Source organism: Lactobacillus sp. PV037 (assembly GCF_014522345.1).
Lineage (GTDB): Bacteria > Bacillota > Bacilli > Lactobacillales > Lactobacillaceae > Lactobacillus.
In genome coordinates this window covers 1038087-1095757 of record NZ_CP041987.1, presented here as the reverse complement: position 1 = coordinate 1095757, position 57671 = coordinate 1038087, and the positions used below count along the sequence as shown (strand labels likewise).

49 protein-coding genes, 1 pseudogene and 1 other annotated feature (1 of these 51 only partly in view) are annotated in these 57671 nt (G+C 35.5%); of the genes and pseudogenes, 45 read left to right on the top strand and 5 right to left on the bottom strand.

What is annotated here, in order from left to right:
- From FP435_RS05855 to FP435_RS05830, 6 genes and pseudogenes are all read left to right on the top strand, one after another.
- A protein-coding gene (locus tag FP435_RS05855; protein WP_265483276.1) for an ABC transporter permease crosses the window boundary here: on the top strand, positions 1–483 show its 3' end. It extends 720 nt beyond the left edge of the window; 483 of the gene's 1203 nt are visible here — the last part of the coding sequence; its start codon lies beyond the left edge, outside the window; it ends in the stop codon at positions 481–483.
- 19 nt (positions 484–502) lie between these two features.
- Entirely contained in the window at positions 503–1153 is a 651-nt protein-coding gene (trmB, locus tag FP435_RS05850; RefSeq protein WP_265483274.1) for a tRNA (guanosine(46)-N7)-methyltransferase TrmB, read from the top strand.
- A 97-nt stretch (positions 1154–1250) separates the two neighbouring features.
- Positions 1251–1571: a thioredoxin family protein gene (locus tag FP435_RS05845; RefSeq protein ID WP_265483273.1), complete on the top strand. Its 321-nt coding sequence runs from the start codon at positions 1251–1253 to the stop codon at positions 1569–1571.
- Between the two features lie 24 nt (positions 1572–1595).
- Positions 1596–2243 carry a YtpR family tRNA-binding protein gene (gene ytpR, locus FP435_RS05840; RefSeq protein ID WP_265483271.1) on the top strand — a complete coding sequence of 216 codons (648 nt, stop codon included), beginning with the start codon at positions 1596–1598 and terminating at the stop codon, positions 2241–2243.
- A 111-nt stretch (positions 2244–2354) separates the two neighbouring features.
- A pseudogene (gene murC / locus FP435_RS05835) lies at positions 2355–3669 on the top strand (UDP-N-acetylmuramate--L-alanine ligase).
- 6 nt (positions 3670–3675) lie between these two features.
- On the top strand, positions 3676–4002 hold the full coding sequence (locus FP435_RS05830) for a heavy metal-binding domain-containing protein (protein WP_265483269.1): 327 nt from the start codon (positions 3676–3678) through the stop codon (positions 4000–4002).
- A 57-nt stretch (positions 4003–4059) separates the two neighbouring features.
- Here FP435_RS05830 and FP435_RS05825 read toward each other — a convergent pair whose 3' ends face one another.
- On the bottom strand, positions 4060–4782 hold the full coding sequence (locus tag FP435_RS05825) for an SDR family oxidoreductase (RefSeq protein WP_265483268.1): 723 nt from the start codon (positions 4780–4782) through the stop codon (positions 4060–4062).
- 88 nt (positions 4783–4870) lie between these two features.
- Between FP435_RS05825 and FP435_RS05820 the strand changes: the two genes are divergently transcribed.
- Positions 4871–5305 (top strand): MerR family transcriptional regulator, encoded by a 435-nt coding sequence (locus FP435_RS05820; RefSeq protein WP_265483266.1) that lies wholly within the window; start codon positions 4871–4873, stop codon positions 5303–5305.
- Positions 5306–5326: 21 nt separating this feature from the next.
- Here the strand turns inward: FP435_RS05820 and FP435_RS05815 are convergent, their stop codons facing one another.
- Positions 5327–5461: a hypothetical protein gene (locus FP435_RS05815; protein ID WP_265483265.1), complete on the bottom strand. Its 135-nt coding sequence runs from the start codon at positions 5459–5461 to the stop codon at positions 5327–5329.
- A 122-nt stretch (positions 5462–5583) separates the two neighbouring features.
- On the opposite strand from FP435_RS05815, the gene FP435_RS05810 reads away from it, so the two are divergent.
- The 17 genes from FP435_RS05810 to rplT all read left to right on the top strand — a co-directional run bounded on the left by FP435_RS05810 (position 5584) and on the right by rplT (position 34282).
- Positions 5584–6039 carry a DUF441 domain-containing protein gene (locus FP435_RS05810; RefSeq protein ID WP_265483263.1) on the top strand — a complete coding sequence of 152 codons (456 nt, stop codon included), beginning with the start codon at positions 5584–5586 and terminating at the stop codon, positions 6037–6039.
- 43 nt (positions 6040–6082) lie between these two features.
- Positions 6083–6568 (top strand): DUF805 domain-containing protein, encoded by a 486-nt coding sequence (locus FP435_RS05805; protein WP_265483261.1) that lies wholly within the window; start codon positions 6083–6085, stop codon positions 6566–6568.
- A 157-nt stretch (positions 6569–6725) separates the two neighbouring features.
- On the top strand, positions 6726–8150 hold the full coding sequence (locus FP435_RS05800) for an APC family permease (RefSeq protein ID WP_265483260.1): 1425 nt from the start codon (positions 6726–6728) through the stop codon (positions 8148–8150).
- A gap of 83 nt (positions 8151–8233) precedes the next feature.
- Positions 8234–10891: a DNA polymerase I gene (polA, locus tag FP435_RS05795; RefSeq protein ID WP_265483258.1), complete on the top strand. Its 2658-nt coding sequence runs from the start codon at positions 8234–8236 to the stop codon at positions 10889–10891.
- An 18-nt stretch (positions 10892–10909) separates the two neighbouring features.
- Positions 10910–11740: a DNA-formamidopyrimidine glycosylase gene (gene mutM, locus FP435_RS05790; protein WP_265483257.1), complete on the top strand. Its 831-nt coding sequence runs from the start codon at positions 10910–10912 to the stop codon at positions 11738–11740.
- A complete protein-coding gene (gene coaE, locus FP435_RS05785; protein ID WP_265483255.1) occupies positions 11737–12333 on the top strand; it encodes a dephospho-CoA kinase in 597 nt (198 codons plus the stop codon). Before mutM ends, coaE begins: the two co-directional genes overlap by 4 nt.
- Before the next feature lie 5 nt (positions 12334–12338).
- Positions 12339–12806, top strand: coding sequence for a transcriptional regulator NrdR (nrdR, locus tag FP435_RS05780; protein ID WP_265483253.1), 468 nt, complete (start codon positions 12339–12341; stop codon positions 12804–12806).
- A 3-nt stretch (positions 12807–12809) separates the two neighbouring features.
- The gene (locus FP435_RS05775) at positions 12810–14162 is read left to right on the top strand and encodes a DnaD domain protein (RefSeq protein ID WP_265483251.1); all 1353 of its coding nucleotides are present in this window, start codon (positions 12810–12812) and stop codon (positions 14160–14162) included.
- Between the two features lie 8 nt (positions 14163–14170).
- Entirely contained in the window at positions 14171–15076 is a 906-nt protein-coding gene (gene dnaI, locus FP435_RS05770; protein ID WP_265483250.1) for a primosomal protein DnaI, read from the top strand.
- Between the two features lie 271 nt (positions 15077–15347).
- The gene (gene thrS / locus FP435_RS05765; RefSeq protein ID WP_265483249.1) at positions 15348–17282 is read left to right on the top strand and encodes a threonine--tRNA ligase; all 1935 of its coding nucleotides are present in this window, start codon (positions 15348–15350) and stop codon (positions 17280–17282) included.
- A gap of 265 nt (positions 17283–17547) precedes the next feature.
- The gene (locus tag FP435_RS05760; protein ID WP_265483248.1) at positions 17548–19104 is read left to right on the top strand and encodes a glycosyltransferase; all 1557 of its coding nucleotides are present in this window, start codon (positions 17548–17550) and stop codon (positions 19102–19104) included.
- Positions 19105–19266, top strand: a complete 162-nt coding sequence (locus FP435_RS05755; RefSeq protein ID WP_265483247.1) for a hypothetical protein — start codon at positions 19105–19107, stop codon at positions 19264–19266. It abuts the gene before it with no gap.
- Positions 19267–19286: 20 nt separating this feature from the next.
- The gene (locus FP435_RS05750) at positions 19287–20594 is read left to right on the top strand and encodes a glycosyltransferase (protein ID WP_265483246.1); all 1308 of its coding nucleotides are present in this window, start codon (positions 19287–19289) and stop codon (positions 20592–20594) included.
- A gap of 111 nt (positions 20595–20705) precedes the next feature.
- Positions 20706–32867 (top strand): pectate lyase-like adhesive domain-containing protein, encoded by a 12162-nt coding sequence (locus FP435_RS05745; protein ID WP_265483245.1) that lies wholly within the window; start codon positions 20706–20708, stop codon positions 32865–32867.
- Between the two features lie 126 nt (positions 32868–32993).
- Positions 32994–33107: a sequence feature (ribosomal protein L20 leader region), on the top strand.
- 38 nt (positions 33108–33145) lie between these two features.
- Positions 33146–33664, top strand: a complete 519-nt coding sequence (gene infC, locus FP435_RS05740; protein WP_265483244.1) for a translation initiation factor IF-3 — start codon at positions 33146–33148, stop codon at positions 33662–33664.
- 17 nt (positions 33665–33681) lie between these two features.
- The gene (gene rpmI / locus FP435_RS05735; RefSeq protein ID WP_209685054.1) at positions 33682–33882 is read left to right on the top strand and encodes a 50S ribosomal protein L35; all 201 of its coding nucleotides are present in this window, start codon (positions 33682–33684) and stop codon (positions 33880–33882) included.
- Between the two features lie 37 nt (positions 33883–33919).
- Entirely contained in the window at positions 33920–34282 is a 363-nt protein-coding gene (rplT, locus tag FP435_RS05730) for a 50S ribosomal protein L20 (RefSeq protein ID WP_265483243.1), read from the top strand.
- A gap of 74 nt (positions 34283–34356) precedes the next feature.
- On the opposite strand, the gene FP435_RS05725 is transcribed toward rplT, so the two are convergent.
- Positions 34357–35762, bottom strand: a protein-coding gene (locus FP435_RS05725; RefSeq protein ID WP_265483242.1) for an IS3 family transposase whose coding sequence is annotated in 2 segments (ribosomal slippage) — positions 34357–35282 and positions 35282–35762 — 1407 coding nt in all. Because the reading frame shifts where the segments join, the coding sequence is not laid out codon by codon here.
- Positions 35763–35947: 185 nt separating this feature from the next.
- On the opposite strand from FP435_RS05725, the gene FP435_RS05720 reads away from it, so the two are divergent.
- The 19 genes from FP435_RS05720 to FP435_RS05630 all read left to right on the top strand — a co-directional run bounded on the left by FP435_RS05720 (position 35948) and on the right by FP435_RS05630 (position 54992).
- Complete coding sequence (locus FP435_RS05720) at positions 35948–37096, top strand: Mbeg1-like protein (protein ID WP_265483241.1); 1149 nt, start codon at positions 35948–35950, stop codon at positions 37094–37096.
- A 412-nt stretch (positions 37097–37508) separates the two neighbouring features.
- Complete coding sequence (locus FP435_RS05715) at positions 37509–39434, top strand: T7SS effector LXG polymorphic toxin (protein WP_265483240.1); 1926 nt, start codon at positions 37509–37511, stop codon at positions 39432–39434.
- 2 nt (positions 39435–39436) lie between these two features.
- Positions 39437–40276, top strand: a complete 840-nt coding sequence (locus FP435_RS05710) for a hypothetical protein (protein ID WP_265483239.1) — start codon at positions 39437–39439, stop codon at positions 40274–40276.
- Positions 40276–41148, top strand: coding sequence for a hypothetical protein (locus tag FP435_RS05705; RefSeq protein ID WP_265483238.1), 873 nt, complete (start codon positions 40276–40278; stop codon positions 41146–41148). Before FP435_RS05710 ends, FP435_RS05705 begins: the two co-directional genes overlap by 1 nt.
- A gap of 58 nt (positions 41149–41206) precedes the next feature.
- Positions 41207–42514 carry a TPM domain-containing protein gene (locus FP435_RS05700; RefSeq protein ID WP_265483237.1) on the top strand — a complete coding sequence of 436 codons (1308 nt, stop codon included), beginning with the start codon at positions 41207–41209 and terminating at the stop codon, positions 42512–42514.
- Positions 42515–42555: 41 nt separating this feature from the next.
- Complete coding sequence (locus tag FP435_RS05695) at positions 42556–43149, top strand: LemA family protein (protein WP_265483236.1); 594 nt, start codon at positions 42556–42558, stop codon at positions 43147–43149.
- A gap of 5 nt (positions 43150–43154) precedes the next feature.
- A complete protein-coding gene (locus FP435_RS05690; protein ID WP_265483234.1) occupies positions 43155–43616 on the top strand; it encodes a hypothetical protein in 462 nt (153 codons plus the stop codon).
- 88 nt (positions 43617–43704) lie between these two features.
- A complete protein-coding gene (locus FP435_RS05685) occupies positions 43705–44460 on the top strand; it encodes a putative ABC transporter permease (protein WP_265483232.1) in 756 nt (251 codons plus the stop codon).
- Positions 44461–44594: 134 nt separating this feature from the next.
- Positions 44595–46088, top strand: coding sequence for a peptide MFS transporter (locus FP435_RS05680; RefSeq protein WP_265483230.1), 1494 nt, complete (start codon positions 44595–44597; stop codon positions 46086–46088).
- 100 nt (positions 46089–46188) lie between these two features.
- A complete protein-coding gene (locus FP435_RS05675; protein WP_265483228.1) occupies positions 46189–46713 on the top strand; it encodes a YqeG family HAD IIIA-type phosphatase in 525 nt (174 codons plus the stop codon).
- Positions 46706–47818 carry a ribosome biogenesis GTPase YqeH gene (gene yqeH / locus FP435_RS05670; RefSeq protein WP_265483227.1) on the top strand — a complete coding sequence of 371 codons (1113 nt, stop codon included), beginning with the start codon at positions 46706–46708 and terminating at the stop codon, positions 47816–47818. The genes FP435_RS05675 and yqeH overlap by 8 nt, the downstream gene beginning before the upstream one ends.
- A gap of 1 nt (position 47819) precedes the next feature.
- Positions 47820–48458, top strand: a complete 639-nt coding sequence (locus FP435_RS05665) for a nicotinate-nucleotide adenylyltransferase (RefSeq protein ID WP_265483226.1) — start codon at positions 47820–47822, stop codon at positions 48456–48458.
- Positions 48439–49038 (top strand): bis(5'-nucleosyl)-tetraphosphatase (symmetrical) YqeK, encoded by a 600-nt coding sequence (yqeK, locus tag FP435_RS05660; protein WP_265483225.1) that lies wholly within the window; start codon positions 48439–48441, stop codon positions 49036–49038. Before FP435_RS05665 ends, yqeK begins: the two co-directional genes overlap by 20 nt.
- Before the next feature lie 16 nt (positions 49039–49054).
- Complete coding sequence (rsfS, locus tag FP435_RS05655; protein WP_265483224.1) at positions 49055–49408, top strand: ribosome silencing factor; 354 nt, start codon at positions 49055–49057, stop codon at positions 49406–49408.
- A gap of 9 nt (positions 49409–49417) precedes the next feature.
- Positions 49418–50578 carry a nucleotidyltransferase gene (locus FP435_RS05650; RefSeq protein ID WP_265483223.1) on the top strand — a complete coding sequence of 387 codons (1161 nt, stop codon included), beginning with the start codon at positions 49418–49420 and terminating at the stop codon, positions 50576–50578.
- Positions 50578–51126, top strand: a complete 549-nt coding sequence (locus tag FP435_RS05645; protein WP_265483222.1) for a DUF177 domain-containing protein — start codon at positions 50578–50580, stop codon at positions 51124–51126. The genes FP435_RS05650 and FP435_RS05645 overlap by 1 nt, the downstream gene beginning before the upstream one ends.
- 108 nt (positions 51127–51234) lie before the next feature.
- Positions 51235–51963, top strand: a complete 729-nt coding sequence (locus FP435_RS05640) for a response regulator transcription factor (RefSeq protein WP_265483220.1) — start codon at positions 51235–51237, stop codon at positions 51961–51963.
- Positions 51929–53476, top strand: coding sequence for a HAMP domain-containing sensor histidine kinase (locus FP435_RS05635; protein WP_265483219.1), 1548 nt, complete (start codon positions 51929–51931; stop codon positions 53474–53476). The genes FP435_RS05640 and FP435_RS05635 overlap by 35 nt, the downstream gene beginning before the upstream one ends.
- A 91-nt stretch (positions 53477–53567) precedes the next feature.
- Positions 53568–54992: a restriction endonuclease subunit S gene (locus FP435_RS05630; RefSeq protein ID WP_265483217.1), complete on the top strand. Its 1425-nt coding sequence runs from the start codon at positions 53568–53570 to the stop codon at positions 54990–54992.
- A 39-nt stretch (positions 54993–55031) separates the two neighbouring features.
- On the opposite strand, the gene yidC is transcribed toward FP435_RS05630, so the two are convergent.
- Together yidC and FP435_RS05620 are read right to left on the bottom strand one after the other, a co-directional pair.
- Positions 55032–56015 carry a membrane protein insertase YidC gene (gene yidC, locus FP435_RS05625; protein ID WP_416209736.1) on the bottom strand — a complete coding sequence of 328 codons (984 nt, stop codon included), beginning with the start codon at positions 56013–56015 and terminating at the stop codon, positions 55032–55034.
- Positions 56016–56083: 68 nt separating this feature from the next.
- Positions 56084–56356, bottom strand: coding sequence for an acylphosphatase (locus FP435_RS05620; RefSeq protein WP_265483215.1), 273 nt, complete (start codon positions 56354–56356; stop codon positions 56084–56086).
- Positions 56357–56454: 98 nt separating this feature from the next.
- On the opposite strand from FP435_RS05620, the gene FP435_RS05615 reads away from it, so the two are divergent.
- Together FP435_RS05615 and FP435_RS05610 are read left to right on the top strand one after the other, a co-directional pair.
- Positions 56455–57222: a TrmH family RNA methyltransferase gene (locus FP435_RS05615; protein WP_265483213.1), complete on the top strand. Its 768-nt coding sequence runs from the start codon at positions 56455–56457 to the stop codon at positions 57220–57222.
- 78 nt (positions 57223–57300) lie between these two features.
- Entirely contained in the window at positions 57301–57654 is a 354-nt protein-coding gene (locus tag FP435_RS05610; RefSeq protein ID WP_265483212.1) for a winged helix-turn-helix transcriptional regulator, read from the top strand.
- Positions 57655–57671: the final 17 nt, after the last annotated feature.

Below are 57671 nucleotides of genomic sequence, written 5' to 3'. Positions count from 1 at the left end.
ATTTCACGGAGAAAATATTTAGATTTTCTTATTAATCATCAAAAGCAAACTCCCAATACTTTTTTATATCAGAGAGCATTATTACGTGATCCAGAATATAGCAATTTATTGATTAGAATGGCAGTTTTTTCACTGCTATTGTCGTGGATTTTGCAAAGTTACGCTTGGAGTAGTGTTTTAGGTGCCTTGGTTTTGTTTTTGACTTTATATCAATTAATTCCTTTAGGTACAGTCTATGAACATAATATGATGTACCATGTTCAACCGATCCCGCTTAAAAATAGAGGTAAAGCCTTAGCAAGAGTCTTGAAAAAAGGAATGCTAATTGAATGGTTTGTAATTAGTATGGGCATCATAATTTTTTCACCAGAAAAAGTAAATGCTTTAATTAGTGTAGTTGCATTATTGCTATTTGTCTTTATAATTCTTTATGCATATTTGCCAATGAAGATTGAAAAATTATTTAAAAAAATTAGATACTAAGAAAAGGTGAGCAAAGAAGATGAGATTAAGAAATAAGCCGTGGGCACAAAAATTAGTTGCAGAACATCCAGAAGCAATTTTAAATGAACCAAGTTTAGAAGAAAAAATTAACTGGGAAGAAAGATTTGAAGATTTTTCTAAGCCATTAGCCATTGAAATTGGATCTGGAAAGGGTCATTTTATCACTACTCTTGCCAAACAACATCCTGAAATGAATTTTATTGGGATTGAATTACAAACAACAGCTGCAGGGATGATCCTTCGTAAAAAGTTAGAAGAAAAGATTGATAATTTACAATTAATGTGTGCTGATGCCGCTAATTTAGCAATCTATCTCCCAAAAAATAGTGCAGATATTATTTATTTGAATTTCTCAGATCCTTGGCCAAAAACTCGCCATGAGAAACGTCGTTTGACTTATAAAAGCTTTTTGAACAAGTATAAAGAAGTCTTAAAACCAGAAGGACATTTAGAATTTAAGACAGATAATCGTGGATTATTTGAATATAGCTTAGAAAGTTTAAACAATTATGGCATGAAGTTTGAACATGTTAGTGTAGATTTACATCATGATGACGATGAAATTGCGCAGAGAAATGTTGAAACAGAATATGAACATAAATTTGCGCAAAAGGGTAATCCAATCTATTGTTTGCACGCTAAATTCTAAGTTTGCCTGGGAACTTTTATGAAAGACTAGCATTTTATAAGAAAAATAAGTACAATGTGAGTATAACTTATAAAAAGTAAGAAAGAGGGTAAAAACAATGGAAGAAATTAAAGAATTGACTAATGAAAAATTAAAAGAAATTACTGCTCATGGCCGTGTGGTATTACTGTTTTCAGCAACTTGGTGCCCAGATTGCCGCTTTTTAGATCCATTTTTACCACAAATTGAAAAAGATTATCCAGAAGCAACTTTTTACAAAATTGACCGAGATGGTTCAATAGATGTTGCCAAAGAATTAAATATCTTTGGAATTCCTAGCTTTGTTGTCTACCAAGATGGGCAAGAAATTGGTAGACTAGTAAATAAGGACAGAAAGACTAAAGAAGAAGTAGAAAACTTCCTCAATTCTCTTAACTAGTCTCAGAAAGGAAAGTTTACTAGAATGATAATTTCTACCAATAAAACAAGTTATCCAGATACTTTAATTGTAATTACTGGTCCAGATAAGGGTCGTAGTCAATTTGATGAAACAGAAAATGTGACTCGTGTTAAGGATGAAAATGGAAATGTAGTAGGATTCAATTTCTTCAATATTTCTAATTTTTTAGACGCAGATGCACTTCCAAATGGTGAAGTTAAACCAACTCAAGAATTAGTTGATACCTTAAATGCAGAAATTAAAAAAGCTGGTTTTGATGATACTTTGGAAATTGGTGAACCAACTTTAGTGTATGGCTATGTAAAAACTTGTGAGCCACATCCTGATTCTGATCACTTACATGTAACAACTGTTGATGTTGGTGAAAATGAATATCAAATTGTTTGTGGAGCACCTAATATTAAACAAGGACAAACTGTAGTTGTGGCATTACCAGGCACTTTGATGCCTAATGGGCAACAAATTTGGCCAGGTGCTTTACGTGGTATTGATTCATATGGGATGATTTGCTCTGCTCGTGAATTAGGATTACCACATGCACCTCAAAAGCGTGGGATCATGGTAGTTCCAGATACTTTTAAACCTGGAGATGAATTTGAACCAACTAAGGCAGATGAGTTACTTGCCAGTGGCCAAATTACATTAGATTAAGCAATTAGTAGGTTAATCGAAAAAGAGTCGTAGATTACGGCTCTTTTTTTGCATAAAAATGATAAAATGAGAATTAAAGAATATTGATAAATATTATTGGAGAATCGATCTATGTTAGATAAGAAAAAACAAATTTGGTTTATTGGAATTAAAGGAACAGGAATGGCTGCTTTGGCACTGGTATTGAAAGATCTAGGCTATAATGTGGCTGGTTCTGATATTGAAAAGTATACTTTTACTCAAGTTCCTCTTGAAAAAGCAGAAATTGAAGTTAAAGATTTTGATCCTAAAAATATTAAAGAAGGACAAATTATTGTAAAAGGTAATGCCTTTAAAGAAGATAATCCTGAAGTGGCAGCTTGTGTCGAAAAGGATATTCAATGGCAAAGTTATCCAGATACTGTAGAGGAAATTGTACAAAGTTATACAAGTATCGGAGTAGCAGGAACACATGGTAAGACTTCTACAACTAGTTTATTAGCTCATGTTTTAGGACAAGTAGCCCCAACTTCTTATCTGATTGGGGATGGTCGTGGTAAAGGTGTAGCCGATTCTCGCTTTTTCGCTTATGAAGCTGATGAATATCGCCGTCACTTTTTAGCATATCATCCTGATTACCAAATTATGACCAATATTGATTTTGATCACCCAGATTACTTCAAAGATCAGGCAGATTATACTTCTGCTTTTCAAACTGCAGCTGAGCAAACTAAAAAGGGTCTCTTTGTGTGGGGGGATGACCCAAGACTTCAATCTTTAAACACTGCAATTCCTAAATATACATATGGGTTTAAAGATAGTGATGATTTTCAAGCAACTAATATTGAAAAAAACAACCAACGGTTCAAGTTTTAATGTGATTGCCGATGGTAAAGATTTAGGACGATTTGAAATTCCGCTATTTGGTGATCATAGTATTTTAAATGCGACTGCGGTTATTGCGGTAGCTTATACTGAAAAGGTACCAATGGAGATCGTTCAAAAGGCTCTGCCAACTTTTAAGGGAGCAAAAAGACGTTTTTCTGAAAAAGATTTTGGCAATATTGCTGTAATTGATGACTACGCCCACCATCCAACTGAAATGCGAGCAACAATCCAAGCTGCTCGCCAAAAATTCCCTGATAAGGAATTGGTAGTTGTTTTCCAACCTCATACTTATTCTAGAACTAAGAAGTATCAAAAAGATTTTGAAGAAATTTTACGTGATGTAGATAAAGCTTATATCACCCCAATCTATGCTTCAGCACGTGAAAATAGTGGGGATATTTCAAGTGAAGATCTTACAAAAAATATTCCTGGTTCAGAAGTGATTGATTTAGCAAATATTAGTGATTTGACTAAACATCAAAATGCAGCTGTTGTCTTTATGGGTGCTGGTGATATTCCAAAATATGAAGATGCTTATGAAAAATTACTGGTGAAATAGAGGTAGATGGCAATGGAACTATTAGTAACAACAACTGAGAATATTCCAGGAAAAGAGTATGAAATTATTGGGGAAGTTTTTGGGGTTACTACTCAATCAAGAAATGCAATTTCTGATTTTGGTGCAGGACTTAAAAATTTAGTTGGTGGCGAAATTAAAGGGTACACCAAAATGCTTCAGACTTCTCGCAATAAAGCACTTAAACGTTTACGTAAGGCTGCCGAAGATTTAGATGCAGATGCGGTAGTAATGATGAGATTTGATTCTGGTTCAATTGGTGGCGATATGCAGTCAGTGGTTGCTTACGGAACAGCAGTAAAGTTTATAAATTAGAATAATTCGAAAGTAAAAGCACGATAAAATTCCTTAGGAAAGTTATCGTGCTTTATTTTAAGAATCTTGCCGGGTATCAGAAATTTGAATTTCTCTTAGATTAACACTTTGTGGCATTTCATATGCAAATTTAACTGTTCTTGCAATATCTTCTGGAGTAATTTTACCTACACCAGTTTCTTCTAACCAGGCATTATAGTTGTCTTTGATTTTATCACTGGTAGTATGACTCAATAATTCTGTATTAACAGCACCAGGAGCAATCCGCATTACTCTCACATTATAAGGGGCTAATTCTTCGCGAGCTGTTTCTGATAAGCCTTCAATACCAAATTTTGTGGCACAGTATACAGCGTGATTTACAAACGTTTTTACTCCAGCTAATGATGAAAAATTAACAATAGTTCCATGTTGGCGTTTCTTCATTTCATTCATTACTGCTTGCATCCCGTTAAGCGTCCCCATAACATTAACATCAAGCATATTTTGCCATTCTTGACTATCTTGAGTTTCAATGTTGCCTAGTAGCATAATCCCAGCATTATTAATTAATAAATCCGCTGGACCATATTTTTCTTCTGCTTCTTTAATAGCTTGTTGAAAGGCTTCTTTATCACGAACATCTACTTTTTTACATAGTGCATTGGGTAAATTCATCTGTTCTAACAATTCGACTCTGCGAGCAACTAATAATAATGGATAGCCAGCTGCACTAAATTCTTTAGCCATAGCTTTTCCAAATCCTGAACTAGCACCAGTAATTACAACTAAATTTTTCATTTCAATTCTTCTTTCTTTGTATTAATATTGATAATTATCATCTTACCCCCTAGAGTAAACTCTAAGGCAAGAAGAAAAGAGGATTTTTATGAATTATTCAATCAAAGAATGTAGCCAAAAAACTAATCTTAGCTCTTATACACTTCGTTATTATGAAAAAGAAGGATTGATCACAAATATTGAAAGAGATCATTTAGGCCAGCGCAGTTACAATGACCAAGATATTGAGCTTATCAAATCGATTGATTGTCTAAAAAAAGCTGGCATGAGTATTAAAAAAATAAAATCATATATGAAAATTTTTCAAACTGATAACAATGAAGAAGCGCGGATCAAATTATTTAAACAACAAAAAGAAATTCTAAAGAAAAAAATGGAAGAACTACAAGAAGAAATGTGGTGGGCCGACTATAAAATTTGGTACTATCAAAATTTAGGCAAACTCGTTTCTAAAAGTGATCCACTTCACTGTGAAAAAATGGAAAAGTTTTATCGGCGTCAAGAGAAAAAACGTGAACAATAGAAGTAATTGTTCACGTTAAACCTATTTGAATAAATTATTGAGTGCATTTTGAATTTGTGGAAGATAATATTGAATACTATTAATATCCACCACACCAGATTTTGCTAGAGCAATCGCAGCAATACTTCCACCAAATAAGAGAGTACTTTTCTTCATATAAAAAACCTCACAATTAATTTTAATATGTATTTTAGCATGATTATATTTGAAAGAATATTAAGAATATAGAAAAAAATGTTATAATTTTTGGGTCAATAAAAAAGAAGTGAGGTAATTTGGTGGAAAGCTGGCTATTTTTATTAATTATTCTAGTAATTGCAGTTTTAGGAAAAAATATGTCTCTAATTATCGGAACTGTGGTGGTAATGATTTTAAAATTGTTGCCTTTTGCGACTAAATGGTTACCAATTATAGAGGCAAAAGGAATAAATTGGGGAGTCACTGTAATTTCAGTAGCAATTTTAGTACCAATTGCTACTGGTAAAATTGGTTTCAATGATTTGTATAAAGCTTTCAAAACTCCTGCTGGTTGGATTGCAGTTGCTATGGGAATTGCGGTGGCTATTTTATCACGTTATGGTGTAGATCAACTTTCAGCTGTTCCGCAAGTAACAGTGGCTTTAGTATTAGGAACGATTATTGGAGTAGTAGCCTTTAAGGGAATAGCAGCTGGTCCAGTAATTGCCAGCGGGATGACCTATTTAATTGTTTCATTGTTTCATTTGCACTTCTAATAGTATAATCGAATAGGATTGGTGTAATTTTAAGGAGGAAAGTATGGAACAAAAACCATATTATGAACAATCATATCAAGAACCAGGAAAACCAAGAGTACCAAATTCTGGTTTTGGCCAAATTTTTAAAGAATTTTTTACTAAGCCATTTACTTGGAATGCGCGCGATACAAGGAAGACTTTTTGGCTAAGTTATGTTATTTATTGTGTTTGTAGTTTGATTTTAGGTATATTGTCTGTAGTCTCATTTATTCCAAGTGAAACTAGAGTAAATGCTCATGTAATTGAATTAAATGGTACTAATGCAATTACTAATATTTTGATATTTATTATAGGGTTAGCCTGGATTTATCTTTCTTTATGTTTAATCGGAACCAGTGTAAGAAGACTGCATGATAGTGATCACACTGGTTGGTGGTGGTGGATCCAACTTGTGCCATTTGGTTGGTTAGTTTGGTTATACTTTATGGTAGTGCCAACTGTTGAAGAACCTGTACGTTGGGGAAGCTACTTATCAATTAAAGAATAAAGAAGTACTGAGGAAGTTCAGTACTTTTTCTTTTGTTTTTAGATTAAAAAATAAATAATAAATTATAAAAAAGTCCTTTTATTTTTACTACGAATCGTTTAATATTAAGGATATAATTTTAATATCTTTGCCGAGAGCAAACTGGGAGGTAGTGGAAATGAATGTTTGGCAGAGAATGACACACAAACAAGATCCTAAAGTTTATGCGGATAAGGATAAAAAGTTGGTCCCATCATTAAGGACGATTGATCTATTAGCATTGGGAATTGGAATTGTAGTAGGAACAGGAATTTTTACTTTACCTGGTATTGTAGCTGCTAATCATGCTGGTCCTGCTGTTACAATTTCATTTATTTTAGGAGCAATTGGTGCTGGAATGGCAGCCTTAGCTTATGCAGAAATGTCTTCTGTTTTACCCTTTGCAGGATCTGCCTTTTCGTGGATTAACGTCTTATTTGGAGAATTCTTAGGATGGATATGTGGTTGGGCTTTGCTTGCTGAATATTTTGTAGCAGTAGCATTTGTTGCTTCTGGTTGGTCAGCTTATATGCAAGGATTACTTGCTCAGATACATTTACAATTACCTGATTATTTAGCAAAGGCAACAGATTTTAAAGGCCATGGTGGAGTAGATATTTTAACAGTACTAATTATTGTTTTATGTGGTTTCTTAATCTCTAAAGGTCTAAAAAACGTTAGTCGGGTAGAAAATACTTTAGTGGTTTTAAAAGTATTAGTAATTTTACTTTTTATTGCCGTGGGAATGACTGCTGTTCATTTTGAAAACTATGTACCATTTATTCCACCACATAAAGCTGGTACTAACTTTGGTGGGTGGCAAGGAATTTTAGCCGGTACCTCTCAACTTTTCTTAGTATATATTGGTTTTGATGCTATTTCTGCTAACACAGCTGAAACGAAGAATCCCGAAAAAACAATGCCACGTGGAATCTTAGGAACTTTAGCAATTGGAACCACACTCTTTGTAGTTGTTTCTTTAGTCTTAGTTGGAATGTTTAACTATAAAGTTTATGCTGGTAATGCAGAACCAGCGGCTTTTGCCTTAAGAAAAGCAGGCCATGTATTTAGTGCAAATGTTTTGTCGTTGGTAGCAATTTTTGGAATGTTAACTGGATTAATCGGGATGCAAATGGCGTCTTCAAGATTAATTTATGCCTTTGGTAGAGATGGCTTTTTACCAAGTGGATTAAGTAAATTGGATAAACATCATAATCCAAGCCGTGCCCTTTGGTTAGTAACTATTGCAGGTGCTATTGTTGGAGGAGTGTTACCATTTACTTTCTTATCTAATCTTGTATCTGCAGGAACTTTAATTGCCTTTATCATGGTATCGCTTGGTATTTATCGTTTACGTGCCCGTGAAGGAGTGAACCTACCTAATCCAAGCTTCAAAATGCCACTTTATCCAGTTTTACCAGCACTTTCTGCAATTGTATCAGGAATTATTTTCTGGGAACTTAGTGTAGATGCAAAATGGATGATGGTGATTTGGCTCATTATAGGAATTATTTTTTACTTTGTTTATGGAATTCGTCATGTAAAACAAAATGAGCCTATGTAATAATTAATACGTGAAAAACTGTTAAAATAATCATGTAGATTATGTTAACAGTTTTTTATTTTAAGCAAAAAAGGAAAAAACTTATGTCTGATAAAAAATTACTTTTAATAGATGGAAATTCTTTAGCTTTTAGAGCCTTTTATGCACTTCCTGTTGATAGTTTTACTAATGCTTCAGGATTACATACTAATGCGATTTATGCGTTTAAAAATATGCTTGATGTCTTCTTACAAGATTTTGATCCATCAAATGTCTTAGTAGCTTTTGATGCTGGAAAAATTACTTTTAGAAATAAATTGTATGATGACTATAAGGGAGGACGTCCAAAAACTCCCAGTGAGTTTTCTGAACAACTTCCTGTTATTCGAGAATTACTAACGGATATGGGAATTAAAAGTTATGAGTTACCTAATTATGAAGCTGATGATATTATTGGAACCATGACTAAAAAGGGGGAAAAAGATGGCTTTGATGTAACAGTTGTTACAGGTGATCGAGATTTAACGCAACTTGCTTCTGATAAAACAACAGTAATGATTACTAAGAATGGGGCTGGAAAATTAGAAGCATTTACTCCAGAACATATGAAAGAAGTCAATGGGGTAACACCAACGGAATTTATTGATATGAAGGCTCTCATGGGAGATAGTTCTGATAATTATCCAGGTGTTGAGAAGATTGGTCCCAAGACAGCGTCGCAATTAATTCAGAAATATGGTAGTGTAGAAAATCTCTATGAACATATTGATGAGATGAAAAAGTCCAAACGCAAAGAAAACTTAATTCGTGATAAAGATAAAGCAATCTTAGGTAAAAAGTTAGCCACAATTGATTGTAATGCACCTGTTGAAGTTACAATTGCGGATACTAAGCGTGAGCCAGTAGATTATGATAAGCTGCGCCAACTATATGAAAAACTAAACTTCCGTAAATTCTTAGCACAGCTCAACTCTGGAGAAGGAGATGGCAGTGAAATGAAAATTGATGAGGATTATCAATATACGGAATTAACTCAAGAAAATCTTTCTGAATTAAAAGATTTCTCTAGCAAGGAAATTACGTTTTATTTAGCAATGCTAGGGGAAAACTATCATTTGGCACCTTTTGAAGGATTTGCCTTAAAAGTAGCCGATAAAATCTATGTTTCAAAAGATCCTGCTTTATTAGAAGAAACAATTTTAAAAAATATTTTAGAAAATCAAGAAATCAAAAAGAATGTTTTTGATATTAAGAGAACCATTGTGGGTCTACATCGAATGGGGATTGAAGCTAAGGGACTAGATTATGATATGCTTTTAGCTTCTTATTTGGTGAATAATGAAAATAATTCTGATGATTTAGGTGAAATTGCCCATTTATATGATGATTTCACCGTTAAAACTGATTTAGAAGTTTATGGAAAAGGTAAAAAAGCCGCAATTCCAGAAGATAAAATTTTCTTTAACCACTTAGCTGCTAAAGTAACAGTAATTGATAAATTAAAGCAGCCACTACTTGAAAAATTAAAAGAACATGAACAAGATGATCTGTATGAAACAATTGAAATTCCAGTAGCTTTTGTTTTGGCAAAAATGGAAATTACAGGTATTAAAGTAGAAGCGTCTACATTAACGCAAATTGGAAATGAATTGGCCATTAAGCTAAAAGAACTTGAAGAAAAAATTTACCAACAAGCGGGTGAGAAGTTTAATATTAACTCACCTAAGCAGTTAGGAGAAATCTTATTTGAAAAGTTACATTTACCTCCAATAAAAAAGACTAAAACAGGATATTCAACTTCAGTAGAAGTTTTGGAACAATTGAAGTTGCAAAGTCCAATTGTTTCAGAAATTTTAGATTATCGACAATTGAATAAAATTCAGTCCACTTATATTAAAGGCCTGTTAGAATGTATTCAGCCCGATGGTCGAATTCATACGCGTTACCTTCAAACTCTAACTGCTACTGGACGTTTATCATCAGTAGATCCAAATTTACAAAATATTCCTACACGTACTGAAGAGGGAAAGCAAATTAGAAAAGCTTTTGTTCCAAGTACTCCTGATGGTTATATTTTTTCATGTGACTATTCACAAGTAGAGCTACGAGTTTTAGCCCACATTTCTGGTGATGAACATATGCTTGAAGCCTTTAAATCTGGTTATGACATTCACGCTCACACTGCAATGAAGATTTTTGGCTTAAATTCTCCTGATGAAGTAACGCCATTAATGCGTCGTCATGCCAAAGCAGTAAACTTTGGGATAGTTTATGGAATTTCAGATTATGGTTTATCAAAGAGCTTAGGTATTGGGCGCAAGCAAGCTAAAGATTTCATTGAAAATTATTTGAAACAATATCCTCAAGTTAAAGAGTACATGGAAAAGGCAGTGGAGATTGCTCGTCAAAAGGGATATGCGGAAACAATTATGCACCGTCGTCGTTACTTGCCAAATATCAATGCAAAGAACTTTAATTTACGCTCTTTTGCTGAAAGAACAGCTATTAACTCACCAATTCAAGGATCAGCAGCTGATATTATTAAAATTGCAATGATTAATATGCAAAAGAAACTTGACGAATTGAAGTTAAAGACTAAGATGGTTTTACAAGTACATGATGAATTAATTTTTGATGTTCCTAAAGAAGAATTAGACACTATTAAGAAAGTTGTTCCTGAAGTTATGGAATCTGCTGTTCACTTAGATGTGCCTTTGATTGCAGATTCTAGTTGGGGTCATAACTGGTATGAAGCAAAATAAGATTAAAGAGGTGGTTTGATGCCAGAAATGCCAGAGGTTGAAACGGTTAGAAGAACTCTAGATCCACTAATGCGAAATAAAACTATAAAACAAGTTATAGTATGGTATCCGAAAATTGTTACAGGGGATGTAGAGACTTTTAAGAAAACACTCCAGGGTAAAAAAATCATCAAAGTAGATCGTTATGGAAAGTATCTCTTAATTCGCTTAAGTGATGATATGACTTTAGTTTCTCATTTGCGAATGGAAGGTAAATATCATGTTACAGCTCCTGATGCAGCTAAGAATAAACATGAACACGTTGAATTTTTATTCAATGATGGAACTGCAATTCGCTATCAAGATGTGCGAAAATTTGGACGGATGCAGTTAGTAATAACAGGGACTGAGCGTCAAACTACAGGAATTAAAAATTTAGGTCCAGAGCCTAATACATCAGAATTTACAGTTGATTATTTTGCTAAACAACTAGCTCGTAAAAAGAAAAACATAAAGAATGCTTTGTTAGATCAAAGTATTGTAGCAGGGCTAGGTAATATTTATGTGGATGAAGTTTTGTGGCGCAGTCAAATTCATCCCTTAAGTAAAAGTAGTGCTATTACACAAGCAAAAGTAAGAAAGTTGCATGATAATATCAACGAAATTATTGCCTTAGCAATTGAAAAAAGAGGCACTACTGTTCATACCTTTTTAGATGCAGATGGCAAAGTCGGTGAGTTTCAAAAATTGCTGCAAGTTTATGGCAGAGCTGGCAAAAAATGCACTAGGTGTGGCACTACATTAAAAAAGATTAAGGTAAATGGAAGAGGAACTACATATTGTCCTCATTGTCAGGTAGAATACAAATGACATACTTTTTAGGATTGACTGGTGGAATTGCAACAGGGAAAAGCACTGTAGACAAACTTTTTAGAGAAAAGAAAATTCCAATAATTGATGCAGATAAAATTGCCCATCAATTAATGTTGCCAAATGAAAAAAATTACAACGAAATAGTCAAGAATTTTGGGAATAAAGTTTTAGCTTCAGATTTGACAATTGACCGAAAAAAGTTGGGCGAAATTGTTTTTAGTGATAAAATAAAACTCACGCTTTTAAATGATATTACTCATCCTAATATTATTACTGAAATAAAAAATCAAATGGCTCAACTTGAAAAAAGGGAAGAACCGCTTGTTGTGTTAGACATTCCTTTGCTTTTTGAAGAAAAATTGGAATATTTATGTGAGGGTGTTTTATTGATTTCGGCTCCTAAACAGCTTCAACTTCAACGGTTAATGGCACGTAATAATTTGTCTCAAAGCCAAGCTAATCAACGAATTATTAGTCAAATGCCGCTAGTTGAGAAAAAGAAGTTGGCCGATTATGTGATTGAAAATGATCAAGATCTGGGTGTGCTAAAAGATAAAGTGATAGCTATCTTAAAATATTTAGGAAGGTAGATAAGATGGAGTGCCCAAATTGTCATCAAAATGCTTCTCGAGTGATTGATTCTCGCCCGAGTGATGAAAATCGTGTTATTCGTAGAAGAAGAGAATGTGAAAAATGTGGCTATCGGTTTACCACATTTGAACGAATTGAACATGTTCCTTTGTTAGTAGTTAAAAATAATGCTACAAGGGAGCCTTTTAACCGTGATAAAATATTACATGGAGTTATTATGGCGGCACAAAAGCGTCCCGTCTCAATCGAACAGCTAAATAATTTGGTAGATAAAGTAGAAAATGATGTTCGTAAGCAAGGAATTGGTGAAATTTCTTCTAAAAAAATTGGTGAGTTCGTAATGAATTATTTAGCAGATCTTGATGATGTGGCTTATATTCGCTTTGCTAGTATTTATCGTCAATTTAAAGATGTTTCTGGGTTCATGGAAGCAATGGAAGACATGATATCAAAACATGAGAAGGAGAGTTAGTGAATGTTTGCTAGCACAAATCCTAAGCAACCTTTTTATGTTGCTAATCAAGTGGAAGTAAGTGCTACAAGTCAGAAAGTACTTACATATCTGTATCAACCACTTGTTGGTGCATTAGGGGTGGGATTATATTTAACATTAGTTAATGAATATGACTCAGTTCCTTTTAATAGTGACTATCGTACTTTATATCAATTGCAAGAACAGACCAATAGTAATTTAAAGAATCTCTTCGACAGTTTGCATTATTTAGAGGCAACCGGTCTGGTAAAAACTTTTGTTGGTAACAATCCAGCTTTAGGGGATGTAATAATTTTCAGGCTTCAACCAATCCCAACGGCTGCTGAATTTTTTAAGACATTTTTATTATCAAGTTTGCTTTTAGAAAGAGTTGGAGAGGTAGCTTATGAGAGGTTGGTAAAGGAGTTTACCCCACGAAGATTTATGGGATTAAAAAACGCTCATGAGGTTACTAGTGCATTTTTTGATGTCTTTAGGCTAAATGAACAAGCAGCCATTAATCCTCCTGAACAAGTAACTCAAGCTGTAAAAAAAGTAGAAGCAGGCAACAAGCGAGTACTAAAGGTTGGGAAAACAGATATTAGGATTGATTGGGAGTATCTAAGAATGCAGCTAGAAGCCTATCATGTTGATGGGGGAGAAGTTGTTAATAAACGTCGTGAGATCAGTCAGATTATTCAGTTTTATCAGCTCTCTGAAATTGAATTTGCTCAATTAGCTGTTAAAACTCTTAGTCCTGGTGAAGATAAATTAGATATTAAAGCCATTCAAAAATTAGCAAATAGTGAGTATGGTACTAGTCGCACTAGAAATTCAGTGCGAAGACAAATTAAAAGTCAAGAAGAAGATTATGTGTTACCAACTGCCTTAAATAAAACCGATAAAGAAATTTTGTTAGAAGTAGAAAACAAGGCTACTGTAGCTTATCTATATGATCTCAAGAGTCGGTTAGGAGGGATGGTTACTGGAGATGAAAAGAGAGTAACCTTTGTTTTGCGAGATAAGTATGGTTTCACTGATCCATTAATTAATTTAATTGTTTATGCTTGCTTAAGCGAGTACCCAACTTTATCAATGAAATATGCAGAAACAACAGCTAATGATTGGTTACGTGAAAAAACACTTACTCCTGTTAAAGCATTAGCAAGAATTCGAGAAAGACAAAAGGGTAAGCAACGTCGCACTTACTTTTATAATAAGAAAAAGTCCACTACTTCTGATGGAGTCGATTGGGATAAAAAGGCGCAGCAGCAAGCACAAGAAAAAACGCAGCACACTAAAATGTCTCATGAAGAAATGGATGAGATTTTTAATAATTTTGAAAAGAAAGAATGAGTTACACAATGGAAGATATCAGTAGTCTCATAAAAAAAGCAATGTTTAATTTGAAGCCAGAAGCAAAATTTCGTCCAGATTATCAAACTGCTTTAGAAAATGAAGAAGTGAAAAAATTTTTGGCAACGCATCAAGCTGAAATTACTCCTGAGATTATTGATAATTCTTTGGATAATTTATATCTTTTCACCCAACAATTAAAATCAAATCGCATCCAGAAAATTTTACAAGGTTATGAACCGCATTTGGTGTTAAATGATAATTTAATTGAAATAACGTATGCACCTGGAAAGGTAATGCAAACTGAACTTGCACTTAATAAAGCACAAAAAAGAATTCAATTAATTGACCTACCTGAAAAACTTAAAAATGTGACTTTAAGTGAACTTGATAAAGCGCCTGGACGTGAAGAAGCTTTAGTCAAAATTGCGACTTTTTTGAAGCAATATCAAACAAACTCTCACGCACGTGGCCTTTATCTAGAAGGAAGTTTTGGTGTAGGTAAGACTTACTTATTAGCAGGGCTAGCAAATGTATTGGCCCAAAATGGGACACAAGTTATTTTCTTACATACACCATCCTTTATTGCCTCACTTCCAACTTTTGTTAAAAAAAACACTTTAGCCGCAGAAGTAGATAAAATTACTCAAGCACCAGTAGTGATTTTTGATGATATTGGTGCTGAAAGTTTAAGTGAGTGGTCACGTGACGATATTTTAGGAGTAATTTTTCAAAAAAGAATGGATAATGAACTCCCAACTTTCTTTACTTCCAACTTAGATTTAGCAGGTTTGGAAAAACATTTTAGTGAGACTAAGAATAGTGTAGACGAATTAAAAGCTAAAAGAATTATGCAAAGGATACGTTTTCTAAGTGAAGAAGTATTAGTAAAAGGAGAAAATCGTCGAGTATAAGAAATTTATACTTGCATCTAATAAAAGAGCTAGTATAATAAAAAGCAAGTGAAGACATGATTAACTTTGCCTCAGAGACAGGAATCTAGTTCTGAAAATTCCTGAATAAAGTTAACCCCAACTTCTAATACTCAAATTATTAATATTGGTTAGGCTGCCATTATCAGTCAATAAGGAACTAGTGTAGTAACTAGTTTAAATTTGGGTGGAACCACGTAATTAACGTCCCAGTGCTTATTTGCACTGGGATTTTTTATTTGGAGGTAAAAATATGAGTTTTGTAGTTACTTTGCCAGATGGCTCAAAGAAAGATTTTGATAAAGCAATCAGTGTAAAAGAATTAGCTTCAAGTATTGCAACATCATTAGGAAAAGCTGCAGTTGGAGCAAAAATTAATGGTGTCATGAGACCATTAGATTATGTTGTAGATAAAGATGTTGAAGCAGCCATTATCACCGATAAGGATGAAGAAGGATTAGATATTTTAAGAGCAACTACTGCATTTTTATTAGAAGCAGTTGCTAAGCGTGAATATCCTGATTTACGTTTAGGGATGCATGAAGCTGACGAAGGTGGATTCTTTGTTGATACTGATAAAGAAGATCAAATTAAGGTTAGTGAGCTCCCTAAGCTTGAAAAATTAATGGCTAAGGCAATTAAAAATGGTGAAAAGATTGAATTCACTAAGATGAAGAAGTCTGAATTACAAGAGATCTTCAAAGATGATGCTTATAAACTTGAATTATTAAAAGATCAACCTGATGAAGTTGAAGTTTATAAATTAGGAGATTTTGTAGACTTTGGTTTTGAAGCTCTTCTTCCTAATACAGGAAAAATTAAGAACAACTTCAAATTATTATCAGTAGCTGGTGCTTACTGGTTAGGTAAGTCATCTAATCCAATGCTTCAAAGAATTTTTGGGACTGCCTTCTTTAAGAAGAGTGCTTTAGAAGAAGATCTTAAGCGTCGTCAAGAAATCAAAGAAAGAGATCACCGTACTATTGGACGTGATTTAGATTTATTCTTTGTTGATCCGAAGGTTGGTGCTGGGCTTCCTTACTGGATGCCTAATGGTGCCACTATTCGTCGTACTATTGAACGCTACATCGTTGATAAAGAAGTAGCGGATGGTTACCAACATGTTTACACCCCAGTTTTAATGAATGTGGATGCTTACAAGACTTCCGGACACTGGGCACACTATCGTGATGATATGTTCCCACCAATGGATATGGGTGATGGCGAAATGCTTGAATTACGTCCAATGAACTGCCCATCACACATTCAAATTTACAAGCACCACTTACGTTCATACCGTGAATTGCCAATTCGAATTGCTGAATTAGGTATGATGCACAGATATGAAAAATCTGGAGCTTTATCAGGACTTCAACGTGTGCGTGAAATGACCTTAAATGATGGCCATACATTTGTTTCCTTAGATCAAATTCGTGAAGAATTTGCTAAAGTATTGAAGTTAATTATGGATGTTTACAAGGACTTTGATATTACGGATTACTACTTCAGATTATCTTATAGAGATCCTAAAAATACTGATAAGTATTACGCAAATGATGAAATGTGGGAAACTGCACAAAGCATGCTTAAGGCAGCCATGGATGATCTTGGTTTAGATTATGTTGAAGCTGAAGGTGAAGCAGCCTTTTATGGACCTAAACTTGATATTCAAACTAAGACTGCTTTGGGTAATGACGAAACAATGTCAACTATTCAATTAGACTTTATGCTTCCTGAAAAATTTGGCTTGACTTACACTGGTAAAGATGGTGAAGAACACCGTCCAGTGATGATTCACCGTGGTATTGTTGGTACGATGGAAAGATTCATTGCTTACTTAACTGAAATTTACAAGGGTGCTTTCCCAACTTGGCTTGCTCCAGTTCAAGTAAAAATTATTCCAGTTAACTTAGATGCTCATGGTGATTACGCAATGAAAGTTAAAGAAGAACTTACAAAGCGTGGCTTTAGAGTTGACGTAGACATGAGAAATGAAAAGATGGGTTACAAGATTCGTGAATCACAAACTCAAAAAGTTCCTTATACTTTAGTATTGGGTGACGAAGAAATGAATAACAATGCTGTTAATGTTCGTCGCTACGGAACAGAAGAACAAATTAATAAGAGTATGGATGAATTCATTAATGAAATTGATTCAGATGTAAAATCTTACTCACGTAAAAACTAGAAAAAATGCTCCAAGAAATTGGGGCATTTTTTCTATACATTTGTTATTTAATTACTTGAAAAAAATCCTAATTTTTGTGTTTAAAAATGTAATCTGAAAGTGCCATTTTACTTGAATTTAATGGTAATTGTAAGTAAAATTGGTATATAAATGTAAATTGGGGAAACTAGTTTCTCAATAAATAATTCGATTAATACTTTAAAAAGTTGTTTTTTTATTTTTTTATAAAAATTATATTATGAGCTAAAGGTAAGGGGTTATAAAGTTGATCTATTTTATTAATTTTGGAATGCCAAGTCATAAATCTGGGATTGAGCATGCTGAATTAAAACGCTTAAATTTATTTAAGAACCACCATCAACCTGCAAAAATCATTGCACGTGATTGGAATCGTGAATTACACAAGACTGCTAATGCATCTGGTGTAGATGACGATAGCTTATTAGGAATGTTTGACTACTTTCAAGATGCAGAACATGTACCAACTAAAAAGGTAACTGTTGAAGATTTAGATTTTGGACTTGAAAATACGGAACGTGTTGATGAACCTGACAAAAATCGCTACTTGGTAACTAGTGAACAAGGAAAATTAGTCGCACGTGTAAACTATGATCCTAACGAAGATAAACAAGTAGTTTCGACAGAATTGTTTGATGAATACGGTAATTTATATCGTGTAGATCACTATGATAGTCGTGGCTTTAGATCATTAATTCAATGGTATACGCCAGATAATCACGTTGGTAATGAAGAATGGTTAACGCCAGATGGTAAAACTATGATTCGTACTTTTAATAAGTTTGATATTCATCATAAGTTAGTGAAAACTGGTTGGTGGCTTCAAGAAAAGAATGGTGAAATCCATACTTTTGATACTATTGATGAATTATTTGAACATTTCTTAAATAGAATCAATGAAAAAGGCAATAATATTTTTGTCTTAGACCGTTCACTTTTAGCAGATGGAGCGTTAACACGCTTGAAGAAACCAGCTTATACAGTAATGCACTTACATAATTCACAAGCAGGGGATGCACAAGATCCACTTCATTCGATCGTAAATAATAATTATGAGTACGCTTTAGCAAACTTGGATGAGTATTCAGCAGTTGTTTCTGCTACCCAACGTCAAACAGATGATGTGGTTGAACGTTTTAAGCCAAAAGCTAAAATGTACACCATCCCTGTAGGAATTGTTGATAATGAAACCTTAAATGCAGATCATATTAGTGAAGATGAAAGAACCTTCGGTAAGGTGATTGCAGTAGCTCGTATTGCTTATGAAAAACGACTTGATGATTTAGTAAGAGCAGTAAAACTTGTTCATGATGAAGTTCCAGAAGTAACTTTAGATCTATATGGTTATGCAGATTCTTCTAATAATTATGGTGAAAAGAAGAAGATTGAAAAGTTAATCAAAGAATTGAAACTAGAAGATGTAGTAACTTTTAAAGGTTATACGACAAATATTCCAGAAATTGAAGATAAAGCCCAAGTATTTGGATTAACTTCACGGATGGAAGGATTTAACTTAGCAATCATGGAAGCTATTTCACATGGTGTTGTTGGGATAACTTACGATGTAAATTATGGTCCTAACGACATTGTGCAAGATAAAAAGAACGGCTACATCGTTGACTTTGGTGACTATAAGGCTTTAGCGGACCGCATGATTAAAGTCTTTAAAGATAAAAAATTAATGCAACAATTAAGCGATGGCGCTTATGAATCAAGCGAGCGTTACTCTGATGCTAACGTTTGGAAAGCTTGGAAAGAATTAATTGATGATGCAAAAGAAACTTTGAAAGATGAGGTAAGATAATTGAAATATCTGGTAGGAGAAAATGTTTTTACTTTTAATTCAGGTACTGAATTTTCACAATTTCAAAGATTAGAAGCATTTAAAAATAATAATGAAGATGCTGTTTTATTGTTACGTAACTACAATAGAATGCTTAGCAATGAATTAAAAAACATGGCTTAAGACAAAAAGATGTCATTAACATGTATGACTATTTCCAAGGAACAGTTCATACAAGACGTAAGGAACAATCATTACGTTTACTTGATAGTATTCCGCTGAAAGATTACCACATTGTGGGTATAGATAATAATCATTCAAATATTGAATACAAAGGTAAGAAGATTGCTGATATTCGTGTAATGCCAGGAACTGTAGGATTAATCGGCAGCATTGAATATTATGATTCTTTAGGTCAAGCTGCAGTAAAAGAATATTGGGATTGGCGTGGCTTTAAATCAATGGTTGAAACTTATCATCCAGATGGTTCAATTGCCATGCAACAATATCTTAATTTAGATGGTAAGCCAGTTTTAGAAGTAAGTCATATGTATATTGGTAAGCAAGTTTTACCAACTATGTGGAAGCTTTTGGATTACAAGGGCCATGATTTCCAATTTAGAACTGAAAATCAATTATTTACTTTCTTCTTAAATGAAATCAATAATGCTAACCCTGGTACTTTCATTTCAGATCGTCGTACTTTAGACAGTTCTGTATTAAATGTAGAAAATGCAGAAGGTAAAATTGCATATCTTCACAGTGTGCCATTTGCTGACTATCGTCGTCCACAACAAGGAATTATGGATGTTTACAATAAAGCAGTAAATGGTGAAGACGGAAAAGAATTTGATGTAGTAGTTTTACCAACTCAAGATCAAACTGATGAAGTGAAAAAACTTGCTACTTCTAAGAGTAAAATTGCTGCTGCTCCAGATAGTTATGTTAAAAAAGCAGCTCGTCCTAAGAAGTTAGGTAAGGAAATCAATGTGGTTTACGTTGGACGGTTAGCTGATGATAAGAATACTTTAGATGTGATTCGTGCCTTCAAGCATATTCATGATAAAGTACCAGCAGCTCGTTTGAAACTTCAAGGTTATTATTCAGGTAGTGACTATCAACAAAAAGTTGAAGATTTAATTAATAAATTAGAAATTAAAGATGTAGTTGAAGTTTTACCATATGAGCCAAAAGAAAAGATTGTTAAGGATGCAACAATTTTCTTGAATGCTAGTCTTAGCGAAGGCTTTGGAATGAACATGCTGGAAAGTCTTGGTTATTCAGTTCCAGTTGTTACTTATGCAGCTGCATACACTAAGGATAATTTAGTAGAAGATGGAGTTAATGGTTATGCCGTTACTACAACTACACCTACTAAATTAGCTCAAAAAGCAGTAGATGTTTTGCAAGATGAAGATTTGTACAAGCGTTTGTCTCAAGGAGCAAGTGAAACTGCTAAGAAGTATAGTGAAGAAGCATTTATTAACAGTTGGAAGCAGATTTTAGATTAGTTTTGTAGCTTATAGGGAGTTGAAAAGAAGTTCCTTATAAGTTATTTTGCTTAATGTATTAGAATAAGAGTTAAAAGATAAGATAGTAAAAAAATCAAGGGAGATGTTGAGATGTCTAAAAAAGATTTACATAGAAAAGAGGTCTTCTCTTTACGTAAGTTAACAGTAGGTCTTGCTAGTGTGATGATCGGTTCATTTTTCTTCGTAGCTCATGATACAGATACTGTACATGCTGATGAAATTAGAGAACCTGAATCAGCAGCTGTGGCACAATCTACATTAGATAAAGCTAAAGAACTTGCCAGTGATAGTAACAAAGAAGTTGCAAGTTCAAGTAGTGACTCAAGTGCTGCAAGTCAAGCAAGCAGTGCAGCCGATTCAGTAAGTTCAGCAAGTGATGTTGCAGGTGCAAATGTGAGTTCAGCACCTAGTGAAGTAAAAGCAAGTACTGAAAATAAGGTGGCTGACTCCCAAGCTAGTCATAGTAGTGGGGATGAATTGGCAGCTAGTGCAAGTTCAATGCCAGCAAGTAGCGAAAATAAGGCTACTTCTGATTCAGCAGCTGCTCATCATGAAGTAGCTAAAGAAGAAACTACAAATAAGTCAGTTGCTACTAATAAAGTTGCTGAACAAACTACTTTATTTGAAACTAAAACAGCAAGTTTTCTTGCTACTGGAGTTAACAACTCCGCAACACTTGCTCAATTAGGTGAATCAAAAGTTGCAAGTTCAGCTTCAAACGCAACTTCTGTTGCTAATGCTAGTGAATTTGTCAATGCAATTACTAATACTAGTGCAGCTGTAATTGATGTGACGAGTAATATTGACTTAAGTTCACAAGGTACAATTACTGTTTCTTCAGATGCAGCTTTACGTGATGTAACAATTAATGGTAATGGTCACACAATTAGCTTTGGTAATGCTTACCTTGATATTAAGAGCAAGGATGATCAAAAGCTTACTGTTTCTGGTGCAACTATTACTGGTTCTAACACTAATGGTATAGTTTCTATGGATAGTGGTAACAATGCTAGTGTTGAATTTGATGGTGTTACTTACGAAGGTACAGGTTTAGTAAATAATACCAATACTAACGTTGTCTTTAGTGGAACCAATAACATTACTACTAATAAGAACACTTATAGTGTTAATGCTAAGAGTGTAACTGTGCAAGATGGCTCAAATACTACAATTGATACTACAAATGCTGCAATTAATGTTCCAAGTGGAATTTCTGTTTATGGTAGTTTAACCGTGGATCGTTCTGGTGGTGGAACTATTCCTAAAGAAGGTGGGGTTATTAATACAGCTAGTGACCTGACTATTACAAATCAAGGTAGTTTAGATATTGAATTAAAAAATGTTGGTGGGTTAAGCACTAATAAGAAACTTAGTGGGATCGTTTATGTAACCAATGGATCAAATATTAATGTTAATAATGGTGGTAAGCTGACATTTAATAATGAAACTAACTCAGAAGCATCATCTACAATTTTACGATTTAAAACTGCAGGTAGTACATTGAAGATTACCGACGGAGGTCAGGTAAATATTAATGGATCTCTTGGAGAATCAGCAGTTTACTTTGTTGATAAGGGAGATATCAGAGTTAGTGGTGATAAATCAATACTCAATCTTGATATTAGTGGTAGTGCTTCAGGTCGCGTATTTGATATGAGAGCCGGAAGTGGTATTTATGTTAATGATGATGGTACTTTTAAAGTAAATTACAATGGAAGTAGTAGTGTTATTTATGCCCCTAAAGGTGCAACATTATCATTTGGTAATAAGTCAAATGTTGAACTAACTAGTACGAGTGGTAATTTGATTACAGGTAGTGGTAATGCAGATCTTTTTATTTATCGTCCGGATTCAATAGTTTTATCAACTCAAGGTAAGATTGAAAGTGGATTATCAGGGACTATTAATGCTCAATATGTACAAACCAGAACATCTGCTACTGGAGGCTGGAGTGAAGCACAAAAATCTCTTAATAGTTCTATCGGTGATTTAAACAATGGCAAGTACTTTGCCTTTGGTACTCCTGATATGCACAATGCTATTACTTTAGATGATAGCAGTAAGATTACTGATCAAACTAAGACTTTAACTGGTACTACTAATGCCAATGGTTATGTAACAGTTCATTATTATGACGGTAAAAATAATAATGGAACTGTAAGTGGCTTGAATTATAATTTAACTGCTCCTGGTGATAGTACTGCCGATTATGTAGTACAAGCAGATGCTAATGGTAAATGGAGCATTCCTTTGGATAAAGCACCTCTTACTGCAGGAAGCGTTATTGTTGTTGAATCAATGTCACAATTTACCCCTGCATTTGCAACTGCATATGTTGCTAGTGCCGATGCTACCTACACTGACTATTCCCAATATGTTGACAATGCTAATTCGATTGCTTCAATTGCCACTAGTCAAGCAAGTCAAGCTGATTTAAGTAGTGCAACTGCAGAATTAGCAAGTGCTGCTAGTGTAGCAACTTCAATTTCTGAGTTTGATCAGCAAATTACAAACTCAATTCCTACAATTGGACCAGATTCAAACTATACTTTAACTGGATTTCCACCTGCTGCTGTTCAAGATGATATGGGTTCACTAGCACAACTTGATGGTTATGAAGATGATGATGGCAATTGGATTACTCCAGTAGCGAATATTAGCGCTTCATTGGCAAGTGCAGCTACGGCAGCAAGTAGTGCAAGTAGTGCTGCTGCAAGTATTGCCAGTGCAGTTGCTAAGTATAATAGTGTGGCTAAGCCAGTAATGGATGCTGCCAGTCAAGGTTCAGTTGCCGCAAGTGCAGCCCTACAAGAATTGAATTATTCTTTAGCAGCCAGTCAAGCCAGTGCTGCGAATAACTCTACTTTAGCAACCAGTGCCTCAAATACTGCCAACTCATATGCTGCAATTGCAAGCGCAAATGCCACTGCAGCTGCTAAAGCTGGAAGTTTGAGTTCAAATGCTGTTTCTTTAGCTAAAAGTTTAAGTGATAATATTCAAAGTGATGTTAACTCAGTTGCGAGTTACGCAAAAGGTACTATTAGTTCTGTTCAAAGTGCTCAAAGTCAGTATCTTTCAGCTGCAAGTACTGCAACTAGTTTAACGGCAGATATTATTAGTGAAACAGCTGCTGCTCTAGATTCTATTGCAAGTGTGGCCACCAGCAATGCATCAGTAGCGACTTCAGTAGCTAATGAATTAAGCAGCTACAGTAGTAGCTATCCAAACGGCATTACTGTTTCTGGATATCCGATTGGTACCGCCAGTAATGTAAAGCCTGTTGAAACTAAGGTAGATTCTTTGTCTAGTGTAGCTGACAGTGTTGCTAGTTTAGCCGTAGGTCTCTCAAATGTTGCTAGTTCAGCTCATGAAACAGCTGCACAGTTAAGTTATGCAGCTATTGATGAAAGTGCTATGTATAGTGCTACCAGTGCAGCAGCTCAAAAGGCTAGTGATTTAACTGCTGCTATTGAAGCTTTAAGCCAGAATAATACTAGTGAGGCGGCTGCAAGTTTGAGTGCCGCTGCAAGCAGTAATACTGATTTTGCAAATATTGATAATCAAATTAATAATTTGGTACCAATTCTTGATAAAACTAGCACTTCAAGCCCAATTGGGGGAGCCCAAAGTATTGCTAATAAAGCAAGTGCACTTGCAGGAATTGGTGAAGCTGCAAGCACATTTGCAAAGAAGGAAGGGTTAGCCGCTGCGCAAATCCTGCTCTTTGAAGTTCAAGTGGCAGCTGCTAAGGAAACAATTACAAGTGCTGCAAGTGCTGCAAGTAGTGCTCAAACGGTTGCTTCTAGTGCTACCGCTTCAGTAGCTACTAAAAGTAATGCAATTAGTCAATTAGTTGATCAGTATCCAGATCAATTAGCCTCTTATGCTAATGCAGCAAGTAGTGCATATAACATCTCATCTACTGCAACTGGGGATGTTCCCAGTCAGGGGGCAAAAATTAATGCAGCTTCAAGTAGTGTTGCAAAGGCAACAAGGGTAGTACGTGAAGGTAATAATAAAGCCAATGGTGCTATTACAAATGTTGCGAATGCTCTCGCTGGGGATGTTAATACGGCAAATCAAATGTATATAATGGCCCCTGATACAACAACCGCACTGGAATCGGTCTATTATCCTGTATTATATAAATACATGGCAAGTCTGCCTCAACAGTTAGCCTCTTATGCTAGTGAGGTAAATACAGTAACTAGTAGTGCTGCTGCTGCTCAGCTTGCAGCTTCAAGTGCTGAATCTGATGCGCAAAGAGCTAAGCAAGCAATTGCTGATGTTGATTTAGCTTATGCCAGTGCAGCATCTGCCTACATTGATCTTAAGTCGCAAGCAGCTTCAACTGCTGCATCAAGTACAACTAGTTCAGCTAATGCGGCAAGTGCAGCAACCAGCAATGCTCAATCTAACCAAGCTGCAGCAAGTACAGCCGCATCAAATGCTAAGGATAGTCTATCTAATGCAAATGCTGAAATTGCAAGTGTAGCAACTGATTTAACTAGTTTAACTAATTTATCTAGTGCTAATGCTATTAATAAGGTTGTTGCTGATAATTTGAATAACGCTACTAAAGCTAAATCTAATGCTGATAGCTATGCTAAGGTAATTGCAGATAATAGTGACCTTGCAAGCTCAGCTGCAAGTACTGCTGCTCGAGAGGCAAATAGCGCAGCTGCTGCAAGTACTGCAGCTTCAACAGCTGCTAGTGCTGCTGCAAGTTACGCTGCTATTGTTGATAGTGCCAAGGCAACTGGTGATACTTCTCTAGCAAGTAGTGCTGCATCTCAAGCCCAAGCTCAAATTGCAAGGGCTAGTCAAGCAAACAGTGAAGCTCAAAGTGCAGCTAGTGCAGCAAGTTTAGCTCAATCTACTGCTAATTCAGCATTAGCTACAATTGCAACTGCTCAAACTTCACTTACCAGTGAAGCAAATAAGATTGCTGATTACTTAAGTGCAGCTCAAACTAATGTAGAACAAGCAAGTGCTGCCAGCTTGGCTGCAAGTCAAGCAAATTCAGGAGCAATTGCAGACAAGACAAATACTGATCAAACTCAAACTGATATTAATAGTGCTGCTAGCGATGTTAAGACCGCAAGTAGTGCTGCAAATTCTAGCGCAAGTGAAGCTGATTCATATTCTAAGAGCGCAGCGAGTCAATCGGACTCATTAGCTGCTGATCTTACATCTTACTCAGATAACCCAATCGTAGTAAGTGCAGCTAGTGCTGCTAAGAGTTTAGCTACCGTTTCAAGTACAGCTGCAAGCAATGCTGCTGACCAAGCACAAACTGCTAAAGATTTAGCCTCAACTGCTGATTCATTAACTGCAGCTGCAAGTACTGCAGCAGCTAATGCAAGTAGTGCAGCCAGTGCTGCAAGTAGCGCAAATGATGCTGCAAGCAGCTATGCTGCTTTAGGTAATATTGCCAAGGCACAATCAGCAGCCAGTGCAGCTAGTGCAGCCAGTGAAGCTGCAAGCACTGCCGCAAGTACCGCAGCAAGTTTATTATCAGATGCTAAGAAGACTTCTGAAAGTGCCTCAAGCGCTGCTAGTGCAGCTGACAAGTTTGCTAGTGATGCAAAAGTCGCTGCTGTAACTGCTTCTGTTGCAGCAAGTGATGCTGATCGAGCAATTTTAGCAGAAAGCTATGCAAGTAATGCTGCAAGTCAAGCTAGCCAAGCTCAATCAAGTGCTGTAAGTACCGCAACAACTTCAACTGCTGTTTCATCAAGTGCTTCTCAAGCAACTGATTCAAGTAGCCAAGCTACCAATACTGCATCAAGTGCTGGCAAGAATTCAGATGACGCTACGAGCACAGCAGGTGAAGTAGCTTCAATGGCAAGTGCACATCCGGCTAACTCATTAGTAGCTAGTGCTGCAACCAGAGCAAGTGATGATTCTGAAGTTGCAAGTAGTGCGGCTACTAAGGCAAGCAGTGCCGCTGATGTAGCAAGTTCAGCTGCTCAAGATGCTGCAACTCAAAGTACAGCTGTAACTGCAGCAAGTTCAGCCGCAAGTAGCGCAGCAGCGAAAGCCTCAAGTGCAGCCAGTGAAGCTGCAAGTTTGGCTAAAGAAGGAAATGTCAGTGCAGCAAGTAGTGCTGCTAGTGTCGCTTCAGCTGCTAACTCAGATGCTGCAAAAGCCTCAAGTGCTGCAAGCGTAGCCAGTGAAGCTGCTAGTCTTGCTAACTCAATCGCTTCAAGTGCTGCAAGTGAAGCAGCTTCATATCAAGCTATTGCTTCAAGTGCAGCTAGTGCTGCTGAAATTGCCAAGAGTGCAGCAAGTGATGCAATCATTGGTGAAAGTGCCGCAAGTCAGGCCAGTGAAGAAGCTAAATTAGCCGATACTGCTTCAACTGCAGTTAACTCATACGAAGTAGTTGCAAGTAGTGCTGCAAGTGTTGCAAGAGATTACAACAGTAATGCAAATAGCGCATCTAGTTCAGTTGCTCATACTGCTGAAGATACTAAAGCTATTGCTGATCAAGTAGCCTCAATGGCAAGTGAACATTCAACTAATACAGTTGTAGCTAGTGCCGCAGAAAAAGCTTCAAGTGCTGCAACTGCTGCAAGTTCAGCAGCAAGTAGTGCTGCTAGTGTAGCAGCTTACGTAAGCTCAGTTACTACTGATGCTACAACCCAAAGATCAATTGCAGCTGACCAAGATCACGTTGCAAGTGAACAAGCAAAACTTGCAAATAGTGCTGCAAGCGCCGCTGATGCTGCGTATAAGGCAAGTAATGCTAGTGCAGCAGTAAGTTTAGCTGCTGTAGCTAGTGCCGCTAAGAGTGCTGCACAAAGTGCTGAAACAGTCGCTTCAAGTGCCGCAAGTCAAGCTCTTGTAGATGAAAGTGAAGCAAATAAATCAATTGCAACTCTTAATAGCTATGCTCAAGATGCTTTGAATTTTGAAAGCCAAGCTAGTGAAGCTAAGAGTGCCGCAATTGCTGATTTAAAGTCAGTAGCAAGTGATGACTCATTAGCAAGTGGTGCAGCTAGTGCTGCTAACTCATCTTCAATTAAGACTAGCGAGTATGCAAGTTCAGCTGCTATTTCATCCAGTGCTGCTTCAACTGCAGCTGACCAAGCAGATAAATCTACTAGTTCAGCAATAAATAGTGCTAGTGCAGCTAGTGATACTGCAAGTGAAGTAGACTCAATGGCTATTGACCATGCAACTAACTCTTTAGTTTCAAGTGCAGCAGTTGTTGCAAATAGTGCTGCTAAGAAAGCAAGTAGCGCCGCTAGTGCCGCAAATGTAGCCAAGAGTAATGCAGATTCAGCAAGTAATGTCGCAAGTCAAGCATATGCTGATGCAAAAGCAGCAGATGAAGCAGCTTCAAGTGCAGCAAGTGTAGCTAACGCCGCTAAGAGTGAAGCAGATTCAGCTGCTGCAACTGGAGACACTGCTGCAACAAGTTCAGCAGCTAAAAAGGCAATGGATGCAGCAAGTGAAGCTAAGAGTGCTGAAAGTGCTGCTCAAGCTGCAGCTAGAAAAGCAAGTAGTGCAGCAAGTATTGCAAATCAAGCATCAAGTGCTGCAAGTTCAATGGCCGAGATTGCTAGCCAAGCATCTACTGCTGCAAGTGTTGCCAAGAATGAGGCAATTGAAGCAATCAGAGGAGAAAGTGCAGCAAGTGCCGCAAGTTCATCAGCAAGCGATGCTGATACAGCTCATACTAGTGCAAGCTCAGATGATAGTGCAGCAAGCAGTGCCGCAACTGCAGCAGGCAGTTATAGTGATATTGCTTCAGAAGATGCTAGCGCAGCTTCAAGTTCAGCAAGTCACGCAAGTGAAACTGCCAGTGAAGTAGCTTCATTAGCAAGTGACCATCCAACTAACTCAGTTGTAGCCAGTGCCGCAACAAAAGCTTCGAGTGCCGCAAGTTCAGCTCAAAGTGCTGCAGATGTTGCAAGCAGTGCTTCAGCAATAGCTTCAAATGCTGCCAGTGATGCTGTAATTCAACGCTCAACTGCTAGTGAACAAGAAAAAGCAGCAAGTGAACAAGCAAGCATTGCTCACTCCTTAGCCAGTGCAGCAGATAGTGCTTATAAAGCAAGTGATGCTGATAAGGCTGAAAGCTTAGCTAGTCAAGCTTCAGCTGCTGCAAGTCTTGCAAGTTCAGCAGCCAGTGTGGCTTCAAGCGCAGCAGCTGAAGCAATTAGTGATGAAGAAACTGCTAAGAGTGCTGCATCAGTTGCCAAGAGTGCAACCGATGATGCAGCTAACTTTGATAGTGAAGCAACGAAGGCAAAGAGTGAAGCAGAGGACAACTTAAACCAAGGTAGTGATTCTGTTGATAGTGCCAGTGCTTCATCAAGTGCCGCATCTAGCTCAGCAGATCAAACAAGTTCATATGCAAGTATTGCAAGTAGTGCAGCAAGTTCAGCAGGTTCAGATGAAAGTGCAGCATTAACTTCAACTAGTGAGGCAAGTTCTTCAGCAAGTCATGCAAGTGAAACAGCTAGTGAAGTAGCCTCAATGGCTAGCGAACATCCAACAAATTCACTAGTATCTAGTGCTGCCGAAAAAGCATCAAGTGCTGCGAGCCTTGCTTCAAGTGCAGCAAGCACAGCTTCTAGTGCAGTAAGTGATGCTTCAAGTGCAGTAGAGAAGGCCAGCGAAGCATACAAGCAGGCAAGTGATGCTGATTCAATTGCCAAGAGCGCAGCTAGTGAAGCATCAGTTGCTAAGAGTGAAGCGGAAAGTGCAGCTGCAGTAGGTGATACCAGTGCAGCAAGTAGTGCAGCTGCTAAAGCAAGTAGTGCAGCCAGTGCGGCTAAGAGTGCAGAAAATGCTGCAAGTACAGCAACTTCAAGTGCTAAAAGCGAGGCTAGCGTGGCATCAAGTGCCGCAAGTGTAGCAAGTGAAATGGCTAAGAAAGCCAGCGAAGCAGATAGTATCGCAACAGATGCTAAGAGTGAAGCAAGTGATGCAATTAATGGTGAAACCTCAGCAAGTCAAGCAAGTGAAGATGCTAAGAGTGCAGATGTTTCCCATACTAATGCAACTTCTTATGAAAGTGCCGCAAGTAGCGCAGCTAGTGCTGCAGGTAGTTACAGCAATATTGCTTCAGAAAATGCAAGTAATGCTTCTAGTTCAGCAAGCCACGCAAGTGACACTGCTAGTGAAGTAGCATCGATGGCTAGCGAACAGCCAACAAATTCACTAGTATCTAGCGCTGCAGACAAGGCATCAAGTGCCGCAAGTAGTGCTAAGAGTGCAGCAGATGTAGCAAGCAGTGCAGCAGATGTAGCAAGCAGTGCAGCAAGTGATGCGGTAAATCAACACACTAAGGCTAGCCAAGCAGATCAAGTAGCATCAAGTGCTGCATCTGTAGCAAATAGTGCAGCTGATGAAGCAGATAGTTTTGCTAAAGCTGGAAATACTAGTGCTGCAAGCAGTGCAACTAGTGTAGCTAGTGCTGCAAGTTCAGCTGCCAAAAGTGCAGAAGAAGAAGCTTCAAATGCAGCAAGTCAAGCAATCGCAGATGAAAAGAAAGCTTCAGAAGCTGCAAGCATCGCCAAGAGTGCCGCTGATGATGCAGCTAACTTTGACAGTGAAGCAACGAAGGCTAAGAGTGCAGCAGAAGATAACTTAAACCAAGGCAGTGATGCTGTTGATAGTGCTAGTGCATCTTCAAGTGCCGCATCAAGTTCAGCCGATAAAACTAGTTCATATGCAAGCATCGCAAGTAGTGCAGCAAGTGCAGCAAGTTCAGATGAAAGTGCTGCTTCGACTTCAACTAGTGCCGCAAGTTCTTCAGCAAGTCATGCAGGAGATACTGCTAGTGAAGTAGCCTCAATGGCAAGTGAACATTCAGATAATTCACTTGTATCGAGTGCCGCAGACAAGGCTTCAAGTGCCGCAAGTCTTGCTTCAAGCGCTGCCACAACTGCATCCAGTGCAACAAGTGATGCTTCAAGTGCCGCAGACAAGGCAAGCGAAGCATACAATAAGGCAAGTGAAGCAGATTCAATTGCCAAGAGCGCAGCTAGTGAAGCATCAGTTGCTAAAAGTGAAGCGGAAAGTGCAGCTGCAGCAGGTGATACCAGTGCTGCAAGTTCAGCCGCAGAAAAAGCAGCCAGTGCAGCCAGTGCAGCTAAGAGTGCAGAAAGTGCTGCAAGTACAGCAGCTTCAAGTGCTCAAAGTGCCGCTAGTGTAGCAAGTAGTGCTGCAAGTGTGGCAAGTGAAATGGCCAAGAAGGCTAGCGAAGCAGATGAAGAAGCATCAGACGCTAAAGATGAAGCTGAAGATGCTATTAAGGCCTCTGACGCTGCAAGTCATGCCAATGAAGACGCACAAAGTGCGGAAAGTTCCCACACTGACACTAGTTCATACGCAAGTATTGCAAGTAGTGCTGCGAGTGCAGCAGGAAGCTACAGTAACATTGCTTCAGAAAATGCTAGTGCTGCAAGCAGTTCAGCAAGCCATGCAAGTGAGACTGCCAGTGAAGTAGCCTCAATGGCCAGTGACTATCCAAATAATTCAGTTGTTGCTAGCGCTGCAGAAAAAGCCTCAAGTGCCGCAAGCAGTGCCAAGAGTGCAGCAAACGTTGCAAGTAGTGCAGCTAAAACTGCAAGTAGTGCCGCCAGCGATGCAAGCAAGCAACGTGAAAAAGCCGCTAAAGCTGATCAAGATGCTTCAACTGCCGCAAGTCTTGCTAATGCTGCTGCTAGTGCTGCGTCAAGTTATGCTAAAGAAGGAGATGCTAGCGCAGCTCAAAAGGCCACTGATATTGCAAGTAGTGCCAGTGCCGCTGCTAAGCGTGCAGAAGATGTGGCTTCAAGTGCTGCTAGTCAAGCAATTGAAGATGAAAAGAAGGCTTCTCAAGCTGCAAGTCTAGCCAAAAGTGCCGCTGATGAAGCTGCTAAGTTTGATAGTGAAGCAACTAAGGCTAAGAGTGAAGCAGAAGATAACTTGAAACAAGATAGTGATTCTGCAAAGATTGCAAGTAGTGGAGCAAGTGCCGCATCTAGCTCAGCAGATCAAACAAGTTCATATGCAAGCATTGCAAGTAGTGCAGCAAGCTCAGCCGATTCAGACAAGAGTTCAGCATCAACTTCAACAAGTGCAGCAAGCTCTTCAGCAAGCCACGCAAGTGACACTGCTAGTGAAGTGGCATCAATGGCCAGTGAATATTCAGATAATTCACTCGTTTCAAGTGCCGCTTTGAAGGCCTCAAGTGCGGCTAGTGTAGCCTCAAGTGCTGCAAGTACAGCTTCTAGTGCAACAAGTGATGCTTCAAGTGCAGCCAACAAGGCAAGCGAAGCATACAATAAGGCAAGTGAGGCAGATTCAATTGCCAAGAGTGCAGCAAGTGAAGCATCAATTGCCAAGAGTGTTGCGTCAAGTGCAGCTGCAGCAGGTGATACGAGTGCAGCAAGTAGTGCCGCTTCTAAAGCAGCAAGTGCAGCAAGTGCAGCTAAGAGTGCCGAAAGTGCAGCAAGTACAGCAGCTTCAAGTGCTCAAAGTGCAGCTAGTGTAGCAAGCAGTGCCGCTAGTGTAGCAAGTGAAATGGCTAAGAAAGCCAGCGAAGCAGATAGTATTGCAACAGAAGCTAAGAGTGAAGCAGAAGAAAGCTTACAGAATACACCTTCTAGTGCCCCTGAACAAAGTAGTTCAGCTTCACAAGCAAGTAGCGCCGCTTCTAGTGAAGTTTCAAGTTCTGCAAGCTCAGCTACTTCAAGTGCAAGCTCACAGGCTACTGACTACAAGAAGCCAACTACAATTCTTACTAATACCACTCAAGGTAGATTTCCAAGTGCAAATGCAACTGTAAGTAACTTGCCAGAAGGAAGTAAAGTAGTTTGGATTAAGAAACCAGATGTTTCTAAACCAGGAATTCAAAAGGGTGTAATTCAAATTACTTATCCTGATGGTCGAACTGAAAGAATAACTGTTGAAGTAAATGTACGTCCAAAGGCTACTCAAATTAGTGCAAGACCTCATCGTTCACCTAAACGTACAGCTTCAAGAAATCGCTATGGAAACTCTAACGCTCGACGTGCTCAATGGTTAAGAGATCGTGGATATGTAGTAATTGTAGGACCAGATGGTGAAATTATTAGCTACTACAAGGCTAAGGATGGTATTGGTAGAATCGTCGAAGATAAGAAAGAATTGCCACAAACTGGTGCAAGCCAATTAGATAATATGGCTGCAATTCTTGGATTAAGCTTAGCAAGTTTAGGATTTATCTTTGGATTAGCTGATATCAAAAAGAGAAAAAAGGAAGATTAATAATCTAACCTGAAAAAAGTGATACTGAAAAGTATCGCTTTTTTAATACCAATAATTTTTGTTAATTAAAAAGTGTCTAGTAAAACTACTTGACTCACTTTCTCAGAATGGTATAATACAGAAGTTGAGAACAAGAAGAAGCACCCGCTTCTCGCCTAAGTTAAGAATTACCTCTGGGCTAATCGATAATATCTGTTGATTAAAGGCGGGGGAATTCTTAACCCGCCTTTTTCTTGTCCTCGAAACTAATACGGAGGTGAATACTCATACCAAGAAATATGATCTTAAACGAAGATATCCGTGCTCGTGAAGTCCGCTTAATTGGTGAAGACGGCCAACAAGTTGGTGTTGTTTCCAAAAATGATGCCTTGCGTCAAGCAGCTGATGCGGATTTAGACTTAGTTCTTATTTCACCTAATGCTAAGCCACCAGTTGCTCGCATTATGAACTACGGAAAATATCGTTTTGAACAACAAAAGAAAGCGAAAGAAAACCGTAAGAATCAAAAGGTTCTTGCAGTTAAGGAAATTCGTTTAAGTCCAACAATTGAAGGAAATGACTTTGATACTAAATTAAAGCATGTCCGTAAATTCTTGACTAAGGGCGCTAAAGTTAGAGTTTCTATTCGCTTTAGAGGCCGTGCTATTACTCACAAGGAATTAGGTAAAGCAGTTTTAGAAAAGATGGCTGATCAGGTTAGTGACTTAGCTAATGTAATCACTAAACCAAAGATGGAAGGCCGTTCAATGTTCTTAATGCTTGCTCCTTTGAGTGATAAAGATAAAAAGAAGAAGTAATTAATGGAGGAATAGATATGCCAAAGCAAAAGACACACCGCGCTTCCGCAAAGCGTTTTAAGAGAACAGCTAATGGTGGTTTAAAGCGTCACCACGCTTACACTGGACACCGTTTCCATGGTAAAACTAAGAAACAACGTCGTCATTTGAGAAAAGCTGCAATGGTTTCAGCAAGTGATATGAAGCGCATCAAACAGATGCTTTCCCAAATGCGTTAATTTATTTATAAGTAGAGTTTTTGAGGAGGAATTTTAGATGCCAAGAACTAAAGGTGGAACCGTAACACGCGCACGTCGTAAGAAATTATTGAAGTTAGCTAAGGGTTACCGTGGCTCAAAGCACATTCAATTTAAAGCAGCAAGTACTCAAATCTTTGTATCACGTAAGTACGCTTTCCGTGATCGTAAGAAGGTTAAGAGCGAATTTAGAAGATTATGGATTTCTCGTATTAATGCTGCTGCAAGACAAAATGGTCTTTCATACAGCAAGTTAATGCACGGTCTTAAGCTTGCAGGAATTGATATGAACCGTAAGATGTTAGCAGATATTGCTTACACTGACGAAAAGACTTTTGCTGAATTAGCAGAAACTGCAAAGAAAGCTTTAGCAGCTGCTTAATTAAACTAAATAAGTATTAAAAGAACTGAGATGAGTATGAAGTGCCATAAGAAAGTTAGACACTTTATAAAATTTTAAATACTTGATAATACACGATTTCTGTATTTTACAGGAGTCGTGTATTTTAATTTATTGGAACGACGAATATTATTAAACCAAGTGACATACTTACTTAACACTTGCTTCATCTCTTCAAGAGAGCCAATCTTAAGTCGATTTAGGCATTCTCTTTTCATTAGGTTGAATATAGTTTCACCTGGCGCATTATCATGACAATTTCCTTTTCTAGACATGCTTTGTGTAATATTCATTTCTTTAAGACGGGCTTGATAACCAGCATTTTGATATTGAAAACCTTGATCAGAATGTAAAATTGGTCGTGCATCTTTTGGTAAATTTACTTCAAGTTCATCAAGCATCCTATAAATAGTCTTCATCTCAGGAGAGTAACTAACTGCACAAGCCAGTATTTCCAGAGATGCTTCATCAACTATTGGTGAAATATAGACTTTTTTGCCATTAGTTAATTTGTATTCTGTTACATCGGTATGCAAGACCTTATAAGGGATAGTCTCATCAAAGATCTGATTAAGAATATTAGGAGCCTTTTTGCCAACGCTACCTTTATAAGAACTGTACTTAGCTGTATTCTTATGATAAATCATGGTTTTAATACCCATATCACGCATAATTTTACGAACAGTTTCCTTAGCAAGATTGATACCAGTATCTTTTAAAGCGCCCCAAATACGCCGATAACCGTATGTTTCATTACTTTCATCATAATAAATATGATTAATTTCTTTCTTAACTTTAGCGTATTTATCGCACTTATTAATTCGATTTTTTAAGTTATCATAATATGTTTTTCGATTAAGCTTAAGCAGACTAAATAAGGTATTCAGCTTTACAGTTGGCACTTTAGCCCGAATATCCTTGATAATTAGCGTTTTTTCTTTGTTGGATAGCGAGGATATCGGGCAGCCACTTTTTTTAAGACAAGATTCTCCAGTTTTAATTTTTCGATTTCCGCTTCTTGTTTAATAATCTTCTCTTCATATTTTTGCTTCTCACTAAGTTTTATCTTTTGAGCTTGTTTCTTTTTAGGTTTCTTAGGCATTTTGGATGGATGTCCTTTCTGCTTAGGAAGTAAACCAGCCATACCTTCTTTTTTAAACTTATTAACCCAAGTGTAAACCTGAGAAGAATTTATATTGAACTTGGCAGCTACTGGAGTTATTCCTAAATTAGGATTATTTAAATAATAGCGTACCACATTTAACTTAAACTCAGGAGAATAGTTCATCTTCTTATGTTTAATTTTAAGAGATTCAAGGCCATTTTCATCAGCCTGATGAATCCATTTATATACCATAGAGTAAGGAATATTGTACTTTCTACTTAATCCCTTTATTGAATCTTGATGATTAAAGAATTCAGAAACAATCTTAATTTTGAACCCATTAGAATATTTAGTCATAAAAAATACCTCACAATCGTTAGATCTATGTCTAACAATTATGAGGCACTTCAGTATCTCAGTTCTTTTTTTGTTGAAAAAATAGTACTCTATATAAAAAAATAGTACTCTATATAAAAAAATAGTACTCTATATAAAAAAATAGTACTCTATATAATAGGAAGAAAAAATAAAGGAGTGTTAAAATGATGAATATTTTAGACTATATTAAAGATTATAATGTACTTTTTTCAGTAAAAGATATGAATGAACTCGATAGTATGATTTTTGCTGAATTAACTTATTGTCATTTTGATAAGACTCCGGGTATTACTTCTTTTAAGGAGTTGGCTCATAACCAAGAAGCGATTGATACTTTAAGCAAGGGTGTATGGGGCGAAGCAAATATGAAAAAATTGCTTGAATTATTGAGTAAAAGTTCGCGCTTTAAAGAAATTAGTTGGGGAAGTTTAGAAAATAAGCTAGATGTAAATAATGAATTTGAATTTAATGCGATTACTTTTCAAATTAGGCCTAATCTTCGTTATATTGCCTATCGAGGAACTACTGCGACTAAGGTCGGTTGGAAAGAAGATTTTAATATGTCCTTTAGTGATAGTGTGCCAGCGCATTTTTTTGCAAGAAAATATTTTAGAGAAAGAATCCAGAATTATAAGGGTAAAGTTTGTCTAGGGGGACATTCAAAAGGTGGAAACTTAGCCTTTTATGTTGGCTTAACAGCAACTGAGGAAGAAGCGAAGTTAATTAAACGAATAGATAATTTTGATGGGCCTGGTTTTCATGATCAAAATGTGCGCTTTGACAAAAAGATAAAGCAATTAAAAGGAAAAATACACAAGTTCATTCCACAAGCCAGTATTGTAGGGATCTTGATGGATGATTTAGTTGAAGACAAGGCATACTGTGAATTTGTTAAAAGTACAGGTATTCCGCCAATGCAACATAATTTGTTTAATTGGGAAATTAAGGGGCATCATTTTGTAACAGTAGACCATCTTGACACAGGCACACGTTTTTCTTGGAAGACGTTTAGCAGCTTCTTAGAAAATACGAGTGATGAAGAACGAAGAGAGTTCATTGAAATGATCTACGATGCAGCTAACGTCGATGAGAAACTTTATTTACGAGAAATGTTTACTCCCAAAGGCACTGGTAAAATTGCCGGTAATCTGCTGGCGACGGGTTTAAAAAATCAGGCGAGCTGGAAACCTCTTATTGGTAAGATATGGGCAGCTTCAAGAGAAGTAGGGGCAAATGCATGGGCAAATAAGAAGAAAGAGTTGCTTAATAAGAAGAAAGAGTTGCTTAATAAGTTAGAAAAACAAATTAAATAATCTTAAAATTAGAATATGAAAATACAGGTATAAATGACTTGAGCTTAATTAATAACTTTAGGAGGAGGTAATTTAATAATTGGATAAAAATAATAGCTATTAAAAGTGGACAAGATAAATTTAGTAGCATTTTAGTAAGCGATAACTATATGAAAAGCACTCAATTAAATAAGAGTTAAGTACACAGAGAAGCAAGATGAAAAGTATTAATAACAGCAGAAATTAGCTAACTATAATAATTATACAAAAAGCAAAAATAACATTATTCATGGAAATAGTGTTATTTTTTTATTTAAGAAAAAATAACATTTAAGGCGTTTGACTTGACAATTTATTTTCGATAATCTTAGAAAAGTTAAGTTAAAAAGTAAATTGCATAGGTATAAGCTGACATAGATTGGAAGAAGTGAAAATGAAGATTAGTTTAGAAGAATTAAATGAATTACTTAAGCAACTAAAAATTAGTCAAAGAGATTTTTCTGCTTCAGTAGAATCTGCTCAAGACAAAGCCCAAGCAATCAGTGATTCACATGCAATGCGAGGATTGACTAAAGGTGCAATTAATGCAGAGATTGAAAATTATAAAATACCCCTTCTTCTCCAATATAACGATATTGATGATGCGCTGATTGCAGATTTTGAAAAAGTAATTAATGATTTTAAAAGTACGACTTCAGAAACATCAACTAGTGCAGTTATCTATGAGAGTAGTTTAACAACATTAGAACAGAAGATAGCCCCAATAAAATCAGAATATGATCAATTGGTGGCAAAAATAAATCAGACTCAAAGTACAGTTAGTGATTTAGTAAGCTTGACTCCGTTAAGAAGCAGCGGAGTAAGTGAAGGGTTAGATGCTAGTAAACGTATTCTTTCTAAGTTAAAGCAAGATATGAGAAGTTTTAACTCAAAGAAAGAATATAGCACAACTAAGAGTTTACTTTCAGAGCAAAAGTCAGCGTTAAAGACAGTAGGTAAAGCCTTAAGTGGTGGATTTGATGATAATAGTTCAATCAAAACTTTCAATGATACAAAGTATCTATATAAGGTATTAGATAAAAGCAAAACGTTTAAAAAAGAAGTAAAGGAAAAATATAAATATAACCCAATTTTTCAAGCAATTTTGCAATTTTCAAATGTTAAATATACTAATCGAATAGCATATGGACTCATGCAGGGACAAAAGGTAGCGGAAAATTTAAAAGAGGGGATAGCTCCATTTAAAACTACACTTGAAAAGTATGAAGACATGATGAGTTATATGGAAAATTTCTATCATAACCCATTTAAACGTCGGCGAGATCATTTAGCTTTTAGTAAATTTGAAAAGTTATGGCCAACATTGTTAAAGAATGAGAAATTTGCTGCATTGTATAAATACGGTTTTGTTGGTAAATCATTACGTAGAACGGTTGAGAATTGGGGAAGTTTCCCTAAACAATTAAAGCAATCATTAAATAATTATTTTTCAATGACTCCTAATAAATATGTAAGGAAGTTTCTTGATAAAGTAGGCAAGATAAAGGACACAAAAGTGGGAGGAGGTATTCAGAAGGTATTAACTGTTGCCAAGAAAAATAAAACCTTACAAAAATTATTTGAAATCAGTGAAAAAAATATTGCAGATCCAAGAAAGCTGAATGAAGTTATGGATAAAGCAATTGATTTAATGGATGTGATTGTAGATCCAGTATCGGTAGCCGGTAGACATGGTGCAGATTGGATTAAGAAGTTCAGTGATCCGGGGAAAGCTGACAAAGAAGCACTAGAAATAATAGAAAAATATGCTGGTAAAAAAGGAATTGTAAGTTCCATTAAGCGCGTGAAAGCAAATTTTGATAGAAAAGTTTTTGGAAAGGCGGAAAAGATAGCCTTAAAGAAAATGTCAAAAGAAGCAGGCTATAAGGCGTTTAGTAAAGGAATAACAGGAAAAGCTTTAAAGAAAGGGTTAAGCCATGTAGGTGGAGCAGTAGATGCGGTACTTGCGGCAGGAGATATTTTTGAAAACTATAATAATACACAAGACAAAGATACATATCACAATGTGGGTAAGTCTACCATTCATGCAGGCGTAGATTATGTAAGAAATTTTGATGGGATAAATGGTGCTTTATTAGGAGTAAGTGTCGCAGCTGCTGTGTCACCAGTAGGAATTTCTGTTGAGATGCTTGTTGGAAGCGCAATAATTGGAGGAATGATTATTGGTGCATTTCACCATGAAATAAATTCAGGAAGTGGGAAAAAGGGACTGGATAAGATAGAAAAAGGGAGTTACGAAATAGTAGATAATGGAGAAAAAATAATAGGTGATTACATAGGAAAGAAAATTAGGAGATAAAAATGAAAACAATCTTTAATCTCTCGTTTGAAGAATCAAAAAATGTAATTTATAAATTAAAATCAATTACAACTTCAAATCCGGAACTGGCTAAATTGTTACGAAAAAATGTACTGATGTATATTACACCATCTTTATTTACTGTTTTTATTTTATTAGAAATAGGTGTTTATATAACTCATCCCAAAAATAGTATAGGGAAATGGGTAATGATATTAACAGGAGGGCTCTGGTTAACAGGAATATTTTTTATGACGATTTTCCCTTTATTTAAACATAAAAATTTTGCCAGTATGTATAAAAATGTAATATTGGGTACCTCTGGTTTATTGTGGGCTGGTGGTTTATCAATGGCCTATCCTCTTACAACTACTACCTTAAAAAATGCCGGTGTAATAAGCTTTGGATTACAGGTGGCAAGCTTGATTATATTAATATGTTTCTTTTTTTACTTAGGTGTAACCTCAAAAACCAAAAATATAAAGAATAGAAAAGAAAAAGAGAAAAATAAAGGAGCTATATTAAAAATTAGTGTGCTTGAAGGAATTGTTTTGATTGGAGCTTTAATTGCTGCGGAGTTCCATAACAATTTTATTTTTAATTTTGAATATATATTTGAAAAACTAATAGTATTTGCAGTTTTTTGGATAGCTTATTTAGTTGTGGTACGAGGATTTTTTAAAATGTACTTAACTTTTTACTACCTCGAAAAATACTCCCGTCAATATCGACTTTATTATCGCATCCCAGATAGTGTTTGGTATTTTAGCAAAGAAGAAGCAGAAAAGCGCAATGATCCCGTGTATCCACCAAGGAGAAAAAAGTTAAGTGAGGAAGGATAGTGATAAAGAAATTAGTTGTAATTTTTGTAGTCACTTTTAGCTGCTTAATACTTGATACAACGAGTGTACGTGCAGATAATAAATCTACTAACTATATTCAGATTACTGGAAAACAAAATATAGGTACATATACGAAGATAAAAATAGGTAAAAGTAAGTTACTAGAAATATATTCAGATCACAAAGTGACACTAATATTATCTAATAAAGCATTTAATTTAAAGAATTATATCACTCATACAAAGTTGTATAAGAAAATAAGTACTATTAATTATATAGAAATTTTAATGATTATTTTAATGCTTATAGCTGCAATGATTACAGTTTTAAAAGCATTAGTTTCATTAATTTGGTATTTTAAGTATATTGAAATTATTCTCTTAATTATAGGAATAATTATCCTAGCTTCTTTAGATTCATGGGAAAAGAAAAAAATTCGACAAGTAATTACAGAATATGGGATAACCGCGAAAAAAGAAAGAAATGAAATTTTTAAAATGGCATGTAAGAATCGACTTTCTCATGAAAATGTTCCTCTTATCATAAAAGTTAAAAATTATAATAAAAAGATTTCTGGTAAAAAGATTCCACTTTCTGAGGAATTGCTACTTGAAATTGACGAAATGGGGTTTGAAAAATATCAAACTTTAGTAAAGCATTACAATGATGCACTTGAAGTAGCTGCTAATGCTAAGCGTCCTAAAAATTTTCCTCGAAATTGCTATCGTCGTTTTGTTACTTCAAAGATTATTGAAGATGAATTAATAGATTTACTTTCTGATGATTTTGATGCAAAAGCAGTAGGAGAAGAATGGAGAGAACGGGCAAAGGAAGATTTTTACGAAAAACAAAAGAAAAGAAGGATTAAGTAAATAGAAAATGCAATTATACATATATGTTTAAAGAGATTAAACGACGGGAAGTGAAATAGTGCTAAAGAAATTATTAGGAATATTTGTAGTAGGAATAAGTTTCCTTACCCTTTCTACAACAACTGTTTATGCAGATAATAAGGATGTGCAAGATAATGCTCATGTTCTATCTGCTAAAACGCAAGATTACATCAAAAAGATTAATGATAATGATTTAAGTAAAATCAAGGGCCATCCCCAAATTGCAGTCGTTACTCAAAAAAGTTTAAATGGAAAAGACTTAGATGAGTTAGGACAACAGATTTTTGATAAATATAAATTTGGTAATCGAGATTATGATAATGGGGTCTTACTTTTACTGATTACTAAAGATCATCGTTTCCGGATGCAAACTGGTTATGGGGTAGAACCAGTCTTACCCGATAGTTATGTAAATGAACTAGTGGCTGGAAAGATAAAGTCAGATTTAAAAAAAGAAGACTACAATTCGGCGGTTTCAGCAATGGTTAATAAAACTGCCCAGCACATAGCTGAAAATGAAGATGAGTTACCTGATAAGGATGAAATTGCTAATCATACAAATGAAAGTTCTAAGGAAAGTAATGAAAGCTCCAGTATTATTGATAAAATTGCTGGAGTGATGATAGGAATTTTAAAAATTATCAACTTCATTTTCAAGTATGGTGTATTTATCATAATTGGTGTAGGGATTGTGGGAATAGCCCTCTTTTTCTTTATTAGTGCAAGAATGGATAAGAAACTCCACCAAGCAATTAAGGCTGCCGGGATTACTTCACCTAAAGAAGAAAAGGCAATCTATAAATTTGCAAGTAATCATCTCATTTCAGCTCGAAACATTCCTGCGTTGCTCAAAATTCAAGAATATAATAGAAAAATACCAGGCAAAAAAATTCCACTTTCTAATAATTTTTTAGAAAAAGTAGAAAAAATGTCCCTGACTGAATATCAGACCTTGATAACACACTATAATGAAGCAATTGAAGTTGCAGAAAAAACAGAGCGTCCCAAAAACTTCCCCCGAAATTATTATCGTCGTTTTGTAAAAGATGGAGTCATTATTGCTGCATTAACGCAACTACTTTCGGATGATTTTGATCCAGAAGCATTAGGGCAAAAGTGGAGCAAACAGGCAAAGGATAAATTTCATGAGGAACAAGAAGAGCGTAAAAGAGCTAGAGAAGAAAGGCAAAGAAGAGAACGTGAACGTAGATATGAGTCTGGGAGTAGTTCATTAAGCCACTGGTATAGTTCAGATAGCAGCTCTTATGATAGTAGTTCATCTAATGATGACTTTGGTGGTGACGGCGGTTCATCAGGTGGCGGTGGTGGCGACAGCTCATGGTAAGCTGTCGTTTTGAAATTAGAGTAGAAGGAAAAACAATATAAATGAAGAAAAGTAAAAAGCCGTTAATTGCTGGGTTAATTTTTGTAGTGGTGATTTTAGGAATAATTATTACTTTTTCAATTCAATACATTAATATGAGTAATAATCTAAATAATACTAAAATTGCAGTTGATACTCAGTGGGCACAAGTTGAAAATGTCATGCAGCGAAGAGCAGATTTAATCCCAAATTTAACTAGAACTGTTAAGGGTTCAATGAAGCATGAAGAAAAAGTTTTTGGTGATATTGCCAATGCGCGAAAAATGTTTAATAATGCTAAAACGCCAAATGGTAAGTTAAAAGCAAACGAAGAATTAAACAATAAGACTAATGTGTTGATAAACGCAATCCATGAGAATTATCCTACTTTGGCATCTAATCAAAATGTAAAAAATTTGATGACAGAACTTTCAGGTAGTGAAAATAGAATCGCAGTAGAACGTAAACGTTACATCGAAGATGTGAGTTACTACAATCAGAAAGTGGCTAATTTTCCAACTAGTATGGTTGCGTCGATGAAAGGGATGCATCCAATCACTAATTTTAAAGCAAGTAGTGAAGGAGAAAAGACTCCAGTTGTAGATTTAGAGGATTAATTAAAATGAAATTTAGATATATTATTTACATTATAATTGGACTGATTACTTTAAAGATTTATCTTGATGATATGAAAAAGAAGAAAGAATTAAAAGTCTTTAACTTTTCAAGTCCAATCTATGAATTAGTTAATATTTTGGAAGATAAGCTTAAAGACTTGAAGAATTCTGACTTGAAGAATAAAGTGCAGCAAGAAATTACTGCGCTAAAAGATCAAGTAGCTCAGCTTCAAAATCAGATAAATGCAGGAATTTTAAATAATTTAGAGGAAGTACCAGTAGAATCATGGTTTGGTGAAAAGTATCAGTTACCAATTAAACCTAAAGCTGAATTAAGTTCTAAGCAGCAAGAACGTGCTGAAAAGTTCATCCAAGAATATAAAGCAGTTTGGAAAAAGATCAATGATTGGTCAATTAAAGTAGATGAAGAAATTAGTAAAGAAGAAAAGCAACAAGTAAGTGAATAATGTGAACTGAGGAATTTCCTCAGTTTTTTTGTGGCTAAAAAGATTTCTATGAGATAATTAATTATTAATTAAACAAAGGAGGGCTTAGATGCCTTATACATTATCAGAATTAGTGGCGCTATTTTTCACTTATTCAGTAATTGGTTGGATATGGGAAACAATTTATTGTTCCATTAAAGACCATCAATACGAATATCGTGGCTTTTTGTTTGGACCGTATTGTCCGGTATATGGATTTGCGGTAACAACAATTCTAGTAGCGACTCATCCCTTTCAAAATAATGTTTTCCTATTATTTATCATAGGAGCAGTAGTAGCTACATTATTTGAGTTAATCGCAAGTATCTTTTTACAAAAATTTTTCCATTTAAAATTATGGGATTATTCCAAGCTGAAGTGGAACTTTCAGGGACGAATTGCTCCAGAAATTTCTCTTTTTTGGGGAATTGGGGTAGTGCTTTTGGTAAAATTTGTCCAGCCTTTCGTGCAAAAGATAATTGACTGGGAAGAAAGCTATACCCATGGTTATGAAGCAGTTATTATCTTAGCAGTAATGGGGATCGACTTTATTGCAACAATCATTAGTGTGAAGAAATTCCATACAAGTACGCAATTATGGAATACAAAGATTAATGACTTTCTTGATAAACATAAGGCTGAACTTGACCATAGTAAATTACATGCCGAGTTGAAAAAGCATCTTCCAAGCTTGCATCCCCATACTCAACTAAGTTGGAATGCAAGACGTTTAATTCGAAATTTCCCTAAGTTAAAAGTTATTGATGCTAATAAATTTAATGAAATGAAGGGCGACATTTTAGCTTATTTAAAAAATATGATGTAAGAGAGATTAAAATAGTTTATAGTCAATTCTATATAAAGATATAATATTTTGACTAATATTAGATAATAAATTATAATTATATTTTAATGACTTATAAAGTCATTGCTCATGAAAGGAGATATGATTTTTAATCTATGAATAAGAAAAATATGGATACGGCCTTCTTTGGACAACCACGTGGTCTATCCACCTTATTCTTCACAGAAATGTGGGAACGATTTAGTTACTACGGGATGAGGGCAATCCTTATCTTTTATATGTATTATGCAGTAACTAAAGGTGGATTGGGGATGTCTCAAACCACAGCAGCCTCAGTAATGTCCATTTATGGATCATTAGTTTACTTGGCTAGTGTAGTTGGTGGGTGGCTTTCTGACCGTGTCTGGGGTCCTAGAAAGACAGTCTTGTTCGGTGGTATTTTAATCATGATCGGACATATTGTACTTTCTGTCCCAGGTAAAGTGGCAGCTCTTTATTGCTCAATTGCATTTATTGTAGCTGGTACTGGTTTATTGAAACCAAATGTTTCTGACATGGTAGGGGGATTATATTCTGAAAATGATCGCCGCCGTGATGCAGGATTCAGTATTTACGTTTTTGGTATTAACTTAGGATCCGCAATTGCGCCTTGGGCTGTTCCATGGGCATCAGAAGGTTTTGGTTTCCATTTATTTGGTAACCATACAAACTTCCATGCTGGTTTTGCACTAGCAGCAATCGGAATGTTTTTTGGATTACTTCAATATTACTTCGGTGGTAAAAAGTATCTTTCAGATGATGGTTTAAGACCAAATGATCCAATTGATAAAGATAGTTTAAATAAAGTTATTCGTTGGATTATTATCGGAGTAATCATTGTTGCTGCAATTTTTGGTATTTTAGCTTTCTTTAAGCAACTAAATATTGAAAATGTAATCACTTTATTAACTATTGTAGCAATTGGCTTACCAATTTATTACTTTATCTTAATGCTTAATAGTTCAAAGGTAACTAAAGTTGAACGTTCTCGTGTTAAAGCTTATATTCCACTATTTATTGCAGCTGCAATTTTCTGGGGAATTGAAGAATCTGGTTCAACAGTGTTAGCACTTTTTGCACAAGATAGAACAGTATTACATATTGGAGCTTGGCACTTTGAAGCTGCCAACTTCCAAACTTTAAATCCATTATTTATTATGATTTTGACGCCATTCTTTGTATGGCTTTGGGATAACTGGAAAAACCAACCAAGTGCACCAAATAAGTTTGCGGCTGGGTTGATTTTTGCCGGACTTTCTTACGCATTTATGGCACTTCCTGGTATTTTATTTGGTACTAGCGGACGTGTAAGCCCATTTTGGTTAGTTGGTTCATGGTTTATTGTTGAAATTGCTGAAATGCTTATTTCACCAATTGGACTTTCAGTAACTACCCAACTTGCACCAAAGGCTTTCCAATCTCAAATGATGAGTATGTGGTTTTTAGCAGATGCGGCTGGACAAGCAGTTAACGCTCAAATCGTTAAATACTACTCAACTAAGACAGAGGTTCCATATTTCTTAGCAGTTGGAATTGTAAGTATCATTTTCGGATTTATTTTATTTGCAATTTCTAAGAAAATTTTCAAATTAATGGATGGTGTAAACTAATCCTTAAACTTCGCCCACAAGGCGGAGTTTTTTTGTTAAAATTTTTAATGTTTAACAAAATCTGATAAAATATATATGAAAAAAACGGAGAATTAATTTAATGTTATTTAGACCCCAATACACGATTAATACAATATATAACTTAGATCCAAAGCAGCTGAAAGAAATGGGAATTAAGGCAGTTTTTTCAGATTTAGATAACACCTTAATTGCTTGGAATAATCCTAATTCAGCCAAGGAAATGGATGACTTAAATCAAAAGCTAAAAGCTAACGGCATTAAATTAGTAGTTATTTCTAATAATAATGCTGAGCGAATTAGTAAAGTTTTAAACCCATATGGGATAGAATTTATAGCGAAGGCCCGTAAGCCACTGCCAACTGGAATCAATGAAGAACTTAAGAAGTTAAATTTAAATAAAGATGAAGTGATGATGGTTGGAGATCAATTAATGACTGATATTCCTGCAGCTAATCGAGCAGGAGTGAAAAGTGTGTTAGTTGAGCCTTTAGTAAAAACTGATAAATGGAATACACGGATTAATCGCTTTTTTGAAAAGTTTATTTTTGCCTTTTTAAAGATGCGTAAACCCGTAACTTTTAAGGAGACCTTACAAAATGGATGAAGAAATTAAATGTATCGGATGTGGGAGTACACTCCAAAGTGAAGATCCAGAAAAATCAGGTTACTTACCTGCGAGTGCTTTAAAAAAAGCACGTGAAAATGAAGATAGTGACGTTTATTGTCAACGTTGTTTCCGTTTACGCCACTACAATGAAATTATGCCTGTTAAAGAAAATAATGATGATTTTTTAGCTTTGCTTAATTCTATTGGTGAAAAAGATAACGCCTTGGTGGTTAATGTCGTTGATTTATTCGACTTTAGCAATTCCTTAATTCCTTCATTAAAGAGATTCATTGGTAAAAATGAATTTGTCATTGTTGGTAACAAAATTGATCTTTTTCCTAAGAACACTAAGGAAAGCAAAGTTAAAGATTGGATGCGCCAAGAAGCTAACCGCAATGGCTTAGATCCAAAGAAGATTTTCTTAGTCAGTGCTGCTAAAAAGCGTAATTTAGATAGTTTGATTGACTTTTTGGCTAAAGAAGGGAAAAATAAAGACATTTACTTTGTTGGTACAACTAATGTTGGTAAGTCAACATTGATTAATGCTATTTTAAGTGAGCGCAGTGATTTGAAAGATTTAATCACTACTTCTAAATTCCCAGGAACAACTTTAGATGCAATCAAGATTCCACTTTCTGATGGTCATTATTTGATCGATACACCCGGAATTTTGAGTAAGAATCAATTAGCCAGTCATTTAAGTGGTAAAGAATTAGAAATGGTTGAACCTAAAAAGCCATTAAAACCTGCTACTTACCAATTAAAGCCAGGTCAAACCTTATTTTTAGCGGGATTGGGTCGGTTTGACTTTTTAGAAGGTGAAGCAAGCGGTTTTACAGTTTATGCAGCACGTGATTTGTACATTCACCGTACTAAACTTTCTAATGCCGATGAATTTTATCAAAAGCATAAAGATGATTTGTTACTACCACCAAGTCCAGAAGATGATCTTGGTGAAATGAAAGGGCAAATGTTTTCACCCAAAGAAAAAAGTGATATTTTATTTGGCGGTGTTGGCTTTATCACTGTACCAAAAGATGTAGTAGTGAAGGCTTATACTCCAGATGGAATTGGATTAGGAATTAGAAGAGCGTTGATTTAAAATGAAATCTATTCTTGAGCCCCAAACTCATGTTGAATTTCAACCTGTTTCTGCTTCAAAAATGCGAATTGGAATTATGGGGGGAACTTTTAATCCCATTCACTTGGGACATTTAAATATGGCAGAACAAGTTAGGAAAAAGCTAGATCTTGACGAAATTTGGTTTATTCCTAATAATATTCCTCCTCACAAGAAGATGGATAGTCAAGTAACAACAAAAGATCGATTGGCAATGCTTAGCCTGGCAACGCGATCAAACCCACATTTTCGCATTATGCTGTTAGAAATTTTACGTGGCGGTGTTTCCTATACAGTTGATACACTACGCTATTTAAAAAAGCGTGCTCCGCGAAATCAGTACTATTTAATTATGGGTAGTGATGAAGTGGAATCTTTTCCAAAGTGGAAGGATCCAGAGATCATTGCGCGTCTAGCAACGCTAGTGGGAGTTAAAAGACCAAATTTTCAAGTTGAAAGTAAATATCCAATGATTTGGGTTGATGCCCCAAGTTTAGAAATTAGTTCAAGTTACATTCGTCAAAATGTAGCTATGGGGCAATCAATTCGTTACCTAGTGCCAGAAAAAGTATGGCAGTATATTCAAGAAAGAGGCCTTTATCTTGGAGAAGATTTCTTTTAAAAAGACATATTCACCCTTAAATTCAGAAGAAATTATTGCAAAACAAAAGGCAATGATGGATCAAAAGCGCTTTGAACATTGCATTGGGGTTAGTGAAACTAGTAAAAAATTAGCCCGCTTAAATAACTATGATGAAGATAAGGCAGCCTTAGCAGGATTTATTCATGATTATGCCAAGCAAATTCCTAATGAAGAATTTATCAAAGTAATCAAGGAAGAGAATTTTGATCCAGATTTATTGAATTATAATCGTGCAATTTGGCATGGAATTGTAGGAACTTACTTTATTAAAAGAGATCTAAAAATTGAAGACGAGGAAATTTTAACAGCAATCTATCGTCATACAACTGCTGATAGTGAAATGACAACTTTAGATAAGATTGTTTTTGTAGCAGATTTTATAGAGCCCCAGCGCTCATTTCCTGGTGTAGAAGAAGCAAGAAAAGTTGCTTTTAATAATTTAGATGAGGGTGTAGGCTTTGAATTAGCTCATACCTTAGATTTTTTAGTAAAAAATAGACAAAAAATATATCCAAAAACTTTGAAAGCTTACAATAAATGGGCTATCAAAAATAATTAAAGAAGGGAAGATTAATTTGGAAAGTAAAGAATTATTAGACTTAACTGTTGAAGCAATTGATGAACGCCATGGTGAAGATACAGAAGCTTACAATATGGAAGGTGTAAGTATCTTGTCAGATTACTATGTAGTAACTACTGCAGGTTCAAATCGTCAATTACATGCGATTGTAAATAGCATCATTGATAAAATCCATGAACATGGTCAATCAGATTACCGGATTGAAGGTGGACGTGACTCTAACTGGCTCTTAGTTGATATGGGGGATGTTGTAGTTAACGTCTTTACGCAAGAAGCACGTGAATTTTATGGCTTAGAGAAACTTTGGAGCAATGGTAAAAAAGTAGAATTGAATTTAGATGAAGATTAGGAGGTAAAGATGGCAGTTGTTGGGATTGTAGCGGAATATAATCCTTTTCATAGTGGACACGAATTTTTGCTAAATCAGGCTCGCTTGGTTGCTAAAGATGATCCAATTATCGTTATTATGTCTGGTAACTACGTGCAAAGAGGACAGATGGCGATTATGAGTAAATGGGATCGGGCACAAGCTGCTTTACAGTCAGGTGCAGATTTAGTATTGGAATTGCCATTTTCATATGCGGTTCAACCAGCTGATATTTTTGCAGGTGGGAGTGTAAAGCTACTCCATGATTTAGGAGCAGAAAGTTTAGTATTTGGGGTAGAAGATGCAAATTTAAACTTTTCTTTTTTAGCGCAAAAAATTTCTCAGATTCCCCATAATCGCTTTACTTTCAGTGATTATACTCAAACTTATGCCACCCAATATAATCAAATGGTTGCTCAAGAAGTGGGGCATGAAATTAATCAGCCAAATATGATGTTAGCAATTGCATACGCTGTAGCTAATCTGTCTTTAAGACGACCGCTGTCTCTACATCCAATTATGCGAATTGGTAGTGGGCATGATGATTTATTGATGCGAGAAAATATCGTCTCGTCTGCTACTTCAATTCGTAATTTTTGCTTGCATCACCAAGGGGAAGATCTAAGTAGTCTAAAAAATTTGGTTCCCAAGGCAGAACTAGCAACCTTACAAAATCAAACTGTCTATCCAAATTGGAATATTCTTTTTAAGTTTTTAAAATATCGTCTTGAAAGCACATCAGTAACGGATTTGGGAAGAATCTATCAAATGAGTGAAGGCCTTGAATACAAGATGAAAGAAGAGATTCATTTAGCGCAGGACTTTACAGAATTTTTACGTAGAATCAAATCCAAGCGTTACACTTATGCACGCTTAAGACGTCTAAGTTTATATACACTTTTAAATATAACTAGTGATGAAATGTTTGCTTCTTTTGATAATATTTCAACTTTATTGTTAGGATATAGCAAACGTGGAAGAAATTACTTAAAAAAGATGCGAAAAGATTTTGAAGTTCCCATTATTTCAAAAGTTGATCGTAAGGGTGCTAGTGAGGGAACTTTAGGGTTGCAAGTTAAAACAGATCGTTTATTTGAACAAATTATAGGCCAAGATCAAAACTTTGGCCGTTATCCAATCGAGGTAAAATAATGCTTACTTATTCATATTCACAAATTAAAAATAGTCGTGCGCCATTGACGCACATTGATACCGATGTTGAATTAAGTCCTGAATTTTTTGAAAGAAGTAAGAACTTAATTGTCGACGCAAAGAATGTTCATGTTACGGGTGATTTCTTTTATCAAGAACCTTTTGTAACTGGAAACTTTACAGTTAATGCAGATGTTGTTGCTCCTTCAACTAGAAGTTTAGAACCAGTAAAGTTTCATGAAGAATTTAGTTTTACTGAAAATTATTCTGAAACTGAGCCAACTCAAGAACAGCTTGAAGAAGAAGAGACAATTGTTGTTGTTAAAGATGACAAAATTGATTTACAAACAGCAATTGAAGACCACCTTTTGTTAAATTTGCCTTCAGTAATATTAACTGAGGAAGAAGAAAAAGATGATGTTTTTCCAGAGGGACAAGACTGGAAAGTTATTTCTGAAGAAGATTATCAAAAAGAACAATCAAATCGTGAAAATCCTGCATTTGCTAAACTAAAAGATTTATTTAAGGATAATTCAGATAAAGATTAAAGTATTGCTTGATTTAATTCTATTAAAAAATTAGAATTAAATTATTAATAAATTTTATTTTTTCTCTAATAAAAATCAATCATAATTAGAAAGTAGTGTTAAAACAGAATGAGTAAGATCCTAATTGTTGAAGATGAAAAAAGTTTAGCACGTTTTGTAGAACTTGAGTTACAACATGAACAATATGATACTGTAGTAGAAAGTGATGGGCGTAAGGCATTAGATTTAGCTTTAAAAGAAGATTTTGATGCAATTTTACTAGATTTAATGTTGCCTAACTTAAATGGATTAGAGATTGCGCGCCGTTTACGTCAAACTAAGACAACTCCAATTATTATGATGACAGCTCGTGATTCTGTCATTGATCGTGTATCTGGGCTTGATCATGGGGCAGATGATTATATTGTTAAACCTTTTGCAATTGAAGAATTACTTGCACGTTTGCGTGCTGTTTTAAGACGCGTTCAAATTGAAAAAAGAGTAGTCAGCAGTACTTTAGGAGTTCAAAAGGTTATTCAATTTAATGATTTAACCATTGAAACTGCTAATCGTATTGTTCACCGTGGAGAAAAACAAGTTGATTTAACCAAGCGTGAATATAACTTATTGATGACTTTAATTGAAAATAAGAATAATGTGGTTACACGTGAAGAGCTTCTTAACAAGATTTGGGGACCAGAATCTAAAATTGAAACTAACGTAGTTGAAGTTTATGTACGTTATTTACGTAATAAGATTGATGTTCCTGGTCGTCCATCTTATATTAAGACTGTTCGCGGAACTGGCTATATGGTAAGAACTGATGAAAATGATGACCAACGCCAAGAAGACGAATAAGCAAAAAGAAGAGACTAAAAAACGCTCCTCAATCACTGCTAAGTGGGTAAGTGTAATGGCAGCGACAATTACAGTCTCTTTTGTGATTTTTTCAGTTGGAATTTATTTATTGCTACGCCAGCAACTGATAGCTCAAAATGAACAAATGAGTAATGAGATTGTCTCCACTTTTCAAAAGCGTTTGGAAGAAATCCCAACTAATTTCCGCACTTCAAATGTTGTGCCTAAGCTTTCTCCTAACACTAGAAAAATTTTAGCTGGTGAGGGGTCTTTAAATACTAACGATGAGGTTAATATTTTTAATGATAGTATTTTAGCTACACTTTCTAATAAAGAAACGACAGTTACTCTCTATAATCCTCAAAAAGAAGTGGTATTTACTAATTCAAAAACTACAGTTCCTAAGTTAAAAACTCTCAAGAGCGCCCATGTTCAGAATTTGGTTCATACAGGACATGGACTAGAGCTAGATGTTTACCAAAAGGTTTATTCACGTGATAATAAACGTTTAGTTGGCTACATTGCAGTTAAAAATACAATGGTGCAAACTAATCATGTGCTAAAAACGATTAGGGTTTCAATGATTATTTTTTCATTAATCGTTATTGTTATTTTTATGGGATTAACTTTTGTGGTAATTAGTAGCTGGGCAAAACCAGTAAAAAGAATTTCAGAACTTGCTCGTAAAATTGATAAAGATCCTAATAGTGAAGAACGTTTGCCCAAGCTTAAACGTACTGATGAATTGGGAGAGCTAACAGATAGTTTCAACGAAATGCTTGATCGAATGCAAGCTTATATTCGACAGCAGAAGCAATTTGTGGGGGATGTTTCTCATGAATTACGGACCCCAGTTGCGGTTATTCAAGGTCATATGAATATGCTTAATCGTTGGGGAAAAGATGATCCAAAGATTTTACAAGAATCAATTGATGCCTCGCTTCAAGAAGCCAATCGGATGAATCATTTAATTCAGGAAATGTTGGATTTGACCCGGGCTGAACAAATTGATGTTCAATTCCCAAATGAAGTCTCAGATGTAAATTCAGTTTTGGAACGCACAGTGAATAACTTGCGGATGATTCACCCAGATTTCAAGATTATTTATGATGATGCAGATCTAAAATCGAATACAAAGATAAAAATGTATCAGAATCATTTAGAGCAAGTTTTAATCATTTTGATGGATAATGCGATTAAGTATTCACAGGATCGTAAGGAAATTATTGTCGATGCTTCTACGGAACGAGAAACTGTAGAGATCTCAGTTCAAGATTTCGGTGAAGGAATTGCGCTTGAAGAACAGCAAATGATCTTTAATCGTTTCTATCGAGTAGACAAGGCACGAACTCGGGAAAAGGGTGGAAATGGTTTAGGTTTATCAATTGCCCAGAAATTAGTAGAAGGTTATCATGGGAAGATCAGTGTAACTTCTCAATTAGGTTCTGGTAGTATCTTTAAGATTGAATTTCCACTTTTGAAATCTGGTTCTGAAGATGAAAAATCAGAATAACATTAAGTTGCCAGTTATTGGCAGCTTTTTTTGTTGGGGTGAAAAATAGTATAATTAGATGAAATGATTAGGAAAGATTATGGGAGAAGATATGAGTAGTTTGAATATTGATGTACAGGGGATGCGGGAGAAAATTCTTGATTTAGCAATGCGAGGAAAGCTAGTTAAACAAGATACCAGTGATGAGCCTGCTAGTGTTTTGCTTGAGAAGATTAAGGCAGAAAAAGAACAATTAATTAAAGAAAAGAAGATTAAGAAAACTAAACCACTTCCTGAAATTACAGATGAAGAGAAGCCTTTTGATATTCCCGATAGTTGGGAATGGGTTAGATTTGGAAATATTATTAATTTAATATCTGGTAGAGATATCCCCAAAAAAGATCATTTAGATAAACCTACAAAAAATAGTATTCCTTATATTACAGGTGCTAGTAATTTATTGAAGGATAGAATAAATATTAATGAATGGATTGAAGAACCTAAAACTATTGTAGAAAAAGGAACTATTTTAATTTCTGTTAAAGGAACAATAGGTAAAATTGCAATCTTAACTGCAAAAAAAGCCCATATTGCGCGCCAAATTATGGGAATAGAGAATATATTCTTATTAAGTCAAAACTTTCAAAAATATTTTCTAGAGAGTTATGTAGAACAACTTAAAAACAAATCTAAGAGTATGATTCCAGGTATTTCTAGAGAAGATGTATTATTAGCTTCTTTTCCTCTCCCACCACTTGAAGAGCAAAATCGAATTGCGGCCAAAATTGAAGAACTTTTTGAATTACTTGATACTATTGAACAAGCTCAAAAGAAATATGAGGACTTACAAGGTGAATTAAAAGAAAAGATTCTTAGTTTAGGGATGCAAGGAAAGCTTGTTGACCAAGATAAAAACGATGAATCCGCAAGTGTTTTAGTTGAACAAATTAATGCTGAAAAAGAACAACTAATTAAAGAAAAGAAGATCAAGAAAACTAAACCACTTCCTGAAATTAGTGATGAAGAGAAACCTTTTGATATTCCTGATAGTTGGGAATGGGTGAGATTGGGGAATGTATCTCAGTTTTTAAATGGTCGTGCTTATAAAAAGAGTGAATTACTTAAGAATAGTTCGTTTACTCCAATTTTAAGAGTAGGTAACTTATTTACAAATTCAGAATGGTATTATTCAAACTTGGAGTTAGAAGATAATAAATATATTGATAACGGAGATTTAATCTATGCTTGGTCTGCATCTTTTGGACCAAGAATTTGGATGGGTGGTCATGTAATTTATCATTATCATATCTGGAAAGTAACATTGTCAGATGTAGTGGCAAAACAATTCATTTATTATTTTTTGTTAAATGATAAAAATGTTATAGGAGAAACTGATCTTCATGGATCAACCATGAAACATATTACTAAGGTAAATATGGAAAATCTGTCTTTCCCCCTCCCACCACTCAATGAACAAAAAAGAATCGCTGCCAAAATTGAAGAATTATTTACTGTAATTGATTCAACGGCATCATAAAAAAGCATCCCTGTCCTGGGGATGCTTTTAATCTATTATCTATTTATCTTTATTTTGTCGTTTTTGCTTACCAGCATTACGTTCACGTAAACTTTGGTGTAACTGATCAGTTTCTTGTTTTTTAGCTTTGGCTTGAGAAGTCTTACCTAAGATATTATCAATTACTTGTGGAGTAACAACTTGTTTTAAAGGTGTGTCTTTAAGTTCTGCAGCAACATCACGTTTAACTTTTGGCATAATAACAAATGTTGCAATTAATTGTTGAATAACAATTACAATACCACCAGCTGTAAAGTAAAGGGCTAAGGCACCAGAAGCTGAAATTGAAATAAAGAAGGTCATTGCTGGACTTAAGAACATTGTCATCTTCATGGTTCTCTTTTGTTCTTCAGATAAGCCAATGGTTGAAAGATAACCTTGTAGTAAGTAAAGAGCGGTCGCAATTAAAGTAAGTACCAGTGACTTTTGGCTCAAAGAAATTCCAAAGAAAGTAGAATGGGCAAGTTTTTCAGAATAGGCTACCGCTTGATAAATTCCGGCCATAATTGGTAATTGAATTAAAAGTGGTAAACACCCCATTCCACCAGTCATCGAAAGATTATTTTCTCGATAAATCTTCATTTGGAGTTGGCTAATTTCCATTTGTTGTGGTTGAGTTATGCCTGGAGTTTTAAGTGCCTTTTGAACTAACTTCATTTGAGGTTGAAGACGTTGCATTTTTTCTTGTTGCGTCGTCATCTTGTGCTGTGAAATTAAACGAAGGGGCAATACAATTAATTGAACAACAATCGTAATAATTCCAATTGCCCAGCCTGCCCCATTTTGGCCACCAATTCTTTGCTCAACATAAAGCATGATATTTTGTAATGGTTTACCAAAAAGACTGTATACCCAAGCATAAGGACCGCTAGTTGGTGGATTAGGAATATTAGAACCAGTATGGGTAGTAGTTCCACAAGCAGTTAAAAAAATTGCCATGAGCGCTAAAAGCCCAAATAATTTAAAGTATTTTGATTTTTTCAATGTCACAAACCTTTCTAAAAGTATGATTTCAGTTTACTAAGAATATTTAATTTGAGCAATAGCTAGTATTAATAAATGATTTGAAAAGAACGAAATGGTCTTTCTTCAATTTCTTCAACCTCAATTTTATCCACTCTACCTGAAGGAGAGGGAGAGGCTTTAACTTTAGAAATAAATTCTGCTAATACTAAAGGTTCGCCTTGGGCAACAGCTGTTACAGTGCCGTCAGCATTGTTTTTAACAGTGCCTTTAATACCCAATTCTTTTGCGACATTTTGAGTACACCAACGAAAGCCAACACCTTGGACATGACCGTGGACAGTAATTTTTTTAGTTTGCATGATAAAATCCCCTTTAAAGACTTAAATTAATTTGTAATTATTTCAATTATAACGCTAATTCGATAAAATAAAGGAAGAACCTAGAAAGAAGAATTTAAATGATTGAAATAAATTCAGTAAATAATAAACTCATTAAGGATATCCGCAAGTTAGAAAAAAAGAAATACCGTAAAGAAGAAGGGCTTTATTTAATTGAAGGCTTTCATCTAGTTAAGGAAGCTTTAAAAAGCCATTTGAATTATCGCTATCTTTTAGCAACTCAAGATTCTTTGACTCGTTTAGAAGCTGAAACAATGGAAGATTTTTCCGACGATAAAACTATTTTGATTAATGAAGCAATTAGTGATCATTTGAGTGCAACAAAAAATAGTCAAAATATTTTTATGGTCTTGCCAATTAATCAACCACGTTATTTTAGTTTTGAGTATGGTAAGTGGGTCGTTTTAGATAATTTAACTGATCCTGGTAATGTGGGAACAATTATTAGAACAGCAGACGCTGCTGGTTTTGATGGGGTGGTTCTATCGCAAGAGTCAGTTGATCTTTATAACCCTAAAGTTCAACGTAGTATGCAAGGAAGTCAATTCCACATTCAAATTATTCAAATGCCAATTATGGATGCGATTTCTAGTTTTGAAAATGGTGGGATTCCAGTTTATGTGAGCGTACTAGATCCAGATGCTAAGAAGATTGAAAATGTAGTTCCTGTACCACAGCTAGCTTTGGTGATTGGAAATGAAGCTCATGGAGCAAGTGAGCCGGTCATTGAAGCAGCTGATAAAAAAATCTATATTCCAATTAAAGGACAAGCAGAATCTTTAAATGCAGCAGTTGCAGCTGGCATTATGATCTACCATTTTGTCTAAGATTAATACTTGTATTTAGTAAGTGAGCATTTTATAATAAATGATATAACAGATTTAGAGATTTTAGGAGGAATAACCATGTCAGACACTATCCAAACAAAATCCCAAGAAGGTTGTAGTCAAGTAGAAGACTATAGTCTCTGTGATCATTTTATTAATGCTTTTAGCATTATTGGTAAGAAGTGGAATGGATTAATTATTAGTTCTTTATGTGATACTCAAGAAATGCGCTTTAAAGATTTGGCACGTTGCATCAGTAAATGCAGTGACCGAGTTTTGGTAGAACGACTTAAAGAACTTGAAAATTTAGATATTGTAAAAAGAACTGTTAATGATGAAACTGGAATTATTTCTTATACTTTAACTTCAAAAGGTAGTGAATTAAAGCCCGTTTTTGATAGCGTACATAATTGGGCAGATAAGTGGGAATAAACTATCTTGCAAGAATT

What these genes read in the sequence shown, in the direction of transcription:
- FP435_RS05815 (WP_265483265.1), bottom strand. Translation starts at nt 5,461, where the DNA reads ATGAAGAAAAGTACTCTCTTATTTGGTGGAAGTATTGCTGCGATTGCT.
- thrS (WP_265483249.1), top strand. Translation starts at nt 15,348, where the DNA reads ATGAGTTTTGTAGTTACTTTGCCAGATGGCTCAAAGAAAGATTTTGAT.
- FP435_RS05825 (WP_265483268.1), bottom strand. Translation starts at nt 4,782, where the DNA reads ATGAAAAATTTAGTTGTAATTACTGGTGCTAGTTCAGGATTTGGAAAA.
- coaE (WP_265483255.1), top strand. Translation starts at nt 11,737, where the DNA reads ATGACATACTTTTTAGGATTGACTGGTGGAATTGCAACAGGGAAAAGC.
- nrdR (WP_265483253.1), top strand. Translation starts at nt 12,339, where the DNA reads ATGGAGTGCCCAAATTGTCATCAAAATGCTTCTCGAGTGATTGATTCT.
- FP435_RS05695 (WP_265483236.1), top strand. Translation starts at nt 42,556, where the DNA reads ATGAAGAAAAGTAAAAAGCCGTTAATTGCTGGGTTAATTTTTGTAGTG.
- FP435_RS05685 (WP_265483232.1), top strand. Translation starts at nt 43,705, where the DNA reads ATGCCTTATACATTATCAGAATTAGTGGCGCTATTTTTCACTTATTCA.
- FP435_RS05680 (WP_265483230.1), top strand. Translation starts at nt 44,595, where the DNA reads ATGAATAAGAAAAATATGGATACGGCCTTCTTTGGACAACCACGTGGT.
- rplT (WP_265483243.1), top strand. Translation starts at nt 33,920, where the DNA reads ATGCCAAGAACTAAAGGTGGAACCGTAACACGCGCACGTCGTAAGAAA.
- FP435_RS05750 (WP_265483246.1), top strand. Translation starts at nt 19,287, where the DNA reads ATGTATGACTATTTCCAAGGAACAGTTCATACAAGACGTAAGGAACAA.
- FP435_RS05820 (WP_265483266.1), top strand. Translation starts at nt 4,871, where the DNA reads ATGAATTATTCAATCAAAGAATGTAGCCAAAAAACTAATCTTAGCTCT.
- FP435_RS05775 (WP_265483251.1), top strand. Translation starts at nt 12,810, where the DNA reads ATGTTTGCTAGCACAAATCCTAAGCAACCTTTTTATGTTGCTAATCAA.
- FP435_RS05805 (WP_265483261.1), top strand. Translation starts at nt 6,083, where the DNA reads ATGGAACAAAAACCATATTATGAACAATCATATCAAGAACCAGGAAAA.
- FP435_RS05720 (WP_265483241.1), top strand. Translation starts at nt 35,948, where the DNA reads ATGATGAATATTTTAGACTATATTAAAGATTATAATGTACTTTTTTCA.
- FP435_RS05710 (WP_265483239.1), top strand. Translation starts at nt 39,437, where the DNA reads ATGAAAACAATCTTTAATCTCTCGTTTGAAGAATCAAAAAATGTAATT.
- infC (WP_265483244.1), top strand. Translation starts at nt 33,146, where the DNA reads ATGATCTTAAACGAAGATATCCGTGCTCGTGAAGTCCGCTTAATTGGT.
- FP435_RS05645 (WP_265483222.1), top strand. Translation starts at nt 50,578, where the DNA reads ATGCTTACTTATTCATATTCACAAATTAAAAATAGTCGTGCGCCATTG.
- FP435_RS05690 (WP_265483234.1), top strand. Translation starts at nt 43,155, where the DNA reads ATGAAATTTAGATATATTATTTACATTATAATTGGACTGATTACTTTA.
- FP435_RS05610 (WP_265483212.1), top strand. Translation starts at nt 57,301, where the DNA reads ATGTCAGACACTATCCAAACAAAATCCCAAGAAGGTTGTAGTCAAGTA.
- trmB (WP_265483274.1), top strand. Translation starts at nt 503, where the DNA reads ATGAGATTAAGAAATAAGCCGTGGGCACAAAAATTAGTTGCAGAACAT.
- FP435_RS05635 (WP_265483219.1), top strand. Translation starts at nt 51,929, where the DNA reads ATGAAAATGATGACCAACGCCAAGAAGACGAATAAGCAAAAAGAAGAG.
- FP435_RS05800 (WP_265483260.1), top strand. Translation starts at nt 6,726, where the DNA reads ATGAATGTTTGGCAGAGAATGACACACAAACAAGATCCTAAAGTTTAT.
- FP435_RS05620 (WP_265483215.1), bottom strand. Translation starts at nt 56,356, where the DNA reads ATGCAAACTAAAAAAATTACTGTCCACGGTCATGTCCAAGGTGTTGGC.
- FP435_RS05830 (WP_265483269.1), top strand. Translation starts at nt 3,676, where the DNA reads ATGGCAATGGAACTATTAGTAACAACAACTGAGAATATTCCAGGAAAA.
- FP435_RS05650 (WP_265483223.1), top strand. Translation starts at nt 49,418, where the DNA reads ATGGCAGTTGTTGGGATTGTAGCGGAATATAATCCTTTTCATAGTGGA.
- FP435_RS05615 (WP_265483213.1), top strand. Translation starts at nt 56,455, where the DNA reads ATGATTGAAATAAATTCAGTAAATAATAAACTCATTAAGGATATCCGC.
- mutM (WP_265483257.1), top strand. Translation starts at nt 10,910, where the DNA reads ATGCCAGAAATGCCAGAGGTTGAAACGGTTAGAAGAACTCTAGATCCA.
- FP435_RS05845 (WP_265483273.1), top strand. Translation starts at nt 1,251, where the DNA reads ATGGAAGAAATTAAAGAATTGACTAATGAAAAATTAAAAGAAATTACT.
- FP435_RS05675 (WP_265483228.1), top strand. Translation starts at nt 46,189, where the DNA reads ATGTTATTTAGACCCCAATACACGATTAATACAATATATAACTTAGAT.
- FP435_RS05630 (WP_265483217.1), top strand. Translation starts at nt 53,568, where the DNA reads ATGAGTAGTTTGAATATTGATGTACAGGGGATGCGGGAGAAAATTCTT.
- rpmI (WP_209685054.1), top strand. Translation starts at nt 33,682, where the DNA reads ATGCCAAAGCAAAAGACACACCGCGCTTCCGCAAAGCGTTTTAAGAGA.
- FP435_RS05665 (WP_265483226.1), top strand. Translation starts at nt 47,820, where the DNA reads ATGAAATCTATTCTTGAGCCCCAAACTCATGTTGAATTTCAACCTGTT.
- FP435_RS05745 (WP_265483245.1), top strand. Translation starts at nt 20,706, where the DNA reads ATGTCTAAAAAAGATTTACATAGAAAAGAGGTCTTCTCTTTACGTAAG.
- yqeH (WP_265483227.1), top strand. Translation starts at nt 46,706, where the DNA reads ATGGATGAAGAAATTAAATGTATCGGATGTGGGAGTACACTCCAAAGT.
- dnaI (WP_265483250.1), top strand. Translation starts at nt 14,171, where the DNA reads ATGGAAGATATCAGTAGTCTCATAAAAAAAGCAATGTTTAATTTGAAG.
- ytpR (WP_265483271.1), top strand. Translation starts at nt 1,596, where the DNA reads ATGATAATTTCTACCAATAAAACAAGTTATCCAGATACTTTAATTGTA.
- FP435_RS05715 (WP_265483240.1), top strand. Translation starts at nt 37,509, where the DNA reads ATGAAGATTAGTTTAGAAGAATTAAATGAATTACTTAAGCAACTAAAA.
- polA (WP_265483258.1), top strand. Translation starts at nt 8,234, where the DNA reads ATGTCTGATAAAAAATTACTTTTAATAGATGGAAATTCTTTAGCTTTT.
- FP435_RS05640 (WP_265483220.1), top strand. Translation starts at nt 51,235, where the DNA reads ATGAGTAAGATCCTAATTGTTGAAGATGAAAAAAGTTTAGCACGTTTT.